The 57,671-nt window shown below is 59.1% G+C and carries 49 protein-coding genes (1 of these 49 running past the window's edge); 24 read left to right on the top strand and 25 right to left on the bottom strand.

The features are described from left to right. Positions 1 to 151: 151 nt before the first annotated feature. On the top strand, positions 152 to 1,342 hold the full coding sequence (locus tag ADM64_RS03360) for an IS1249 family transposase (RefSeq protein WP_162838042.1): 1,191 nt from the start codon (positions 152 to 154) through the stop codon (positions 1,340 to 1,342). A gap of 173 nt (positions 1,343 to 1,515) precedes the next feature. On the opposite strand, the gene ADM64_RS03365 is transcribed toward ADM64_RS03360, so the two are convergent. Then, positions 1,516 to 2,295, bottom strand: coding sequence for a DUF6474 family protein (locus tag ADM64_RS03365; RefSeq protein WP_016421682.1), 780 nt, complete (start codon positions 2,293 to 2,295; stop codon positions 1,516 to 1,518). A 173-nt stretch (positions 2,296 to 2,468) separates the two neighbouring features. On the opposite strand from ADM64_RS03365, the gene ADM64_RS03370 reads away from it, so the two are divergent. Beyond that, positions 2,469 to 4,289 carry a ribonuclease H-like domain-containing protein gene (locus tag ADM64_RS03370; RefSeq protein WP_049193125.1) on the top strand — a complete coding sequence of 607 codons (1,821 nt, stop codon included), beginning with the start codon at positions 2,469 to 2,471 and terminating at the stop codon, positions 4,287 to 4,289. Between the two features lie 4 nt (positions 4,290 to 4,293). On the opposite strand, the gene ADM64_RS03375 is transcribed toward ADM64_RS03370, so the two are convergent. From ADM64_RS03375 to ADM64_RS03385, 3 genes are all read right to left on the bottom strand, one after another. Further along, positions 4,294 to 5,139: a crotonase/enoyl-CoA hydratase family protein gene (locus ADM64_RS03375; protein WP_049193126.1), complete on the bottom strand. Its 846-nt coding sequence runs from the start codon at positions 5,137 to 5,139 to the stop codon at positions 4,294 to 4,296. Between the two features lie 168 nt (positions 5,140 to 5,307). Continuing rightward, complete coding sequence (locus ADM64_RS03380) at positions 5,308 to 5,904, bottom strand: superoxide dismutase (protein WP_005510435.1); 597 nt, start codon at positions 5,902 to 5,904, stop codon at positions 5,308 to 5,310. A gap of 136 nt (positions 5,905 to 6,040) precedes the next feature. Then, a complete protein-coding gene (locus tag ADM64_RS03385) occupies positions 6,041 to 8,017 on the bottom strand; it encodes an alpha/beta-hydrolase family protein (RefSeq protein WP_049193127.1) in 1,977 nt (658 codons plus the stop codon). A gap of 111 nt (positions 8,018 to 8,128) precedes the next feature. Between ADM64_RS03385 and ADM64_RS03390 the strand changes: the two genes are divergently transcribed. The 4 genes from ADM64_RS03390 (at position 8,129) to ADM64_RS03405 (ending at position 13,148) form a co-directional block, all read left to right on the top strand. Beyond that, positions 8,129 to 9,076, top strand: coding sequence for an L-lactate dehydrogenase (locus ADM64_RS03390; protein WP_049193129.1), 948 nt, complete (start codon positions 8,129 to 8,131; stop codon positions 9,074 to 9,076). Positions 9,077 to 9,214: 138 nt separating this feature from the next. Continuing rightward, positions 9,215 to 11,176, top strand: coding sequence for a pyruvate kinase (locus ADM64_RS03395; RefSeq protein ID WP_049193131.1), 1,962 nt, complete (start codon positions 9,215 to 9,217; stop codon positions 11,174 to 11,176). Positions 11,177 to 11,303: 127 nt separating this feature from the next. Next, entirely contained in the window at positions 11,304 to 12,182 is an 879-nt protein-coding gene (locus tag ADM64_RS03400; RefSeq protein ID WP_049193133.1) for a hypothetical protein, read from the top strand. A gap of 48 nt (positions 12,183 to 12,230) precedes the next feature. Further along, positions 12,231 to 13,148, top strand: a complete 918-nt coding sequence (locus ADM64_RS03405) for a DUF5926 family protein (protein WP_048731261.1) — start codon at positions 12,231 to 12,233, stop codon at positions 13,146 to 13,148. A gap of 104 nt (positions 13,149 to 13,252) precedes the next feature. Here ADM64_RS03405 and ADM64_RS03410 read toward each other — a convergent pair whose 3' ends face one another. After that, complete coding sequence (locus ADM64_RS03410; RefSeq protein WP_241486322.1) at positions 13,253 to 14,656, bottom strand: LCP family protein; 1,404 nt, start codon at positions 14,654 to 14,656, stop codon at positions 13,253 to 13,255. 131 nt (positions 14,657 to 14,787) lie between these two features. Between ADM64_RS03410 and ADM64_RS03415 the strand changes: the two genes are divergently transcribed. Next, on the top strand, positions 14,788 to 15,597 hold the full coding sequence (locus tag ADM64_RS03415; RefSeq protein WP_049193137.1) for a fructosamine kinase family protein: 810 nt from the start codon (positions 14,788 to 14,790) through the stop codon (positions 15,595 to 15,597). On the opposite strand, the gene ADM64_RS03420 is transcribed toward ADM64_RS03415, so the two are convergent. Beyond that, positions 15,594 to 16,982 carry an amidase gene (locus ADM64_RS03420; protein WP_049193138.1) on the bottom strand — a complete coding sequence of 463 codons (1,389 nt, stop codon included), beginning with the start codon at positions 16,980 to 16,982 and terminating at the stop codon, positions 15,594 to 15,596. The two genes, ADM64_RS03415 and ADM64_RS03420, sit on opposite strands and share 4 nt — an antisense overlap. Before the next feature lie 33 nt (positions 16,983 to 17,015). On the opposite strand from ADM64_RS03420, the gene pheA reads away from it, so the two are divergent. After that, positions 17,016 to 17,951 (top strand): prephenate dehydratase, encoded by a 936-nt coding sequence (gene pheA, locus ADM64_RS03425; RefSeq protein ID WP_049190938.1) that lies wholly within the window; start codon positions 17,016 to 17,018, stop codon positions 17,949 to 17,951. Positions 17,952 to 17,954: 3 nt separating this feature from the next. After that, positions 17,955 to 18,746: a histidine phosphatase family protein gene (locus tag ADM64_RS03430; protein WP_049193139.1), complete on the top strand. Its 792-nt coding sequence runs from the start codon at positions 17,955 to 17,957 to the stop codon at positions 18,744 to 18,746. 22 nt (positions 18,747 to 18,768) lie between these two features. Here ADM64_RS03430 and ADM64_RS03435 read toward each other — a convergent pair whose 3' ends face one another. From ADM64_RS03435 to ADM64_RS03445, 3 genes are all read right to left on the bottom strand, one after another. Next, positions 18,769 to 19,314: a DUF1707 SHOCT-like domain-containing protein gene (locus ADM64_RS03435; protein ID WP_049193141.1), complete on the bottom strand. Its 546-nt coding sequence runs from the start codon at positions 19,312 to 19,314 to the stop codon at positions 18,769 to 18,771. A 75-nt stretch (positions 19,315 to 19,389) separates the two neighbouring features. Next, positions 19,390 to 19,734 carry a metallopeptidase family protein gene (locus ADM64_RS03440; RefSeq protein WP_016421667.1) on the bottom strand — a complete coding sequence of 115 codons (345 nt, stop codon included), beginning with the start codon at positions 19,732 to 19,734 and terminating at the stop codon, positions 19,390 to 19,392. Positions 19,735 to 19,765: 31 nt separating this feature from the next. Then, positions 19,766 to 21,019 (bottom strand): septum formation family protein, encoded by a 1,254-nt coding sequence (locus tag ADM64_RS03445; protein ID WP_241486323.1) that lies wholly within the window; start codon positions 21,017 to 21,019, stop codon positions 19,766 to 19,768. 134 nt (positions 21,020 to 21,153) lie between these two features. On the opposite strand from ADM64_RS03445, the gene ADM64_RS03450 reads away from it, so the two are divergent. Then, positions 21,154 to 21,804 carry a LysE family translocator gene (locus ADM64_RS03450; protein WP_049181857.1) on the top strand — a complete coding sequence of 217 codons (651 nt, stop codon included), beginning with the start codon at positions 21,154 to 21,156 and terminating at the stop codon, positions 21,802 to 21,804. Positions 21,805 to 21,851: 47 nt separating this feature from the next. Beyond that, a complete protein-coding gene (serS, locus tag ADM64_RS03455) occupies positions 21,852 to 23,114 on the top strand; it encodes a serine--tRNA ligase (protein ID WP_016421664.1) in 1,263 nt (420 codons plus the stop codon). 300 nt (positions 23,115 to 23,414) lie between these two features. Here the strand turns inward: serS and ADM64_RS03460 are convergent, their stop codons facing one another. From ADM64_RS03460 to ADM64_RS03500, 9 genes are all read right to left on the bottom strand, one after another. Further along, a complete protein-coding gene (locus tag ADM64_RS03460) occupies positions 23,415 to 24,161 on the bottom strand; it encodes an ABC transporter permease subunit (protein ID WP_049193142.1) in 747 nt (248 codons plus the stop codon). A 74-nt stretch (positions 24,162 to 24,235) separates the two neighbouring features. Continuing rightward, positions 24,236 to 25,036: an ABC transporter ATP-binding protein gene (locus ADM64_RS03465; protein WP_052317790.1), complete on the bottom strand. Its 801-nt coding sequence runs from the start codon at positions 25,034 to 25,036 to the stop codon at positions 24,236 to 24,238. After that, positions 25,036 to 25,323 carry a PLDc N-terminal domain-containing protein gene (locus tag ADM64_RS03470; protein WP_016421661.1) on the bottom strand — a complete coding sequence of 96 codons (288 nt, stop codon included), beginning with the start codon at positions 25,321 to 25,323 and terminating at the stop codon, positions 25,036 to 25,038. The genes ADM64_RS03465 and ADM64_RS03470 overlap by 1 nt, the downstream gene beginning before the upstream one ends. A gap of 3 nt (positions 25,324 to 25,326) precedes the next feature. Continuing rightward, positions 25,327 to 26,169 (bottom strand): DUF5808 domain-containing protein, encoded by an 843-nt coding sequence (locus ADM64_RS03475; RefSeq protein WP_049193143.1) that lies wholly within the window; start codon positions 26,167 to 26,169, stop codon positions 25,327 to 25,329. Continuing rightward, on the bottom strand, positions 26,166 to 26,501 hold the full coding sequence (locus ADM64_RS03480) for a PadR family transcriptional regulator (RefSeq protein WP_049193145.1): 336 nt from the start codon (positions 26,499 to 26,501) through the stop codon (positions 26,166 to 26,168). The genes ADM64_RS03475 and ADM64_RS03480 overlap by 4 nt, the downstream gene beginning before the upstream one ends. Positions 26,502 to 26,759: 258 nt before the next feature. Continuing rightward, positions 26,760 to 27,932 (bottom strand): alpha/beta hydrolase, encoded by a 1,173-nt coding sequence (locus ADM64_RS03485; RefSeq protein ID WP_048732793.1) that lies wholly within the window; start codon positions 27,930 to 27,932, stop codon positions 26,760 to 26,762. A 142-nt stretch (positions 27,933 to 28,074) separates the two neighbouring features. Next, the gene (gene glpK, locus ADM64_RS03490) at positions 28,075 to 29,631 is read right to left on the bottom strand and encodes a glycerol kinase GlpK (protein WP_048732791.1); all 1,557 of its coding nucleotides are present in this window, start codon (positions 29,629 to 29,631) and stop codon (positions 28,075 to 28,077) included. 84 nt (positions 29,632 to 29,715) lie between these two features. Next, on the bottom strand, positions 29,716 to 30,465 hold the full coding sequence (locus ADM64_RS03495) for an MIP/aquaporin family protein (RefSeq protein WP_241486324.1): 750 nt from the start codon (positions 30,463 to 30,465) through the stop codon (positions 29,716 to 29,718). Positions 30,466 to 30,711: 246 nt separating this feature from the next. Further along, on the bottom strand, positions 30,712 to 32,448 hold the full coding sequence (locus tag ADM64_RS03500; protein ID WP_049190947.1) for a glycerol-3-phosphate dehydrogenase/oxidase: 1,737 nt from the start codon (positions 32,446 to 32,448) through the stop codon (positions 30,712 to 30,714). A 429-nt stretch (positions 32,449 to 32,877) separates the two neighbouring features. On the opposite strand from ADM64_RS03500, the gene ADM64_RS03505 reads away from it, so the two are divergent. Together ADM64_RS03505 and ADM64_RS03510 are read left to right on the top strand one after the other, a co-directional pair. After that, positions 32,878 to 34,527: a 1-acyl-sn-glycerol-3-phosphate acyltransferase gene (locus ADM64_RS03505; RefSeq protein ID WP_049193146.1), complete on the top strand. Its 1,650-nt coding sequence runs from the start codon at positions 32,878 to 32,880 to the stop codon at positions 34,525 to 34,527. A 6-nt stretch (positions 34,528 to 34,533) separates the two neighbouring features. Continuing rightward, positions 34,534 to 35,367, top strand: a complete 834-nt coding sequence (locus ADM64_RS03510; RefSeq protein WP_049190951.1) for an HAD family hydrolase — start codon at positions 34,534 to 34,536, stop codon at positions 35,365 to 35,367. Positions 35,368 to 35,420: 53 nt separating this feature from the next. Here the strand turns inward: ADM64_RS03510 and ADM64_RS03515 are convergent, their stop codons facing one another. Together ADM64_RS03515 and ADM64_RS03520 are read right to left on the bottom strand one after the other, a co-directional pair. Continuing rightward, a complete protein-coding gene (locus ADM64_RS03515; protein WP_049193147.1) occupies positions 35,421 to 37,838 on the bottom strand; it encodes an N-acetylmuramoyl-L-alanine amidase in 2,418 nt (805 codons plus the stop codon). 85 nt (positions 37,839 to 37,923) lie between these two features. Beyond that, positions 37,924 to 39,429 (bottom strand): N-acetylmuramoyl-L-alanine amidase, encoded by a 1,506-nt coding sequence (locus tag ADM64_RS03520; RefSeq protein ID WP_049181843.1) that lies wholly within the window; start codon positions 39,427 to 39,429, stop codon positions 37,924 to 37,926. 331 nt (positions 39,430 to 39,760) lie between these two features. On the opposite strand from ADM64_RS03520, the gene glf reads away from it, so the two are divergent. The 11 genes from glf to ADM64_RS03575 all read left to right on the top strand — a co-directional run bounded on the left by glf (position 39,761) and on the right by ADM64_RS03575 (position 53,405). Then, positions 39,761 to 40,957, top strand: a complete 1,197-nt coding sequence (gene glf, locus ADM64_RS03525) for a UDP-galactopyranose mutase (RefSeq protein ID WP_049193197.1) — start codon at positions 39,761 to 39,763, stop codon at positions 40,955 to 40,957. Positions 40,958 to 41,050: 93 nt separating this feature from the next. Then, on the top strand, positions 41,051 to 41,923 hold the full coding sequence (locus tag ADM64_RS03530; RefSeq protein WP_049193198.1) for an EamA family transporter: 873 nt from the start codon (positions 41,051 to 41,053) through the stop codon (positions 41,921 to 41,923). Between the two features lie 182 nt (positions 41,924 to 42,105). Beyond that, positions 42,106 to 43,119 (top strand): alpha/beta hydrolase, encoded by a 1,014-nt coding sequence (locus tag ADM64_RS03535; RefSeq protein ID WP_049193148.1) that lies wholly within the window; start codon positions 42,106 to 42,108, stop codon positions 43,117 to 43,119. Positions 43,120 to 43,319: 200 nt separating this feature from the next. Beyond that, a complete protein-coding gene (locus ADM64_RS03540) occupies positions 43,320 to 45,380 on the top strand; it encodes a glycosyltransferase (protein WP_049193150.1) in 2,061 nt (686 codons plus the stop codon). Beyond that, a complete protein-coding gene (locus tag ADM64_RS03545) occupies positions 45,364 to 45,954 on the top strand; it encodes a phosphatase PAP2 family protein (RefSeq protein ID WP_049190962.1) in 591 nt (196 codons plus the stop codon). The genes ADM64_RS03540 and ADM64_RS03545 overlap by 17 nt, the downstream gene beginning before the upstream one ends. 29 nt (positions 45,955 to 45,983) lie before the next feature. Continuing rightward, a complete protein-coding gene (locus ADM64_RS03550) occupies positions 45,984 to 47,003 on the top strand; it encodes a decaprenyl-phosphate phosphoribosyltransferase (protein WP_049193199.1) in 1,020 nt (339 codons plus the stop codon). Positions 47,004 to 47,475: 472 nt separating this feature from the next. Then, positions 47,476 to 48,519 (top strand): alpha/beta hydrolase, encoded by a 1,044-nt coding sequence (locus ADM64_RS03555; RefSeq protein ID WP_049193152.1) that lies wholly within the window; start codon positions 47,476 to 47,478, stop codon positions 48,517 to 48,519. 549 nt (positions 48,520 to 49,068) lie between these two features. After that, positions 49,069 to 51,180 carry an alpha/beta hydrolase-fold protein gene (locus ADM64_RS03560; protein WP_049193154.1) on the top strand — a complete coding sequence of 704 codons (2,112 nt, stop codon included), beginning with the start codon at positions 49,069 to 49,071 and terminating at the stop codon, positions 51,178 to 51,180. Between the two features lie 37 nt (positions 51,181 to 51,217). Then, positions 51,218 to 51,706, top strand: coding sequence for a DUF732 domain-containing protein (locus ADM64_RS03565; protein ID WP_016421642.1), 489 nt, complete (start codon positions 51,218 to 51,220; stop codon positions 51,704 to 51,706). Between the two features lie 5 nt (positions 51,707 to 51,711). Then, complete coding sequence (locus ADM64_RS03570; RefSeq protein WP_049193155.1) at positions 51,712 to 52,635, top strand: cutinase family protein; 924 nt, start codon at positions 51,712 to 51,714, stop codon at positions 52,633 to 52,635. Positions 52,636 to 52,847: 212 nt separating this feature from the next. Next, the gene (locus ADM64_RS03575) at positions 52,848 to 53,405 is read left to right on the top strand and encodes a TM2 domain-containing protein (RefSeq protein WP_049193156.1); all 558 of its coding nucleotides are present in this window, start codon (positions 52,848 to 52,850) and stop codon (positions 53,403 to 53,405) included. A gap of 18 nt (positions 53,406 to 53,423) precedes the next feature. On the opposite strand, the gene ADM64_RS03580 is transcribed toward ADM64_RS03575, so the two are convergent. From ADM64_RS03580 to ADM64_RS03600, 5 genes are all read right to left on the bottom strand, one after another. Next, positions 53,424 to 54,788, bottom strand: a complete 1,365-nt coding sequence (locus ADM64_RS03580; RefSeq protein ID WP_049193157.1) for a PFL family protein — start codon at positions 54,786 to 54,788, stop codon at positions 53,424 to 53,426. 14 nt (positions 54,789 to 54,802) lie between these two features. Then, entirely contained in the window at positions 54,803 to 55,072 is a 270-nt protein-coding gene (locus ADM64_RS03585; protein ID WP_016421638.1) for an ACT domain-containing protein, read from the bottom strand. A 244-nt stretch (positions 55,073 to 55,316) separates the two neighbouring features. Next, entirely contained in the window at positions 55,317 to 56,843 is a 1,527-nt protein-coding gene (locus ADM64_RS03590) for a peptide MFS transporter (protein WP_016421637.1), read from the bottom strand. 87 nt (positions 56,844 to 56,930) lie between these two features. Continuing rightward, on the bottom strand, positions 56,931 to 57,302 hold the full coding sequence (locus ADM64_RS03595; protein ID WP_049171813.1) for a DUF3054 domain-containing protein: 372 nt from the start codon (positions 57,300 to 57,302) through the stop codon (positions 56,931 to 56,933). 62 nt (positions 57,303 to 57,364) lie between these two features. After that, a protein-coding gene (locus ADM64_RS03600) for a lysylphosphatidylglycerol synthase transmembrane domain-containing protein (protein ID WP_049193158.1) crosses the window boundary here: on the bottom strand, positions 57,365 to 57,671 show its end. Its footprint extends 737 nt past the window's final position; only the last 307 of its 1,044 coding nucleotides appear in the window; the start codon falls outside the window, past its right edge; it ends in the stop codon at positions 57,365 to 57,367.

A 57,671-nucleotide genomic window follows, 5' to 3' on the forward strand; every position in this document is an offset into this window, starting at 1 on the left:
CAAAAAGTGTGTCTGACTTTCAGCATTACTGCTGATTAGGCTGGGTAAATCGGGCGGATATAAGCATCAAGACCTTATATCCGCCCGATTAGTGTTCAATCCACCGGAATGGCACCCGCATGTGCTAATCGGGGGTTGGTGTGCTTTCCGGGTGAGTAAAAACAGACCACGATGCCCGATATGCGCTGGGCAAATGAAGAAAAACGGAACCACTTCTAAAGGCACAACCAGGTGGCGATGCAAGGACCCGAACTGCGGCAGTTCCACGACACGAACCCGCACCGACCGCACGCAGACCCGCGACTTTAAAGCCTTCGTCTCTTATGCCACCTCCACAGCAACGTTGTCTGAACTCGCCCAGCAACAAGGGGTAAGCCGTTGGACACTTGACCGCCGATTCAAACCGTTCTGGCTCATCGACATCCCCAACGACGGTGACCCACAGCGCATCTACGACCAGATCTTCATCGACGGTACCTACACCGCCGCCGGATGCTTGCTCGTCGCAGCCAGCCACGACCACGTCATCGCATGGCACTGGACCAAACACGAAACCGCCCACGCCTACACGCAGCTACTCCGCAAAATCGCTGAGCCGCTCTGCGTCGTCCTCGACGGCGGACAAGGCGCACTTACTGCGATTAAAGCCTGCTGGCCGAACGCGATAATCCAACGATGCCTCGTCCATGCGCAACGCGTCATCCGCCGCTACACCACATCACGACCACGCACCGACGCCGGCAAAGCCATCTACGCCCTGGCGTTGAAACTGACCCGTATCACCACACTCGACCAGGCACGGGAGTGGACGCTGCGTCTGCACGACTTCGGACAGGTATTCAAAGCATTCCTCAACGAGAAAACGCCCGTGTCAAAAGAGCGCCGCACACTCAACAACCAGTGGGAATGGACCCATCTGCGAGTTCGCAAGGCATACAACTCCCTGCTGCACCTCTCACGGAAAGGATGGCTGTTTACCTACCTGCAGCCACCACCGAATGCGCTTGAGCCTCAACGCTGGGCTTCAACGACAAACAGTCTGGAAGGCGGCATCAACGCCGGGCTCAAACGCATCGCCGACGCGCATCGCGGCAGGTCCGGGGAACGCCAACGAAAAATGCTCGAGTGGTACCTGCACTCGAAAACGCAACTGCCTGACGACCCATTAAAGATCGCCAGGCAGTGCAATTTCGGCCAAGATCAACTCGCCAAAGTCAACGATCTTGTCGAAGAAGACCACAACAAAGCCGACCATGAAACAGGCCGACCAGCCTTCTACGACAACGCTATCCCAACCGAGTACGAACACTCGATAGGAATCAGAAAAGGCCCCATGAAGTAACAAACGGTGTGCCCGCCCCGCAACACGCCGAGCGGACACACTTTTTGCTACTTAACCCGAAAATAGCCCGATACGGGGGTACTAAGAGCGAAAGCGCGACTATTGCTGCTCAACAACAGTCGCGCTTAGTTCGACGAATCTCGGCGAGTGGCCTTAACCCGAAGCGGCCAGGTTTACGCGCCCAGCTCCGAAATGATCTGGCGATCCAGAGAATCCAGCTCTGCGGTAATGGAGTGGTGTGCGCGACGACGCTGCTCCGGGGTCATCTTCTCGGCAGTGTTAATGGCGTCAGTCATGACATCCAGACGCGAGTTGGCGTCCTTGATAAAACCATCGGTACCCTTGACACCCGACTTACGCAGCTCTGTCAGTGAACCACGAGTGGCCTCAATGCGGGCCAGCAGCGGCGCACCGTGCCCCTGGTAACGAGCGGCATCATTAGCGGAAACACCGAACTTCTGCGCGGCCGAAGAGTGTTCACGGCGCTGAATGGCAGTGATGGCGCGGTAGGCCAGCGGAACCAGCACCGGTACCAGCAGGCGTGCGCCACCGATCCACGACTTTGCCTTGTCCTTGTTGAAGCCCTGGCTGCGCTGCTGTTGCAGGATCTTCTCGGCCATCTTGGTCTGGTGGCGCTGCTTGGCGGCCAGCGCCTTCTTCTCGTCCTTGGCACTCGCCTTGCGGATCTTCTCCGCGCGCTTCAGAGCACGGTTTTCCAGCTTGAGTTCCTTCTTACCGAGCTTTTCCTCAGAACGAACGCGGCCAGCGGCCTCCTTCAGCTCCAGCTTGTGTTGGTGCTTCTGGTCGCGCTTAGCGGCCTTGACCTCAGCCTTATGTGCCTTGCGATTAAGTCGAGCTGCGTGGCGAGCCTCTTCCTTAGCCTTCGCCTTGGCAGCCTTCACCTGCTTGGCGGTTTCGCGCCGACGCTCACGGATGTCACCCAAGAAGCTCATTTTTTCCTTCGCCTAGTTGCTCGCAGATAGTCCCTCCGGAAAAGTGGGGCGGAAAACCCGTAAACCCCACCGCGCCGGAGTGCGCTTGCCAGATGCAGTGGCTGCATCACGATTCTTGCTATCCAAGCTTAACGTGAAACTTCCTACCGAGTGGCGATACGCTAATTCTCATTGTGACTGATTCATCCGTTTCGCGCCCGCTTCTCCACGCGAGCGACCTCATCGGCTGCCGCTACCGGCTGAGCCTCGACCTCCGCGAGGGGCGGCTAGTCGAACCTGCTTCTCACCATGAGCACCGCTTGCCGACGTCCATCGCGTCCATCCCCGGCCTGTACACAGTGGCCTCGGGACCGGACGCTCACCTGGATACCCTTGAGGCCATCGCCCGCGGAGAAAGCGTCATCACCGGTGGCGTGCTCATGCATGAGCGTCCGATTCCCGGTGGGGTGTACTCGGGAATCGACGAGATTTGCCACCCCGATCTGCTGGTCAAGGTCGATGATTCACCACAGACGACCTCACCGACGTACATGCCGGTCCTGGTTGTCACAAGGCACCTGCTCTCTGCGCGCAAACCGGGCCGGCGGCGTAAGCCGTCGTCAAGCAATGCGGCGCGTGCGGCGGCGATGAAGGTGCGACTGCTGGGCGTTGATCGGCTCGGGCGTGCTGGCGTGATGGGGCGGACCCTGCGTCAGGCGATGGTTGTCACGGACGAGTGGAAGCTACGGCATTACGGACCCGATGCTGTGAAGCTTGGGCAGGCAGCGGCGATACTGCACCGCCTGGGCGTGTCCTGTGGTCTGGTGGGGGCGATTAGTGCCACCGGGATGAACCTGGATACACGGCATATTGTCATTGCCGATGAAGGTTCGCGCGTGGCCTCGTACCGGATGGCGTTGCGGGATGCGCGTGATGCCGTCGCTGCCACTCAGGGGCGACCGTCACGGTTTACGCCAGGCACCTGGCCGCTGGCGCCACGGCGCATCCGGGAGTGCCGAACCTGCCGTCACCACGACCTTTGCTTGGATGAGCTGACCGCAAGTGACGATATTTCCCTCCTCCTACCTGGCGATAAGTCCATGCGGTTGCGCAGTGTGGGCATCGACACAGTCACGGCACTGGCGCAGGCCAGTACCAACACTCCGCACGTCAGCAAGGAGCAGGTGTGGATGGCGAGGGCGCGGCTTGCCGACGTCGACGCGCTCCGGGTAGCCGCTAAGACATCGGCCACGCGTGGCGATATTGAGATGGATATCGATATGGAGGCGTACCCCAACGATGGCGCCTACCTGTGGGGAACGTGGGTGCCTGGGGAGGACTACCGCGGGTTTATCACCTGGGAGCCACCGGGGCCAGAAGGGCTCGGTGGCACGGCAGAGGCCAGGAACTTTGCGATTTTCTGGGATTACCTGATGCGTCGTCGAAATGCGGCGCATGAACAAGGCAAGACCTTCCGCGCCTATTGCTGGGCGGCAGAGGGTGAGAACTATTGGCTGCGTCAGAGCGCCACCCGGTTCGGCGGCCAGGAATTTGTGGTGCCCGCAGATTCGGCGGAGCTGGCTACAGGCGATGCGGCTGGTTCCAGTTCCGAGGCAGCTGGCCCGACAAAGATTGTGCGGGTGCCGACCCGCGAAGAAGTGGACAAGTTCATTGCCTCGGAGGACTGGGTGGACATGCTGAAGGTCGCCCGTCGCCAGATCCTCTCCACCGTCGGCATGGGGCTTAAAGTCGTGGCCCCGTGGTCGGGCTTCCACTGGCGCGACGCCGATGTTGACGGCGAGGCATCGCTGGATCTGTATCGCATTGCGACGGCCACTGACCTTGACTTTGTCTCGGAACAGTCCTTTGAAAAGCTCACGCAAGCCGAGGCTCGCGCCATGCTGCTGCGCTACAACGGCGATGACTGCCGATCGGTAGCCCACGTTCGCGACTGGCTGGATTCACAGCGCGCGGCCGCGGACCTGCCGCATGGGGATGACCTGCCGGTTCCTTAGCGCGCTAACCACGCGCCCACGTGCCGCGCCGGGCGAACTTAGGTGAGACCTTCTTCATCGCAGCATTGCGAATAATGGCCGTGTTCTTGCGGGCTAACAGCAGCAGCTGCTGTGTGCGCTCGGCACGGAATGTTGCGCGAGGAGAGCGGTGCACATCGCGGAAAAGCCGCTTCGTCGCCGCCAGCTGATCCGGCGAGCGTGTCGCCAGCTGTGCCAACTTCTCCTTGGACAGCTTGAGTGCAGCGTCCTCCGTGTCCACGGCCCACGTCGCCAGACCGATCTCAGTTGCTTCCTTGCCGTTGAGTTCTTCGCCAGACATGGTCAGCCAACGTGCAGTATCGGCGCTGACCTCATCGAGGATGGTTCGCATACCGGACATATCCGGAATCAGTCCCCACTTCGCTTCGAGGATTGACCACTTGGCATCGCTCGTAGTAATGCGGAAATCAGCACCTAGTGCAATCTGTAGACCACCGCCGTAGCAGTGCCCATGCACCGCCGCAATGACCGGCACCGGCAGGCCTCGCCAGTCCCAGCAGGCGCGCTGGAACAGGTTTGTGCCGTGGATATCGGGGACGAATGAGCGCAGGATGCGTGAGGGCTTCTTAAATGCCGAGGCGAAATCGAGTCCAGCGCAAAACGATTTGCCCTCGCCACGTAGGATTACGCCACGCAGATCACGGTCAGCTGCCAGTTTCCGGGCGACGGCGGACAGCTCGGTCAGCATCTCAAGTGTTAGACCGTTGAGTTTGTCTCCGCGGTCCAAACTGACGACAGCGATTTTCGCCGCCTCTGAATCAGCTACGGCGAGGTGTTCATAGGTGACGTTGACATTGTTGCTGGTGCTCATGGGCACTAACGCTAAACGACGGCTACGTGTGCCGCCCGGGAAATACCAAAAGTGGTCTCAAACAAGACATAAAAACCGACCCGCTGAGGGTAAGCCCCGTCAGCGAGCCGGTAAGCCATCTTTAGCGCGCGGCAGGGACGCGTAAAAGTCGCGCGCTGTTAGCCGAGATTACTTGGCAGCTGCGAACAGCTCTGCAGCGTAATCCCAGTTGAAGACGTTCCAGACAGCCTTGACGTAGTCAGCCTTGACGTTCTTGTACTGCAGGTAGAAAGCGTGCTCCCACATATCCAGCAGCAGAACCGGCTTCAGGTTGATGGACAGGTTGCCCTGCTGATCCGTCATCTGCTCAATAACCAGGCGCTCTGCAATGGTGTCGTAACCCAGAACAGCCCAGCCGGAGCCCTGCAGGCCCAGAGCAGCAGCGTTGAAGTGAGCCTGGAACTTCTCGAAAGAGCCGAAGTCGCGCTCGATAGCCTCAGCCAGCTCACCGGTCGGCTGGCCGCCACCGTTCGGGGACAGCAGCTTCCAGAACAGGGAGTGGTTGGTGTGGCCACCCAGGTTAAAGGCCAGGTCCTTGGACAGGCCGGTAACAGCTGCGAAGTCGCCGGACTCGCGAGCAGCAGCGAGCTTCTCCAGAGCAGCGTTGGCGCCGTTGACGTAATTAGCGTGGTGCTTGCTGTGGTGCAGCTCCATAATCTCGCCGGAGATGTGCGGCTCCAGAGCGTCGTAAGCGTAATCCAGCTCAGGAAGTTCGTACTTAGTCATTAGGAAAATTCCTCCTCAACACGTTTTTAGGTTGTGCCGTCGATGGTACTCAAGATGAGTGGATGCGCAACCATTTAAGCAATACAATTAATGCGAAATTCATAAAAAATGCTGTTCAGGGATATCTGTCACAAGTTTATGAACGCGGCGGCTGAGTGCGGCGAATCCACTTACTCACGCGCTTGAAGCGCATTCCGGCTGCGCCACCCAGGTCGTCGTCAAGCGGAATGTCGAGGATGGAAGCCCACGTTGGCAACATTTCTTCCTCGTACCGGTGGCCGTGACCACCGGGGACGGTGACGGAGGCGAGGCCGTCGATAAGCACCTGCCAGAAGGTGACGAACGGATGCCAGCGCATGGAGGGGAGAACATCGCGGCCGACGCGCTCTGCAAGCCAGTCGGGGCGGCGCCAGGCCAGTGGGTAATCCCACCAAACGATGGGGTCAGAGGCATGCTGCAGGAATGCGACGCGCGGGAATTCCCACGGCCCGAACTTGGTGCCATAGAAGGAGTGGTACAGCTCGTCGGGGCGCGTAGCGAAGCGGATGTTTCGCCCCTCGTCGATGACTGGAGCGATTTCCGGAGACCCCTTTGTCCGACGGTGCGTCAGCTCTTTCCACATCGCGGAGAACTGTGGTGCGCCCGTCCAGACAGCACCGTCGACGCGTGCGAGCATGTCAGCGGAATTCTCGAATGCGCCGAGACCGCCAAACCCGCCGAGGGATTCACCGGCGACGTAGACCTTTGGCCGGTCGTTCTCCGGCATCTTGTCGACTTCCTGCAACACCCGATGGATAAGGGTGTGGCCAGCCGCGATTGGGGTTTCGTGGTCCGTTAGCCATGCCACTGGGGAGGGGAGGTCAGAGTACTGCAGAGCGACAGTGGCGCAGTTGCCAAGGGTCAAGAACTCTGCAGCCTGCGCCGACCACGGTGGCACCCAACCGGTGCCGGTGGTGGTGAAGACAACCAGATGATCGCGCCGAAACGCGCCGGTGCGGTGCATCTCGCGGATGATGAGCTCCGCCTGTTCCCGCAGAGAACGACCTGGCACCTTGCCCGCATAAATGCGGATGGGTTCCTGCAGTTCGGAGAGCGGCTTGCCAGTGACCACCGCCAAATCTCGGGCACGGGGGCCTTCGGCGACGAAGACGCGCCCCTCGGCGCCGAGTGCGTACCACGGCTCCAAAGACCATGGACTCCCGGAACGTTCCGGCTCCCAGGGCTGCATGCGGCCTGGAACTACCAGGGTATTCAGGTATCGGGACTTCTTGGCGATGGACTCCAAAGTCCGACGGATAAGCAGTCGATCAATGCTGGCGGCCACGGCACCACCGACGATGGCACCGCTGAGAACCGGGGCGAGACCGCGCGGCAGCCAGGGGCGGAGGTTGTCCCGCAGTAAGTCATAGCCGCGATTGGCCAGCGCGGAGAGCCCCCGAGTGGTCAGGTAGAGACCACTGGCAATCATTGTGGAGGCGAACTGGCTGCGTGCGGATTCCTGCTCATCCTTGCCCACCAGGCGGCCAATTTCGCGCTGCTGGGAAATGGAGCGCAGCCACAGCGCCGCGGTGGTGGCCGTGGTGGCAACATGCCAGGTCACGGCCAGTGCGCGCTCGTGTCGAGGTGCCGGCGCAAAGCGGCTGAGCGGAGTGCTGGCCAGACGCCGCATCGTCGTGTTGTAGCCATAGCCGATAGCCACCCCGGTGACATGGCCCGCCAGCTGTGCCAGGAAGGTCACAGTAACGGTGGCGATCCGAGTACGCGGCATCAGCGAGGGGCTAAAGGCAGCCCATGACGCAATTTCTGCACCAATTAGACCGGGGTTGGAGGGAATGCCCGCTCGCAGTGCGCTGCGGATAGTGCCAGGGCCGGTACCTAGGAGACGTTCGCGAAAGACTTTGGTCGCCATCAGACTGCCGGTGCCGACTGCGCCCAGCGCTTTGGCCATGCCAGCTGTGCCAGCGACTCCTGTAATTCCCGTTCGCGCTGCTCGTGCAGCTCGCACTGTCCTGGTGGTTTCGATTGGCTGAGCTACAGGTGTGTTGCCCGTAGACGCAATCGAGGGCGCAATCGAAGTAAATGCGCGACGCAGGAATCCCATAACTCCCATCATGGCAAAATTTTTTCCACGGGGTTTATTCATCTCGCGCCAGTTTTCCGCACAAAGCGTAGCCTGTGGGGTGTCGCAACGTTTTCCGAATCGGTTGAGAAGGATCCGAGGGCTATGAAGCTATCCACAGGAAATAAGGTCGTGCTGATCGGCGCTGGCGACGTCGGCGTGGCATATGCGTACTCACTGGTCAACCAAGGCACTGTCGACCATTTGGCAATCATTGACATCGACGAAAAGAAGACGATGGGCAACGTCATGGACTTAAACCATGGCGTCGTGTGGGCGTCGTCGCGCACCAAAGTCACTCAGGGCACGTACGCCGACTGTGACGATGCCGCGCTGGTAGTCATCTGTGCAGGCGCAGCACAAAAGCCCGGCGAGACTCGCCTACAGCTGGTGGACAAGAACATGAAAATTATGAAGTCCATCGTCGATTCCGTCATGGCCAGCGGTTTTGATGGGCTCCTACTGATCGCCTCCAACCCCGTCGACGTACTCACATACGCCGCGTGGAAGTACTCCGGGCTGCCACACAACCGTGTCTTCGGCTCCGGCACCATCCTGGACACCGCACGTTTCCGTTACATGCTGGGTGAATACTACGATGTTTCCCCGATGAGCGTGCACGCATACATCATTGGTGAACACGGCGACTCCGAGCTGCCGGTGTTGTCCAGCGCCAACGTTGCAGGCGTCAGTCTGTCCAAGCGCCTCGCCGCCGACCCCGCGCTTCACGACGAGCTGGAGGACATCTTCATCCGAACCCGTGATGCCGCCTACGAGATTATCGATGCCAAGGGCTCCACTTCCTACGGAATCGGTATGGGGCTGGCCCGCATTACGCGCGCCATTTTCCAGAACCAAGAGGTAGCTCTGCCGGTCTCCGCATACTTGCAAGGTGAATACGGTCATGAGGACGTGTTCATCGGAACACCAGCCATTGTGAACCGTCGAGGAATTCGCCGCGTTATCGAGCTTGAGCTGGACGAATACGAAAAGAAGCAGCTGGACAAGTCCGTTCAGACGCTCCGAGATGTGCAGGATCCATTCTGGAAGTAACTGCTGGTAGCGAAAGCGCATGTCTTCTCGGCATGCGCTTTCGGCCGTCTCATTTGAGAATGAGAATGCCCACCTTCTATTGGCCCGCGTGGCCGACTCTGGCCAACGCTTCGTCTTCAACACAGGAGTGCCTTCTCTATGGCAGCGCAGAGCCCTCAAGACACAGCAACTGACAACACTGAAAGCGGCGCGGCCGTACCGCGTCTGGATGACCTCATCAGCAAGGTCACCGATTTGATTACAGAGTTGGACGACGTCTCGGTGGAGGCATCTGCACTGCTCGCAGAGGTGCCGGAAGAGCGCCGTCGGCACGCGGAAAACCTACTGCACTACGCGCACCTGCGCACAATTGACATCCGTGAGCTGCAAAACAGTTTGCACGACCTCGGCGTGACCAGTCTGACCACGGTGGAGACTTTCACCCGGGGGCGCCTTGAACTTGCCCTCAACGCGCTGTTGGCCCTGGCGGGGCGCACCTCAGATATCGATGTCGCCCGCATTATTGCCGATGATGAGCGCGCGGATATTGCCCTGGATAACAACGCCACCGAGCTGTTCGGTCAGGAGCGCGCGGATGTCACTTCGCACATTATGGTGACCCTGCCCGCCGAGGCCGCCGACGACGCAGAGTTGGTGGAGAGCTTCGCTGCTGCCGGCATGGATCTCGCTCGCATCAACTGCGCCCACGACGGCCCTGAGCAGTGGAGCCGCATGATTGACAACGTCAATGCTGCAGCTGAGAAGGCCGGTCGCCGCATCTTCGTGTCCATGGATCTGGCTGGCCCGAAGCTGCGCACAGGCGATATCGAACCGGGACCGCGCGTGGGTCGCGCCCGCGTTGTGCGTGACGACGCCGGCACGGTCATCTCCAAGTCCAAGATTTGGCTGACTCCACGTCTGGATGAGCACCCCAAGCCAGTTCCGAACGATTTGCCGGGGCGTCCTGCTCTGCCACTGGAAGCAGATCAGGGGTGGTTGGAGCAGCTGCAGCTTGATGATGTCATTACGCTGCATGACTCCCGCTCAGCGAAGCGTCACTTCACCGTTGTGCGCATCGACACCGACGTCGAGGGCGAGGTCGAGGCCGTGCTCGCCGAGGGTGAGAAGAACGCCTGGATCGCCGAGGGCACACACCTGCGCAGCAACTACGAGGTCACACGTGCTGGCGGCGTGCCACCGACCGTGCAAAAGCTGCGTTTCCACACTGGGGATGAGTTCATTCTCACCAGCCGCGAGGAAATCACCACCATTCCACGCACCGAGGATGAAATTCCACGAGTCTCCTGCTCGCTGCCGTCTGCCGTGGCGGCTCTGAAGCCGGGCGACCCGGTGCTTTTCGACGACGGTGCACTCGGCGCTGAGGTGGTTGAGGTCTCCGAGACGTCGTCAAGCGAGGATAGCCACGTCGATGCCCGCTTGCGTGTCCAGCGCACCAAGCCGAACGGACAGCCGTTGGCGGCGCATAAAGGCATCAACCTGCCGAACACCGACCTGCCGCTCAATTCGCTTACCGACGAAGACATTGAGCATCTGCGCTTTGTAGTGGAGCACGCGGATATTGCTGCGGTGAGCTTTATTCGCACGCAGGAGGATGCTGAGTACGTCTACAAGGTGCTCGATGAGATTGCGGCAGAACATGAGGCTGCAGGCCGCGAGGATCTGGCATCGCGGGCTCGGGACCTAGGTGTTGTGCTGAAGATTGAGACTATTCCGGCATTCCAGAATCTGCCGGGAATCATCATCGCCAGCATGAAGCGCGCCAAGTCCGGTCTGATGATTGCTCGTGGTGACCTGGCTGTGGAACTGGGCTTCGACCGCATGGGTGAGGTCCCAGGCCAGATTCTGACGCTGGCGCAGGCAGCCGGAGTTCCGACCATTCTGGGTACTCAGGTGCTGGAGAACATGGCCAAGGCCGGCCTGCCGTCCCGCGCGGAGATTACCGATGCGGCCTTCGCCCTGCGTGCCGAGTGCGTGATGCTGAACAAGGGGCCGCACATCACCGAGGCCATCGCGATTTTGAACAACCTGGCTCGGAAGATGGGCCGTTCGCAGCGTAAGAGCCGCATCATGCTGCGGAAGATTCGCAGCTGGTCGGACTAGTGGCGGGGTTAGTGGCCGGGCTAGTTTAGGTAGGTTAGGGGAGCGCACCCAAAAAACGCCGTTGGAGAAAAGACTGCGGAAGAAGCCAGCCGCGCGAGAGAGACGCGAGAGAGGAGCCCTGCGGAAAATGTCTAATGAACAGGCAGAAAACGCGGGGTGGGCTGTGCCGCCGCAGTCTCCAAAGCAGCAGCCGCAGCAGTCCCCACCTCAGGTGGTGCTGCCATCGCAGCAGAACTGGCAGCCGACTGTCTCGGATTCGACTATCACGGGTGCGACGCCGCGCTGGAAGGCCGATGAGATTGTTCGCAAGCGCGCGGACAGCGTCTTTCGATGGGCGATGAGCGGCGCCGGAGTATTCGCCGCATTTACCGTTTTCGTCTGGATGAGCATCCTGAGCCCCGGTCAGGACCTAGTGGTTTCCCTCCTCGGTGAGTTTGGAGCATGGGCTTTCGGTCTCTGTGGAATGGTTTCCCTCATTGGGCTGGGTTTTTCGGTCTACAAGACCCTCCAGGTGCTGCGTGACCGCGCAACGTATGCTCGCCCACTGCTGTCGCGCACGGCAACGGATGTGCGCACGATGCACATGTGGCCAGTGCGCAACATCACGGGGCCCGTGGTCGCGTTGGCTGAAACAGGAGTCACTGCCGTAATGGGGCCAGGTCGCTTTATCTGGTACCTGGCCTGCGTTTTGTGGCCACTTGCAGTGGGGTGGTTTATCGCAGCCGACGTGTCCCGGACATACTTCCAGGCCGGAATCATCACCGTTCTAGCTTGTGTGACGACTGCCCTTACTGCGCGGCTACTCGGCTACGTGTTGGCTCCCGAGGAAGTGCATCGCAACATTCCCGTTGGATCCGGTCGCGAACGCACCCAGCCCGGTTTCTGGTCCAAGGGCTTCATCCCCAGCGAAGCTACCGATGAACAAGGGGAGACGGGCGCAATGGCCGTCGACAAGCAGCTTTTCGAAGGAACGGCGAGCGAATTCGTCGACGATTTTTATAAGTAGCCCAGGCAGTCGCGAACTACGGAGAGCGAATAGGTATTCTGTGGCCTTGTGGGAAAGAAATCTCGTAAGAAGAATAATCAGGCCCCGGAGGGCATGAGCCGTCGTCAGGCGAAGCTGGCAGCCCGCGCTGCTGAGCGTGCAGCGCTGCTGGGTAATCCGCGTCCGTTCAAGGACTTCGACGAAGAGGCTGACATCGTGGCTGTCCGCGAGTTCGCTCCGGCTGTGGTCATTCCGGTCACGGTCGCTGACGCCGAGCGTGACATCAAGCTCTGCACCGTGCTGCCAGGCGGCGTTGCTGCCCTGACGCGTGCCGCTGACCAGGGCAATGAGGCTTTCGTCGCGCTGCAGACGCAGGCGCGCACCAATGACGGCGCTGCGGATCTCTCCCGTGCGCTGGCATGGGCCCGTGACGCAGAGCCGGGCCAGCAGCTCTCCTCCGCCACTGACGGCGAGGCCGCACCGCTTACCGACGTCCTGACCGCCGTGGATCTCGACAACCTGGAGGTCCACCAGGACTTCGAGTGGTGGATTCCCAAGGGCATTGAACGCACCCCGATGATCGAGCAGAACCTGGCCGTGGCTAACGACGCGATTCTCCCGTCGTACCGCCTGGATGCGAAGGTCGCTGGCGCTGTGTGGTGGATTGATCCGGGCGAGCGCGCTCACATCCGCTGGGTGCGCCGTGAAGATGAGAAGCCACTGCTGGATGCCTTGGCACGCGTGCACGCTGCGGACAACCTTTCGCTGGGAGAGGGCACTAAGTTCGCTGGTGTCTTCCGCACCGATGGCCTGCTGGTGCCGGTCTGGGACCTGGATAACACCAAGCCGCACGACCACTGGATTGCTGCTGTGGAAGAGGCCGATAAGCGTATCGCTGAGGCGCTGGCCAGCGAAGAGCCGCTGACCGCCGAGGAGCGTAAGTCCCGTGAGACCATCGTGTCCCGTCAGGTGACCATTCGGAACTAGGCGGAACTGGTTTAAAAACTAACGCGTGTGGCTCAGCAAAAAGCTAAGTCACACGCGTTAGTTGTCTCGAAAGCTATCTGAAGCTGTTTTAGCTACCTTCTTGACTATCTCAGCTCCGCAAAAAGTGCTGGCGCTTCGATTTCGTCCCAGAGCAGCACATTGCCCGCATAACCGGTATCCATGGCGCCTGAGGTAGGCACGGTAAGGGAATCGGAACCGAAGAGCATGCGCAACATCAGCCAGGTCAGATGCCAGACATGGTCACCATCGCCGACGAACACGGCCTTAGTGCCAGCATTGGCCAGGCGAATCCAGCGGTAGGGGTTGAGCCATACCGCAGGTGATTTCAGCCGTCCCATCAGCGCACTCATGAATTCACGCTGCCGCTCTACGCGGTCCAAGTCTCCCTGGGCGGTAGCACGCGTGCGCACGTAACCCAGGGCGCCCGCGCCGTCGAATTTCTGGCAACCGGCCTGGATATTCAGTCCTGCCAGCGGATCGTCGATGGCTTCTTCAGGGCACATCTCGATACCGCCGACAGCATCGACGACACCGGCGAAACCGCCAAAGCCGATTTCGGCGTAGTGGTCGATGTGGATTCCAGTGTTTTTCTCGACGGTGTCGATGAGTAGCTGGGGGCCACCAAATGCGAATGCCGCATTGATCTTGTTCTTGTCATTGCCCGGGATATCCACGAAGGAGTCACGCGGGATACTGACCAACTTCGGCTTACCGAGCACCGGAATGTGGGCAATCATGATGGTGTCGGTGCGCTGGCCGAAATCACCACTGCCCGTCGACAGCTTGGCAGCATCTTCCTCTGACAGGCCCGTACGAGAGTCCGAACCGACGAGCAACCAGTTGGAGGACATCGTATTGGCAGGGCGGTCTGCCAGATCTGAGAACGCATCGACCCTGGTCAGGCGGATGTCGACAAGTGCCATCGTGATGACAAGGAAGATGACGAGAAGCAGGATGATGGATTTAAAGCGCAAGCGTGGCAGCCGCATGCGTGGCATGAGGAACCCAGACCTGACGCCGGCGCCGCCACGACTGCCACGGCGTCCACCACGGCCAGAACTCGCTGCTTGTGGGGCACTGTAGTAGTCCTGTGACGAGCCGCGCGAGGAAGATTGGAAATCCGCATCCGGATTATATCCGGGTGGGGGAAACCGCGGATCGCTGCCAGCGCGTCCGCTACCGGCCCGGTTCATTGGTGGACGGGACTCAATGCGCGTTTCGTTCAGTGGCGCCTGCCGACGTTCCGGTTGCGGCCTAGACCTGCGCGGAGGCATAGGCGCTGGGCGGGCTGCCCCTGCCCTAGATGGGCGGTCGGAACGGGGCGGGATGGGGCGTCGTGAAGCGCCACGCGAATCGGCCTCACGGGGGCGGGCATGCTTCGGCGACGCCTCGTCCACACGGCGGTAGATGGGGCGGCCATAGCGATCTTTAAGCGGCCTACCGTATCGGTCGCGGGCAATGCGCGAGTCGTCGAAGTTGCCTTCCATACCAATAAAGAATAGGCAACGACAGTGGACTAAGAGAACCGAGACAGCAATACAAGTCTTGGTAGCGCTGGCGTTACCCTGCATGCGACGTGCTGAAAGGGGTTGGGAACGAAGAAGAATATGCTGGAAATATGTCCGCAATGAACCAGAACAACGAACGTGCAGTCAACGACTCGGATGTTTATGTCAAGAGCCGACATGGTGTTCCTAGGGACTTCTTCGCCTGTGAGGCGGCGGGGTTGGGTTGGCTGCGCGAGGGCGAACCTGACGGCGGTGCGCGCGTAGTGGATGTGCTGGGCGTGAGCGGGCATGCGCTGAAATTGCGTCGAATTGAGTCGACGGCGCCGAATCCACAGGCAGCGTACGAGTTCGGAAAATCGTTGGCCATTACCCACAATCTGGGCGCTGCTGGCTGGGGTGCCGGCCCCGATGGGTGGGAGGGGCACGGCTACTTCGGTCCACTGGATCAGCCCCTGCAGATGGACCTGACTCCACGGGAGAGCTTCGGTGAATACTGGGCGAAAGGGCGTCTGCTGCCCACACTGGGAAAGTTGGAAAGCTCCTACAATAACCGTCAGCTAGATATCTTTGACCAGCTCATTGACCGGCTCTTGGCTGGAGGTTTCGACAACGAGCCAGACGCTGCGCGTGTCCACGGTGACCTGTGGTGGGGAAACCTCATGTGGGATGCAGACGGCGCGATCTTGATTGACCCCGCAGCGCACGGCGGAGCCCGCGAGGAAGACCTGGCACTGCTGGCGCTATTCGGGGCAACGCACTTCAACGAGATTTTGCGTGGCTATGAAACCGTACATCCCCTGCCGGATTTCGCCGAGAGCTGCGAACTCCATCAGCTCTACGCCGTGCTTATGCACGCGGTGCTATTTGGTGGCGGATACGCCGGGCAGGCGGCGGCAATGGCGGCGAAGTACGTGCGCTAGTTGGCGTTAGCAGCCTCCAGCACGCTAGCCATCTCCAGTAGCTCTGCCTCGCCGCAGCGCACCGCACCGATATTGACGCTGGTGACGGGGAGCTTCGCATTGGGCGTACTGCCGCTAGTTCCCGGCACAGCAATTGGCACGGACACGCTTGCCCACCCAGTCAGATTCCACAGCGACAGCCACGGCGTCCACCGGGTTTGCTCGTCAAAGTCCTCCGACGGCGCCAACGCAGAGAAATGCCCAATACGCGGCGGATCAAACGCCAGCGTTGGTGTAATCACCGCATCGACTTCCCAACGCGACCGAATCGCGCCGGGCAGAGCCATCCGCTGCTGATGTGTCGCCGCCGCCTCCGCTGCGGAAATCTCCTGGCCACAGGCTCGAATCCACTGCACGATCTCGGAGTAGTCCGCGCGCGGTAATTTCGTGGACATTCGCGTGATGGTCCGTCGAAAGATCTCGAACACGTCCGGCCCCGCAGGATCGTAGGGGCTGGGCACTTCCACCACGTCGTACCCGGCGTCGGCAAGACGGTCAGCCGCCGCCCACGCACCGTTTGCCCAGCGCTTATCGACGTCCACCTCAGCATGAAAAGGGCTGACAGTGACACCGATGCGAAGGGGGCGCTGGGGCCGTCGGAAAGCATGCGGGGTTGTGGAAAATGACACCCCGGCCAGCAGTGCTGCGTCATCGACTGTGCGAGTGAGGAAGGCGGGCGTGGAGAGATTTCCACCCGCAATATCATGCGCTGGCTTCAACCCCACGAGGCCGCAGCAGGCGGCAGGCACGCGGATGGAACCGCCGCCGTCAGAGCCCAGAGCTGCGGGAACGACACCAGTTGCGACAGCCACCGCGCTGCCGCCCGAGGAACCGCCGGGAGTGCGTGGCGTGGTATCCGGCTGATTGGACAGCTGATTGGGCGTGGCGAAGTAGGGGTTTTCTGGGGCCGGGTAGCCAATCGGCTCGGTGTAGGCCGTCATCCCGACCTCGGAGGTGTGCGTCGTCGCCGTGAGGACCGCGCCACGAGCCAGCAGTTTCGCCACGGGTTCAGAGGTTTCGGTGGCGGTGAAAGCCAAGTTGGTCGAGCCCATCGTGCATTCGACCCCAGCGATGATGAATAGGTCCTTAATCGCCACTGGCAGACCCAGGAGGTCACGCGGGAGACCGTGGCTAGCGCGCCGGGCGGGTTCGGATCCGGCAGTGAGGCTGCGCGCGCGGTGGACAGCGTGCTCGGCCAAGGACGTGGCAATGCCGAAACGGGCGGGATTGGTCGCGGCGTCGTCGGCAAGCGTGGCGAATTCCGAAACGATTTCCGATACCGAGATTGCGCCACTGCGCACGGCTTCAGTGAGGGCGCGGGCGGGCATCTCGGAAGAAGAGGTCATGCAATAAGTGTAGAAGCCCTCTACTCTGAGCTTATGACGACGGTTACTTATTTGGGTCCTGCGGGCACATTCACCGAGCAGGCGCTGTGGGACATGGCGCGTGCTGGCGAGATTGATCCGGCAGGGGAATCCGCGGTCAATGCGGTGCCGGTGGATAGCCCCGCGGCTGCGCTTGGAGCCGTGCGCCGAGGGGAAGCGGACTTTGCCTGCGTGGCTATCGAGAGCAGCGTGGACGGTCCCGTTACACCAACTTTTGATGCCCTCGCCGCTGGGCCAGAGCTGCAGGTTTTCCGCGAAACCGAGGTCGGGGTGGTGTTCTCTATCCTGGTCCGTCCCGGTACGACGGTGGAACAGGTGCGTACTTTTACGACACATCCCGTAGCGTATCCGCAGGTCAAACAGTGGGTGGACGCCAACCTTCCGGGCGTGGAAGTTCACCAGGCCAGCTCCAATGCGGCGGCGGCCCACCAGGTCGCCGAGGGCACCCGCGACGCTTGCGCTGCCCCGGCCCGCGCGGGTGAACTGCTCGGGTTGGAGGCGCTGGCTACTGAGGTCGCCGACGTGCGCGGTGCCCGCACCCGTTTCCTGCTGGTGGGGCGCCCCGGCGTGCCGACGCCGCGCACCGGCGCCGACCGCACCTCGGTCTCCTTCACGCTGCCGAACCAGCCCGGCACACTAATGCGTGCCATGAATGAGTTCGCAGTGCGACAGGTCAACCTCACCCGCATCGAGTCACGGCCGACACGCGAGCTTTTCGGCCTCTACCGCTTCTACATCGACTGCAACGGCCACGTTGATGATGCACAGGTTGCCGCGGCTCTCGCGGCACTGCACGAATACGCCGAAGATCTGCGCTATCTGGGGTCTTGGCCAGTCGCTGAGGGCGGTCGGCGCAGCATTATGACCCCGCCACCGGATATTTCCCAGTCAATTGAGTGGGTCGACGCGCTTAAGGAAGGACGAAGGTAAAACATGACACCCGCCGCGCCCGAAAATCCAGTTGGACAGCTGCCTTTCCTCGATGACCGCCCAGACCGCCCTGAATCTGTCATGCCGGTTGATTCCCAGCGCATCATTTTCATCCGCCACGGGCAGACCACCGGCAACATCAACCGCCGTCTGGATACCGCATTGCCGGGCGCACCGCTCACCGACCTCGGTGTGAGGCAGGCGCGCAGTCTGGGACGTCTTTTGCTTCCCGACGTGCACAGAATCGGTGACATCGTCACATCCCATGCCCTGCGTGCCCGCCAGACTGGCGCAGGCGCGGTCGCAAGTCTGCACCACCTGGGAGAGACTTCTGTTCGCATCCGCCATGAGGGTGGCCTCCACGAGGTTCAGGCCGGTGACCTGGAGGGGCGCAATGATCGCGATGCGCACATGGAGTACATGCGCGCCTTCTACCAGTGGCTCAATGGGGAGCTGGAGTACCGCCTTCCCGGCGGTGAATCCGGTGCTGACGTGCTGAATCGCTACCTGCCGACGATACAGCAGCTGCTGGAGCAGACAGGAGCGACAGGTGGTGAATCCAAGGAGTCGAAGGAGGGCGGCAACAAGGATGTCGTCATTGTCAGCCACGGCGCGGCTATTCGTCTGATTGGGCAGTATCTGACCGGGGTGAATCCGGAATACGCACTGCGGCACCGCATTGCCAATACTGAGCGAATCGAGCTGGTTCCGAGCGCTGTGGACGTCGGCAAGCGTGCTGGCATTGAACCGGGCACGTGGGATGTGCGCCGCTGGGGCGACAGCGAGTTGCCTTAGACAGGCAGCTGGGCGGCGACCGTTACTGCTGGCCTTCCTGAATCTCGCGGCGCTTCTGAGCTGCCAAGCGTAGGCGTTCCGTGCGACGCTTGGATTCCTCTTCGTTGATTTCGTTGAGGAGTTTTTCTTCGTCATCATTGATGTTCAGTGCGGCGCGCCCGATAAGGGCAACGGCCGCAGCGACGATGAAGCCGAGCCATGCGTTGTCGATATTGGTCGCAAACATCAGAACGATAGAGACACATACGATGATGCCTGCAGCAGAGTCAACAATGTTGAGGTGGCGGCCTTTTTTCATCAGCGTTTGCAGCTCTTGATCGACACTTTGGTGCTGCGGTTTAGCCGGGGTGCCCTGTGAACTCTCGGGAGATGACTCAGCGGGCAGGTCTGCGAAGAGTGTTTGTAGTTGGGAGCGGGTTTTAGCGACTGCGGCAGCTTCAGTGCGCTTGGAAAACTCATTGATATCCAAGTAGCCGTCAGCGAAATGATTGCCGAGACGCTCCATGGCAGCGTTGCGCTCCCTATCGCCGACCCTGATTTCTGGCTTCTCGCTCGAGTTGTCGCTCATTATTATTAAGGTTACAAGGAAGAAAGCTGCCGTGAAGAAGCCGAGAGGAACGAGACCTCGCAGGGCGGGACACACTTATCCGTAGCCGAGACGGTCCAGATCCTCCTCCTCGAGGCCGAAATAATGCCCGATTTCATGCAGGAGAGTGACCCGAATCTGCTCCACCAGCTCCTCTTCGGTGTGGCTGATGCGGCAGAGCATGTCGCGATACAAGCTGATTTGGTCAGGCGGACCCCAGTGGTTGTTAGAACGCTCGGTCAGAGGTATCCCCTCGTAGAGTCCCAGCAGTGTGGGCTCGTCGAGGTTATACGGGTGGACCTGGATGATGACCTGATCGAGCTGATCGAGAAACTGCGTCGGGATGCGGTCGATGGCCTCATCGACAAGCGCGTCGAACCGCTCCGGGCTAACGTCAACCATTTATGGTGCTGCCTCGCAATGTCTAGTTGTTCTACTGTCCTGCGGGAGCGACTGCGTTATCCACAGCGCCTGCTTCTGCACCAGTACCGTCGGCACCGACCTCACCGGCGTCACCTGTGCCAGCGCCAGCGCCAGCGTCACCCTGCTCCTCCCGCAGCGGATTGCGCGGCGGCGGAGCCACGGGCGGCTGGCCGTCGATAGTGAAGGACTCGTTAGCGTGGCCGTTGAGAGTGGAGAACCCGCCCTGGCCATTGTCTTTAATCAACCAGCAGTTCACACTGCGCGAGCCAGCATTGAGCGACTCCTGCGACAGTGAGGTCCAAAATGGCAACAGCGTTGAGTTATACAGCGGGTCGTCACCGCCGAGGTAATTCTGCGCGAGAGTCACACACTGTTCCGCGAGCACATCATTTTGCTCCTGGTCAGTGGGGATGTTGTCACCGAAATGGTCGCGGAGATTGACAATTCCCGTCGACTCCATCAGGTGATCTTCCACGCAAGGCACCTGGCGGATGGCGCCGCTTTCGTCCAATGTCACGCAACGGCCGCCCTCGAACACGCGGGACTGATCCTGCCCGGCCGCAGGCCCGGACATGTGCGTCGTGTTGCCGTCTTCATCGACGACCTGGATACCGCACAGGAAGGTTCGGTCACCCTTTTCCCACTGGCTAGGCGAAGGAATGATTGGCGCAGTGATAAAGCGACCATCCGGATCGTACTGGCCGCCCAGGTATTCAGTCACAGTGTCACGACACACGCCATTTTGCAGAGCCACCAAATTGTCCGCTGTCGGGTAGTTGGCAGTTTTTGCGTATTGCCCCGGATGTTCCTCGTAGTCGGCGAGGTTCAGTTTCTTGGCGACCTCATAAGCGTGTGGCTGCTCACAGGGCACGACGCGGAAGTCAGAAACATTCAAATCTTCTGCCAGATTCCAGTCCAGACAGTTGCCCGCGGTTGCGCTGGTGAACGCCGTCGTCTCCTTGTCAACGATGGTCGTCGTTGTCGACGATGACGCGCTTGCCGACGAGCCCTTGCCCCCAAGTGGCCCACTCGGTGGCTCGATGACTCCCGCTTGCAGCGCGAATGCCATTCCCGCGGCGCCGACCAGCATTGCCGTCGACAAAGCGCGCATTCCCCAGCTTCCACGCGAGTTACGGGAAGCGTTGGCATCGTTGCTGGCTGCGGAGGATGCACCAGCGCTGGCATCTGCGCCAGTACCTGCACCGGAGTCAGTGTCTGTGGCGGCAGCGTGCTCGCGATTCTGGTTCATATTGTCATCAGCCATAGTGACCCCATTGTGCACCGCCAATGAGCCTGTGGACAAGGTAACGCTCTGTCCGAGTTTGCGGTCCGAGTTTGCTCAATAACTTCAGGCACTACAATAGTCCGGTATTTGTTCGCTACCCGAGGACCCGAGTCTTGACCTGGACTGCACTACTCAGCCTGCTGGGCGTCCACATTATTGGTATGGCCTCACCAGGGCCTGACGTCTTCTTAATCCTGCGCCTTGCCACCAAATCCCGAAAGCATGCCATCGCAGCGGTTGCGGGTATCAGTACTGGTGCCACGATCTGGATGACCCTCACAGTGTTTGGGTTCGCAGCTGTCATCACCGCCAATCCTTTGCTGATGGGCGTAATCCAGCTCGTTGGTGGCTGTTATCTCATTTACATGGGTATCAGTATGGCCAAGGCAGGCATCAATACCCTCCGCGAACTGCGCGCCGGTGCCGCACCAGCCTTGGGAAGTGAGGCGCTCCGGTCACCGAAGGCGACGTTCCGCCAGGGTTTTTTCACAAACATGTCGAACCCGAAGATTGTTCTCTTCCTCACGGCAGTGCTTTCACAGTTCATTCCCGCAGGCGCATCCGTGGGGACGCTCGTGCTTTGTACGCTGGTGCTAATCGCCTCCCAAATCGCTTTCTTCCTATTTATCGCAATCGTGGTGTCGACGGATGCCGTCGTCAAGCGAATGGTGCTGGCAGGGCCGTGGATTGACACTGTCGCCGGCGTGATCTTCCTCGTCCTCGGCGCGCTGCTGGTCGCCTCAGGAGCGGAAGCGGCACTCTAGCAAGCCTTGTGCCTGCTTGCCGACGTAAACCAGGTACTCTAGGTGACGTGATTGATCTCAAATTTCTCCGCGAAAACCCTGAAGTAGCCCGCGAGTCCCAGCGCACCCGTGGTGAGGACCCGGCATTGGTCGATCAGCTGCTGGAAGCTGACGCTAAGCGCCGTGAGGTTATTGCCTCCACCGACGCGCTGCGTTCGGAGCAGAAGGGCTTCGGCAAGAAGATTGGTCAGGCGTCGAAGGAAGAGCGCCCGGCCATGCTGGAGAAGGCCAAGGAGCTTTCCGACGCCGTGAAGGCAGCCGAAGCGGAGCAGAAGGAAGCCGAGGCTGAGGTCGAGCGCCTGCAGTACCTGATTGGCAACATCGTTACCGGTGCGCCCGCCGGCGGCGAAGATGACTTTGTCGTGCTGGAGGAAATCGGTGAGATTCCGCAGTTCGACTTTGAGCCTAAGGACCACCTGGACCTCGGTGAGTCGCTGGGTCTTATTGATATGGAGCGCGGCGTCAAGGTCTCCGGTTCCCGCTTCTACTTCCTGACCGGCTACGGTGCCATGCTGCAGCTGGCCATGATGAACCTGGCTGCTCAGAAGGCAACTCAGAATGGCTTCCAGCTGATGGTGCCGCCGGTGCTGGTTCGTCCGGAGACCATGTCGGGTACCGGCTTCCTCGGTGCGCACTCCGATGAGATCTACTACCTGCAGGAAGATGACCTCTACCTGGTCGGTACCTCGGAAGTCGCGCTGGCCGGCTACCACTCCAACGAGATTATTGACCTGTCGGAGGGGCCGCGTCGCTACGCTGGTTGGTCTTCCTGTTTCCGTCGTGAAGCGGGCTCTTACGGCAAGGACACCCGCGGTATCCTGCGCGTACACCAGTTCGACAAGCTGGAGATGTTCTCCTACTGTCCGCCGGAGCAGGCGGAGGCAGAGCACCAGAAGCTGCTGAACATGGAGCGCGAGATGCTGGCCGCGGTCGATGTTCCGTACCGCATCATCGATGTTGCTGGTGGTGACCTGGGTGCATCGGCTGCCCGCAAGTTCGATACCGAGGCATGGGTGCCGACGCAGAACACCTACCGCGAGTTGACCTCGACTTCGAACTGCACGACTTTCCAGGCTCGTCGTTTGAAGACCCGCTACCGCGATGCCGATGGCAAGTCTCAGTACTGCGCCACCCTAAATGGCACGCTGGCCACGACGCGTTGGCTGGTCGCCATTCTGGAAAACCACCAGCAGGCCGATGGTTCTGTGGTGATTCCGGAGGCGCTGCGCCCGTTCATGATGGGCAAGGAAGTTCTCGAGCCGGTTAAGTAGGTTTTCGGGGCCTGGGCTGCGGGTTCCGCGGCTCGGGGCTGGTTGCTCGGTTGTTGGCCGGGGCTGGCATGGGGTCGGCGTGGGGTCGGGCTCGTTCTGCAGAGAAAGTGCCTAAGTTTATGACACTTTTCGGCCAATTTTTGGTTCGAATCTGTCATAAACTTAATCAGTTTCTGGTTGTGGTCGGGTCGGTGAGCTACGAGACGGTCGTTTTGTCCACGTCAAGACCAGTTTTCTATGTGGCATGGAGAAAATTCGCGAGAGAGTCTAAGCGGATTTCCTTCAGCTAAAGCCGTTGACTTATAGCTCTTTGTGCTGCAGTACTGCAATTGCAATGCCGAAAAGTACAACGGCGATGGATAATCCAGTGATCACCGGCTGCGGAGCAACACTTTGTCCCGCGAGAACCGCATCGGCTTGTTTCAGGATTCCCGCTGGATTCCATGAATCTGCAGGAGCCCAAGTACTTAAGACTTGTAAGAGCATTCCCGTGCCGACGGCTGCGCCAGCTGCGCCCACCTGAGAAAACGACGCTACACCTACGAGAAATGCGGCAGCCACGACAAGTGCCATTACGACGAACCACGTAAGTAGCGCATAGAAGATTTGCAGAATTTGGACGTCCCCGTAGATTGCGAACGTGATGGCAACGTTGAGTATTGTGGCGATGACGATTGTGGTTGCCGGAATAAGCAGCGCGCAAAGAATTTTGGAGACCATGAATTTCCATCGCGGCACATGACGGGTCAGACTAAATAAGTACGAGCCATCGCTGAGCTCGCTTGCTGCACATGAGCCAGAAACTATAGCTACAACCAGGAGGAACACCTGGTTGAGATCTTTAATCCATTGAGCATGAGCAGTGCTGTACGTCGGTTTAGGTAAGGTGTCAGCGATGGCAGCGAGTTCAGCCCCGCCTAATGTCTGGACAATCTCCTTTAAATAGTGGGCAATGAAAGGCCCCGAAACGGCGAGGAGCAATGCCGCGGTAGCTAGTAATGGGAGTCGCCATGTGCGCAAAATCTCTTCTGCATCTTTGCGTAACAAAGCTGGGAAGACTGCCTCTGTATGAGTCCGCGATGCAGTGGTCCTACACGGTGCGGTGGTAGTTTGAGGTGTCATTATTCTCTTCCGGTAGTCGCAATGAATACTTCTTCGAGGCTGCGGTGCTCTGGCTGAGAGCTTTCGACGACCCAACCGGAATGGTTGATTGCTGACTGCAGCCTTGATGAGGTTGAAGGTTTGTCTTGTGGGCCTGGGGAAACCACTAGATGCAGTCTCTCGCTTGTGGGGGTGAGCAGGTGGTTCAGAGGCCCCTCTGCGACGATTTTTCCGTCGTGCAAAATGCCAACGCGGTCACAAATCTTCTCCGCATCATTAAGTAAATGTGTGGAAAAAAGCACTGTGGCCTGGCCGCGGAGGGCTTTAATCATAGAGAGAACGTCGTATCGCCCAATCGGATCGAGTGCCGATGTTGGTTCATCGAGGATGAGTAGCTCGGGAGCGTCGATAAGCGCTTGTGCAATTCCCAAGCGTTGACGCATTCCTCGAGAAAAATCCATAACTCTTTGGGACTGTCCTGTGAGTTTCGCGAGGCTGAGCAGTAACTCAACTCGGTTATCGAGCACAGCGCCGCGGAGTCCGCAGAGGCGTCCGCAGTACTTAAGGAATTCGTCAGCTCGCATCCACGGATAGTAACTGGGAACGTCAGGGAGGAAACCGACACGCTTGGCGGTAGTTTTTAGTTCGCCAGAGTCGATGCTGGTCAGTCCTAAAATTGCCCTGATTGCGGTAGTTTTTCCAGAGCCATTGCGTCCGAGAAAACCATAGATTTCGCCGGGCTCGAGTGCGAGTGAAACTCCATCGAGCACAGTCTTTGAACCAAAGGATTTATGTAGGTCAGTGACTTCGAGCACGGTCATTATTCCTGCCTTGAGCTGTGCGATGAGTCGTTGGCATAGATTTTGTTAACGATGTCAGTTGCAGATTCCTGTGATTCTTCGTGGTAGTCAACTGTTTCTGTGCGGCTGAACCCAGTGGTCAGAAAAATAATTGGTCCAATGAAGTTCACGACTATGACGATGACCACCCATGCAGTTTTGGGAAAGTAGCGGATACGTTTTGCGGGGGTGCGGGCCAATACAACCAAAGAAAGTGTCAGCAGTACTAGCTGGACAATTGCGGCGATAATGATTACATACGACGGCATGATCTAAGCCACCCCAGCTTTCTTCCACGTAGCCTTCAGCCCGGCGAAGAGAGGTAGGGCAAGGCATGCGGCCGAAGCCGCGACCGATGCCACGGCAACACCAGCTTGGACTAATGCCGGATTGGTCTTGGAGTTTTCTTCCGTGAGGACTCCGATCAGCTGAGATGGTGCAATTGTGCTTGCGAGCGCGCCTAGGGACGCAACACGCAGAGTATCTTCGCGGTCATCTGCCTTGAGCAGCGAAGCAGCTGAAAATCCAGCTCCGACCGTAGAAACCACGAAGGGAAGAAGCAGAGTTTCCTTCGGTGCTGTCTTCTGAACTGCCTCGCCGTTTAGCTTCCATTTGGTGTGGACTTCTGCAGGCAACTGCTTCCAGGACATAGCCAGTGCGACGCCGTGCGCAACCGTCACGGCCGCGGGGAGAAGAGCGGTCGCCTGCAGTGCGCGAGCTGGAATTTCAGAGATAACCTCACCGTCAATATCGTCCGGTCGGACAATTCCCAGCTTGGTGGCTACTGCAGCCCAATTGATAGACCAGCCAAAACCCAACAGGTGAGGTTGGAGGATTCGTGGGTCGTCCATGTTCCACAGGGAAGCGCGACCGCTTTTGGTAAATACCCGAAGCGGTTTGGAGAGGTACCTGCGAAAGGTGCTTGGTTCACCAACTTGTTCGGCTACGCAATTTGCGTAGTCGGTTGCCGTTCCCAGCTCTTCGGTCAGGTCCGCGTGGACGTCGTTAAGCTCTTGCAGAAGACTCTCCTGCTCGGCGATGATCGCCTTGCGTTGTGCGTGCGATATGCCGATTTCGCGCAGTTTGCGGTCAATGGCAGTGAGGTAGGTGTTCATTGGGGCTCCTCGGAAAATAGTGCGGTCATGTCGGCGGATAGGTCGATGAAGTCCTGATGCAGTTGCGTGAGTGTTTGCTTTCCTTTGGCTGTCAGTGAGTAGTACTTGCGCGGCGGCCCTTTGGGGGATTCCTCCCAGCGATTGCTAATCAAGCCGTTGGCGGTCAGCCGCGAGAGCAGGGGGTAGACGGTTCCCGCAGGCGCGCTGAGGTGGGGGTAGACGTTGAGCTTTGCGACGAGTGCCGCGCCATAGAGCTCTTCGCGAGAAATCAGCTTGAGAATGGCGAGCTCAAGTACCCCTTTCTTCAGTTGTGTTTGTGGACGTTTGGGCATAGCGTTGTGCTTTCTTTCCGGCGGTATGGAGGAATCTGCCCGGGCAGAATGCTTTTCATACCTAGTACATTGTAATACCAACTATACGCACAGTAGTTTGTATTGCCAAGTACTGCATGCTTTATACGGCGCGGAGAGGGCAGGGCAAAGAAAATGAGGGGCAATTGCCAGAAGACAATCGCCCCTCATTCCACCGGGTTAGCTCTATGAAGAACTCGTAACTACTAGGGAGTGGCTCGGTTCTTTTTTAGCGTTCAATTAGATACGCGCATCAAGCCAGGCAATAGCCGTCGCAATGGCCTCGTGCTGTGCCGGCTCGTTGAAGGTCTCGTGGAACTGGCCTTCGAACTCGATCAGCTGCTTGTCGGTGGACGAGATGCCGTTGTACCAGTCGCGCGAGAAGAACGGCGGCACAATCTCATCCTGGCCGCCCATCATGACCAGGGTCGGCTCAACAAAGTCGACGGAGTTGGTGCCGTTGTAGGTGGCGGCAAAAGCCATCTGCTGAGCCATGCCGAGCGAGAGCTTGGAGTTGTTGTACGGATCAGTTTCGTACTCATCACGCACTGCCTGCGAAGAAGAGGTCTTAGAACCCAGCGGGTTGCCAAGCTGAATCAAGTCGCTGCCGGGTAGTGATGGCACGCGCATCTCGGTGCGGTTCGGCACTTCCTTGAGCATGCGAGTGTTGAATGTGGTCATGTCCTGGAATGGCAGGCGCTGGTAAATCGTCGGCTGCGCCTCGCGCTGGACATCGGTCATGGCCTCTGGGGTGATGGTTTCGCCCTCGTCCGTGCCACCGTAGGGGTTGAAAAGAGCGCCACCACCGTTGGCGACAATGCCATCGACACTGCCCGGGTACTTGATGCCGTGGAAGTCCACGGCAAGGCCGCCCATGGAGTGGCCGAGCAGGAAGGTCTTCGTGCTCGGGTTCTCCGCCTTGGCCTTTTCGACGAGCATGTGCAGGTCATCGACAAGCGAGTGGAAATCATCAATATGACCACGGGCAACTGGGGTTCCTTCGACCTGGCCCGAGTGGCCGTGCCCACGGTGGTCAATGCGGTAAACGTTGTAGCCGGCGTTCAGCAGCTTGCCGGTTACCCACTCGTAGCGACCCAGGTGTTCTGCAGCGCCATGCACGACGACGACAGTGGCTTTGGCATTCGGGATGGTGTTGGACTTCCAGTAAATCTGGGTGCCCTTGCCATCCTGTGAGGTCATGTAGCCGTCGGTGACCGTAACGTGGCGTCCGTCAACCGTAGTGGTTGGTGCCGGGGTGGTGGGCAGCTCGACCATTGCAGTGGACTGCGGGTCGGGAGTTGGTTCCAGCGGGTTCTTGATGAAGTCCGTTGGGGCTGCTGATGCTGCCGGGGTGGCCAGGGCCAAAGTCAGGGCGGTGGTCACACTCGCAGTGAAAATTGATGCGCGACGCATGATTGCTCTTTTCTGTTTTCAATCGAGGAGTGGATGATAGTTATAATAATTTTATTATAACAAACAAGCCCTGAATTTATAATAAAAATAGCCCGGAAAACCGAATAGGTTTTCCGGGCTATTTTTCGGCTCTTACGAGGACTTATTCAGGCTTCGGTGCCTCCTCAGCATCCGTATCCTCGACCCAACCATAGGTGCGCTCAACGGCACGGTTCCACTGGTGGAACAGGCGATCGCGCTCTTCGGCCTCCATCTTCGGACGCCACTTCTTGTCAATCGTGATGTGAGCCTTGACCTCATCCAGGTTCGACCAGAAGCCAATGCCAAGGCCCGCAGCGTATGCCGCACCAAGGGCCGTGGTTTCAATGTTGTTCGGGCGTGTGACAGCGACATTCAGGATGTCGGACTGGAACTGCATGAGGAACTCGTTCATGGTCATGCCACCATCAACGCTCAGCGTTGTGATGTCCGTGTCGGATTCTGCGACCATGGCGTCGAGGACCTCGCGGGTCTGGTACGCAGCAGCCTCCAGCACAGCACGGGCAATGTGGTTTCGGTTGACGAAACGGGTCAAACCGACGATGACGCCACGAGCGTCCGGCTGCCAACGAGGAGCAAAAAGACCGGAGAAGGCCGGCACGATGTACACGCCGCCGTTATCCTTGACGCTCTTTGCCTTGTTCTCAATGGATGCCGCATTCGGAATCATCTGCAGCTCGTCACGCAGCCACTGAACAAGTGCGCCGCCCATGGAGACGGAGCCCTCGAGCGCGTAGACCGGCTTCTCTCCCTCGACCTGGTAGCAGACGGTGGAGATGAGTCCGTGGTCAGACCACTTCGGCTTCTCACCAGTATTCATTAGCATGAACAGCCCAGTGCCGTAGGTGTTCTTGGTGTCGCCCTCGCCGAAGCAGCCCTGGCCGAACATGGCGGCCTGCTGGTCGCCGAGGATGCCAGTAATCGGTCGCTCCGCAAGAGAACCGCGGGCGCGGATACGGCCGAAGTCGCCTACCGACGGTCGGATGTCAGGCAGCATCGACATCGGAATGCCAATTTCACGGCAAATGTCCTCATCCCACTCGAGGGTCTTGAGGTCCATCAGGAGAGTACGGGAGGCGTTGGTGACGTCGGTTGCGTGAACTGCGTCTTCGCCGTTGTCGCCCTCTGCACCACCGGTGAGATTCCACAGCAGCCAAGTATCGATGGTGCCGAAGAGTAGATCGCCAGCCTCAGCCTTTTCGCGAGCTCCCTCGACGTTGTCGAGAATCCAGCGCACCTTCGGGCCAGCTGGGTAGGAGTTGATACGTAGGCCCGTGGTCTCACGCCAGCGGTCAGCGCCTTCATCCCCCATGAGTTCCTTGCAGATCTCATTCGTGCGGGTGTCCTGCCAGACGATGGCATTGTAGACCGGTTCACCAGTGTTCTTGTCCCAGACGACAGTGGTTTCACGCTGGTTGGTGATACCGATGGCATCAATATCCTGGGAAGCAATGTCGACATCGGCGAGAGCTTCGCTGACTACTCGACGAGTGTTGGTCCAAATCTCCTGAGCGTCGTGCTCGACCCAGCCCTCTTCCGGGAAAATCTGCTTGTGTTCCATCTGTGCAACAGTGACGATTTCTGCGTCATGGTTGAAGATGATGCAGCGGGTGGAAGTAGTTCCCTGGTCAATGGCGAGGACGTATTTGCTGTGCGTCATGGGGGATACTCCTAGCGAAATTGTGTGTAAATGTGAGTGTTCAGGCTTGCGATATTTTATTGTGCGATATCTCTCATATTCCCGTTATCCGATGGCAAAGGCAAGAGCGCCTGCAGCCACGGCTGCCAGCATCGGTGCGACAATCGGAACCCATGCATAGGCCCAGTTCGCATCGCCCTTGCCCTTAATCGGGAGCACGAAAGCGTAGGCCAAACGCGGGCCGAGGTCACGAACAGGGTTGATGGCGTATCCGGTCGGGGAACCAAGGGAAAGACCAATCGACACAATGATGAACGAGACACCGAAGTAGGTCAGCGGGCCAAGTTCGCCGCCGGCTGGGCCGAACAGGATGAATGCGAGCAGAACGAAGGTCGCGATGAACTCGGTGACGGCATTCCAAAAGTTATTTGGGTGAACCGGCGCGGTGAAGAAGTTGCCGCCAGTTTCGGCATTCGCATTGGTTGGGTTGCCGTTTTCGTCGACACCATTGGCGTCGAACAGCTGCTTAAAAGCGGCCCATGCCAGGATTGCACCTACGAATGCGCCCAACAGCTGACCTGCGACATAGTAAGGGACCAGGCTCCAGGCCAGGCTGCCCTTGATTGCCAGGGCAACGGTTACCGCAGGGTTCAAGTGCCCACCGGATACGTCGGCAATCGATGCGCCAGCGAAAACGGCCATACCCCAACCGAAGGCGATGCCCAGCCAGCCAGCGTTTGCTGCGCGAGTAGTCCGGAGGTTGATAGAGGCACAGACTCCGTTACCGAGGAGGATTAGAATGGCGGTTCCGAAAAACTCCCAGAGGAATGCCTGGGATCCTGTGATTGTCTCCATGAGATGTAGAAACTCTCTGTGAGTCGTGACCGGGCGAGGTCACGATGAATCTTGCAACGTAAATTCTTTGGGTATAAGAAATGCCGGCGAGAACGGATTTTTCGCCGGCACTTTTATTTCGACCCCATCAGTCCCTTGAAGTGCGAAGCCGTTTTCCCAAGAGGGAAACCTATTTCGTTGTGGCTACAGCGTTGGTGGCCATTTGAGCACTAACTCGTACGGCCACCGGCGGAGGGGAGGGGCGAACTAGCGGTCGAGGCTGACGTCGACATCCGCGCGAGTTTCCACTGCATGAGCAGCAATCTCGTTAGCGGCCTTGTCAGTCAGCTCACGTTCAGCTGCCAGGGTTGCTTCGACACGCTCGATGAAGACCTTGATCTCCTTCTCCATCGTGTCCTTGTCCCAACCCAGAGCTGGGGCAACCAGTTCAGCGGTGGCCCGGGCGCTGTCGACACCGCGGTGTGCGTACTCCATGGAGACACGCAGGCGGCGCTCCAGGATGTCGTCGAGGTGCATTGCGCCTTCGTGAGTCACTGCGTAGAGAACCTCAGCGCGCATGTACTGTTCGGCAGCCTCTAGCGGCTCGAGCAGAGACTTATCCTCGGCTGCAGGAGCCAGCACTTCGTAGATGAGGGAGCCGTAACGGTTGAGCAGGTGCTCGACCTGCTTCTCGGTGATACCGAACTGCTTGGCCAGGGCTGGCTTCTGGTTGTTCAGTGCGTGGTAGCCGTCAGCGCCGAGCAGCGGGACATCTGCAGTGACGGACTCCGGTACCTTGCGGGGGACGTCCTGGACTGCAGCGTCGATGGTGTCAGCGCCGATGACGCGGTAGGTGGTGTACTTACCGCCTGCGACGGAAACCATGCCCGGGGCAACGTGGGCAACAGCGTGGTTACGGGAAAGGTTGGTGGTGGAGTCGGAGTCGCCTTCCACCAGTGGACGCAGACCCGAGTAGACGCCGACGATGTCGTCGTAAGTAATTGGACGGCGAACCTTGGCGTTGACGTGATCGAGGATGTAGTCGATGTCAGCGCGGGTAGCTGCCGGGTTGGCCAGGTTCATGGTCCAGTCGGTGTCGGTGGTACCGATAATCCAGTATTCACCCCACGGGATAACGAACAGGACGGACTTCTCGGTCACGAAGGTCATTGCCACCGAGCCCTCAAGAGCGGACTTCGGAATAACAATGTGGACACCCTTGGAGGTGTGGACGCGGAACTTGCCCGTGACGCCAGCCAGCTTCTCAATCTCATCGGACCAAATACCGGTGGCATTGACGAAAACGCTGCCGCGGATGGTGGTGGTGGCGCCGGTGTCGGTGTCAAGGAGCTTCGCGCCGACGATGCGCTCGCCTTCCTTCACGAAGTCGACAACCTGAGTGGAGGTGCGGACGTCAGCGCCGAAGTGAGCAGCGGTGCGCAGGACAGTCATGGTGTGACGGGCATCGTCAACCAGGGTGTCGTAGTAGCGAACGCCGCCGACCACGGCATCTTCCTTCAGGCCCGGAGCCTGCTTCAGGGTGCCCTTGCGGGAGTAGTGCTTCTGCATCGGAACCTGCTTGGCGCCACCCATGACGTCGTAAAGGAAGAAGCCCGATGCCATGAACGGGCGCTCCCACACGCGGTGGGTCAGCGGGAAGACGAAGCGCAGTGGCTTAACCAGGTGCGGTGCTAGGTGCGACATGGACAGTTCGCGCTCGCGCAGGGATTCAGCTACCAGGCGGAAGTCCAACATCTGCAGGTAGCGCAGACCGCCGTGGAACATCTTGGAGGAGCGGCTGGAGGTGCCGCCTGCGAAGTCACGAGTTTCAATGACCGCAGTCTTCAAACCACGGGTTGCGGCATCGAGCGCAGCGCCAGCGCCTACAGAACCGCCGCCGATAATGACGACGTCGTATTGCTCGGTGCCGAATTTCTCCCAGGTCTTTTCATGCTGTTCCTTATTTAGAACTGCAGATGGGGCGAGAGATGAAGAGGACGACATTTTCCAATCCTTCCCGGTGGGGGCGTTGATTTTTCGTCGAAGAGAATTTCTCGGCTCACGGCTCAGGTTACCAAAAATCGGCTTACTTGTAAGCGGTAACTTACGGTTACGTAGATATAAACAATGGGTCAAAAAGCCAAGAAAACCCGCCCCAAAATGTTGTCTGGTTTTCCGCAGGTAGATAGGTATGTTAATAGAGGTTTACTACTTTTAGAATGAATGCCCACCAGCGGAGCCCACCCCATAACGGGGGTGGTAAGAGCGACTATGGGGTGTACCGGGACTGTATGACAGGTGCGCAGTACGCGCAAGGGGGATGTACCTGGTTTTACACATGGATATGGGCCTGTAACGACATTTATTCATGGGTCTCAGATACCAGTACATATCGCCCCGCTAAGGGGTGCGAAAGATTGTAGAGTAAAGGCCATGTTCAAGGATCCTGTGTACTTAACGATTATCGGATTGGCGCGCACCGTCTTCTTTGCCCAAGGTTTGAAGTTCACCGTTAAGGGCTGGGAAAACGTGCCGAAAGACTCTGGCGCCGTTCTCGTTACTAACCACACCGGATACATGGACTTCACCTATGTCGGTCTTCCATTCCGCAAGCACCGCCGTTTTGTCCGTTTTATGGCGAAGAAGGAAGTCTTCGACCATTCGATCGCAGGACCAATCATGCGTGCTTGTAAGCACATTCCGGTCGACCGCACCGACGGCTCCAAGTCTTTCGAAGAGGCCTGCGCAAAGTTGGAAAACGACGAGTTGGTAGGCATCTTTCCGGAGTCGACTATCTCGCGCAGCTTTGAAGTCAAGAATCTGAAGTCGGGTGCGGTGCGTATGGCGCAGCGCACCGGCAAGCCCATCATCCCAGTGCTGATTGTGGGATCCCAGCGCGTGTGGACGAAGGGGCACCCCAAGCATCTCGGCCGCAGCAATACTCCGATTCATATTACGGTTTTGCCGCCGTGGACCCCGGAGGGCGATCCGGCAGAAGCCACCGAAAAGCTACACGAAATCATGGATCAGGGTGTCCGTCAGCTCTGGGACGAGTACGCAGCTGAAGAAGGTCCCCTGCCGAAGGGCGCCTACTGGGTACCGGCTCGCCTTGGCGGCGGCGCACCGACTTTCGAAGAGGCCCAGGCAGAGGACCTGAAAGTCGAAGAAGAGCGTCAGCGTATCCGTCATTTGCGCGGTGATCTGGCCGCATTCAAGGAAAAGCTAGCCGAGTCGGCACGTGAATTCGGCGATAGTGCGCGTGAGTTCGGCGATCAGACCAGGCAGCAGTTCCTCGATGCCTCGCAAACGATGAGCGCGGAGTCTGCTCGCCGAAGGGAACAGACGACCGCCTTGTTGGCGCAGTTCCGTCAGTCTGTGGAACAGATGGCTGATGATGTTGTCGCCGGTGCTAAGGAGAGCAAGGAGTCCGTGCGTACTGCCACGGATTCGATGCGCGTGACCTTCCGCGAAGCGTACGTGCAACTAGAGAAGGCCTCCGCCTCCGGTGTCGAACAGACGCAGCAGACCGTTTACCGTCTTATCGGCCAGTCGATGATGATCCGCGACAAGCTTCCACAGCGCTTGAACAGGCTCATCACCGCTCAGCCGGAGACGTTCATCTTCGATTACCCCGCATCGCTTGCCGACGACGCGGGCAATATCAGCGAAGAAAACATGAAGGCCTTGCAGCAGCTCGGCGATGCCGGAGCCACAATCGTTGTTCTGCACGAACCGGGAGATAAGCCGAATCTATCGGCTTTGGAGTCGGTTGACCTGCAGGTCGTGGAACTCCCGGAGGGCGCCAGCAAACTGGACGTCACAAATGCGGTGGTTAGCACGCTGCGCAAGCAGGCTCGCAAGGAAGAAACCGCGATTCTTTTTGCCGGTGGCTCGAACTTTGAGGAAGCCACACAGCGTGTCGGCATGCCGGTAGTTACGGCCGATGCGGACTGGTCCCTGCTGAAGAACGCGGATTGGGTAATCGACACTGTCGAGCATGGGGGAGTAGCCGCAACGCTGCAGTTGTTGCACGACCGGTTCTGCGATGACGGTGAAGATGACAACAGTGAGGACGGCAAGTAGTTCGAAGTGACCGAGAGACTACATCCACTACTCGTAGCTTCGGATATTGACGGGACGTTCATCGACTCGCGGGAGCGGGTAACTCCCCGCCTGCGACAGGCCGTCACGCGAATGCTACGCCGCGGAACCCCGTTGGTGCTGGCCACGGGAAGGCCGGCTCGGTGGTTGCAACCAGTGCTCGAGCAGCTGCCGGTTCAGCCGTTGTGCGTGTGTGCCAATGGCGCCGTAATTTACGACTCCGGCCGTGATGAAGTGGTTGCCGCCAACACACTGAAGCCGGAGACGCTGCGATACGTCGTCAAGCATGCGCGCGAAGCGGCGCGATCCATCGGTGGAATCGGCATTGCGGCAGAGCGCGCTGGGACGTCGGCGAATGATGCCATCGATGAGCTTTTTGTGGTGGCGCCGTCCTATGACCATGCGTGGGAATCGGATGAGCACGGTGAGCTTGCTGAAGAGGCCGTGTTGTCAGAACCCGCGACGAAACTCTTGCTGCGAAACTCAGATGTGAACAGTGCCCAGCTATATGAGCTGGTCGCTCCCGCAATTGACGCGAGCTTGGCCCACGTGACCTACTCCATGCCCGACGGGCTGTTGGAAGTGTCCGCGCCGGGCGTGACTAAGCGCGCCGGGTTGGAATACGTGTCTGAACTGGTCGGAGCGACCGCGAAAGATGTGGTCTGCTTCGGTGACATGCCGAACGATATCGAGATGCTGTCGTGGGCGGGCACGGGTGTGGCCATGGGCAATGCGGCTGACAACGTCAAGGAGATTGCAGACGAAATCACCGCCACCAATGATGATGACGGTGTTGCTCGTGTGCTGGAGCGCTGGTTCTAGCTAGCCTCGAGGATTTCCTCGCGCCAGCTAGCTCACCCAGCGCTCGAGGGCGTTTACTTCAGCTCGGTCTTGACCTCGCCGGTGGTGCGGTCGAAGGTGATTGAACCGTTCTGGAACTCAGCGCGCTCGATGTTTCCATCGACCACCTGGGTCTTCGTCGGGGCACCCAGCTTGCCGACCTCGAAGCCCTGGCGGGCCCACTCATCAGCAATCTTGCCCCAGATAGCGTGCGCGCCGGTGGTGTCGGAGTCGGTGATTACGCCGTTGGAGAACTTCACGTAGCGCAGGGCATCGGCCTGGCCAGCATTGTTCGCTACGGTAGAACCGCTCTGGATACCGGACATTGCGTAACCGAGAACGGAGCCCATTTCCTCGGAAACTTGGCGCCATTCGGCAGCCAGGTCGTTCTGCTCATTGATAGTGATGATCTTGTCAATCAGTACCGGCAGGTCAGCGATCGACGGGCCGTTTTCAATCGAGCGTCCAACTGCACCCAGAATCGCATCGGCGGTCTGTCCGAGCCCCGGTGCGCCGAGCATGCCCAGCGCCGAGGCCAGCATCGAACGTGCACCCGAGACTGTCTCCAGAGCCTGTGCCTTCTGCTGCTCGTCGGATGCGCTCGGCGAGGAGGAGTTGCTCTGCTCGCTTGCCGACGGTGCGGAGGAGTCAGCCGAAGCAGTGTCACCGGTGTTCGTGGCGTCGGTTGGCTCCGAGGTATTCGAAGTACCCGAGGTGGTCGAGTCGGAGCTCGACGTTGTCGAAGAAGTGGTGCTCGATGCGCTCGAGGACTTCTCGGAGGACGAGGTCGTGGACGTACCCGTCGATGCCGAGGTGGTCGAAGTGGTCGAGGTCGACGTGCTCGACTGCGAGTCTGTGTCCTCGGTGGTCTTATCGTCCTTTTCATCCTGCGGAACGAGGAGGTCAATCAAGCCGTCAGGGCCCTCATTGTCAATCTTTCCGCTGGTGAGTGTGTTGTACTTCTTCTCGGCAATCGAGCGGATCTTGCTCATCTGGGCGTAGCCAGCATCACCCGGGCAGGTGGTGTTACCAACGTCGCGGTGCGCGAAGATTGTCGGCAGAGTGACCTGCTGACCGTATCCATACTTGGCGTAGCTGGTGCCACCCGAAGTCATCTGAATCTGGCCGGTCGGCTTAATGCCGGCGACCTTCAGGCGCCAACCAATCATATTGCCCACCGAGTTCAGTGCGGCCTCGCTGGGAGCAACCGAAGTGTAGTTACCCATCATGGAGATGCCGAAAGTACCGGTGTTGAAGCCACCTGCGTGAGCGCCCTGGACATTCTTATCCAGGCCACCGTAGCGGCCCTCGAAGATGTTGCCGTACTTGTCGACCAGGGCGTTGTATCCGATGTCGCACCAGCCCAGAGTCTGTGCGTGGTACTGGTAAATGCCGCGGACGATACCAGCGGACTGGCTCTCGGTGTAGTTGTTTGAGCCAGCGGTGTGGTGCACGGTGGCACCGACCAGCTTGTTGTCGTAGTCCGCGCCCTTACAGCGGTTATTTTCGTTGGCGCCCCAGCCGGCACGGGTAATGACCTTCGGCATGCCCGTGACATTCTTGGCATCCACAATTGGGTCGATACCGGATGCAGCAGCCTGGCCGTCGATAAGCACTGCGTCGACCTGGTCGATTGGCAGTTCATCGGCGACCGGCTCGATGTCCGTCCACTTCACTGGGAGATTCGGCGAGTCCAGATTTGCAGCGTCGTTAGCGCTCGGAGCAGTCGGGTCATCGAGTGCGTCCCCAGGAGCTGCATCCGGAGTCTGCTGGTAGTCGGAAGCGGCATCGTCAACGGCCTTGGCGACATCCTTGGCTGCATCCGTAGCGGATTCCTTTGCATCCTCCACGGCCTTCTTGGCGCCCTCAGCATTAATCTCGTCGAGGTTGAGCTTGGACAAATCCAACTTCTCAGCGCCCTTGATGTCCTTCAGGTCCACGCCGGACCCCGGACCGAAGATGTTAAGTCCGTGGGTGGAAACCTGAACACGCTTGGTTGGCTCGATGTAGATGAGCTCCGTTCCGTTCAGGCCGTTGCCATTGCCTTCAGCGGGGTAGTCCGGGTCAACGCTGTACCAGTCGGACCAGGAGCCGTCGGCGCGCTCGGCGCGGACGAAGCTGGCGATATCAGGGTCACCGGCCCACGTCAGCGCAAACTGGGAAAACTCAGTATCGGAGGTAATTTCCTTGACGACACCACGGTTGGGATGAGCCTCGTCGGCAAGCGACTGCGTTGCGATTGCTGCGTCTTCGACGAGAACGGAGACGCTGTCTGCAAGCGACTTGCTCTGGACAATCGGGTCGATGGGGCTGGCACCGTTTTCCTCGATGAGGTCATAAGCGGCACCTGCGCCGACAACGGCAACGGGTGTCAGGGCAAGGGTCGCCACGGCAGCGAGTACCAAGGATTGCTTGGCACCTGCGCGGCGATTGATGCGGCGGCGACTAAACACGGTAATAACTCCTGGGTGATTACGAAGATCTGGTGCTACACCACAAATGTGATGTGGTTATGCCTGGATTGGATAAGCGGGGGACTTAGTTCTGAGGTGCGAACCAGGCCTGCGTAGCTTCGGCAGGGTTGGTTGGCAGGGATTCAGTTAGAAACTCACCAACAACCTCGCCTGGCGTGGGCGTTTCCACGTTTCCGAGGGAACCGCCGTTGTCGCCCGACTCGCCGGCGCCCGGAATCGGCGGAATGCTGGCGGCCTCTCCGTCCTGGTTGTTCGGACCCGTCGAGCGGCCGGCGATACCCGCTCCACCGGCACCATCAAACTTGGCTTTGGCTGCAGCGCGGATGGCATCCATCTGCTGATAGCCGAAGGTGCCCGGGCATGAGGTGTAGCCGGTGTCGCGGTGGCCGAAGATGGCTGGGAGGTTCACGGTCTGGCCGGAGCTGTAGCGTGCCTTCGAGTAGCCGGCGCTGGTCAGTGCGGCGGTGGACATCGGATCGACGCCACCGACCTTCATGCGCCAGCCGACCATCTCGCCGAGTGCAGTGACGGCCGCATCCGGAATCTCCAGCTGGTCGTGATTGCCCATCACCGAAATACCGAAGGTGCCGTTGTTGAAGCCACCTGCGTGCGCGCCCTCGATGTTCTTGTCCAGGCCACCGTAGCGGCCCTCGTAGATGTTGCCGTACTTATCGACCAACGCGTTGTAGCCAACATCGCCCCAGCCCAGCGTCTTTGCGTGGTAGGCGTAAATGCCGCGGACAATGGCTGGTCCCTGCGACTCTGAGTAGTTATTGGAACCCGCGGTGTGGTGGATGCACGTGCCCTTGAAGGTGCTGTAGGAGCTCGAACCGCTGCGGATGGACTCATCTGCACCCCACGCTGCACGGCTGATTACATTTGGCGCGCCAGCAATCGACGACTCGTACGCAACTGGCTGAATAACCTCGCCGACCTGCTCTACGCCGTCGATGAAAACTGCCTGGACAGCGTTGAGGGACAGCGCGGCCGTAGCACTGACGAGTTCCTGCAGGCCACCGCCGATAGTGGCTGGGTCAAGGTTGTCGATACCAATGATGTTGCGTGGATCTAGGCCCTCGAGGAGGTTCAGTCCGACGGTCGACACCTGCACGCGCCTGGTGGGCTCAACGAACAGCAGCTCGGTGCCGGACTGTCCGGAGTTATTCATCGGGCCGTGAGAATCAGCGTGGAACCACGGGCCAAAGCTGCCATCTTCGCGTTCGGCGCGAACGTAGAGCTGCAGGTTGTCATCGCCCGGCCAGGTCAGGGCGAACTGGGAGAACGGTTCGTCGCGGGTGATGTCCTTCACGAATCCGCGAAGCGGGTGCAGGGCATCGGTAATGGCATGCGTGCCGACGGCTGCGTCGTCAATCATCATCGTGACAGCATCAACCAGCGGCGATGTCGAGATCTTGGCTGCGATAGGGCCGGCGCCTGGGCTTTCAACCAGGGTAGGGGCCTGGCGAATGCCCCATGTTGCTAGTGGAGCTGCGGCAGTAGTAGCTGCCAGTCCATAGAGGAAGGTGCGACGGCCCATCGACGGGGCATTGATGCGACGGCGAGTTGGCACGGTAAAAGCTCCAAAAAAATGGGGTACAGGGTTGTCGACCCCGAGGCCTACCCCGGGGTCGAAGGGAAGGAAAGTTGCAAAGCAACAGAAAATTCCGAGGAGGATGTTACCAGTGTGACTAAAAAAATCTAGTGAGGCATCTGTGTTTCCCCGTTAATTTTGGGAAAATTATCAAATAATGTGACCAAACGAACGTTGGGTTGGGCTCACGTGGACGTCGTAAAGCCCGCGTGTACACCCGCAAATCGGGCGGAAATGCAATAGGTTTTAAGGCGTGAGTAGCGAAAAGAACACCACTGCCAATGAATTTGCTCCGAAGTCCCTACAGGACATCAAGGACAACACCTACGACCTCATCGTGGTCGGCTCGGGTTTCTTCGGTTTGACCGTTGCTGAGCGGACCGCCAATGAGCTGGGTAAGCGCGTGCTCGTTGTCGAACGCCGCAACCACATCGGCGGCAACGCCTACTCGGAGGCAGAGCCGGAGACTGGCATCGAGGTGCACAAGTACGGTGCGCACCTGTTCCATACCTCTAATAAGAGGGTGTGGGACTACGTCAACCAGTTCACTGACTTCACCGACTACCAGCACCGCGTGTTCGCTATGTACAAGGGCACCGCGTACCAGTTCCCGATGGGGCTGGGGCTGATCAACCAGTTCTTCGGCAAGTACTACAGCCCGGACGAGGCTCGCCAGCTGATTAAGGACCAGACCGATGGCCTGGATCCGCGCGACGCGAAGAACCTTGAGGAAAAGGCCATCTCCCTCATCGGCCGCCCGCTCTACGAAGCCTTTGTCAAGCACTACACCGCCAAGCAGTGGCAGACGGATCCGAAGAACCTGCCGGCCGGAAACATCACCCGCCTGCCTGTTCGCTACACCTTTAATAACCGCTACTTCAACGACACCTACGAAGGCCTGCCTGTCGACGGCTACACCGCCTGGCTGGAAAACATGGTGACCTCCGACAAGATTGACGTCGTTGTCGACGCCGACTGGTTCGAGGCGCGCGACGAGCTGCGCGCTGTCTCCCCGGATGCTCCCGTCGTCTACACCGGCCCGCTGGACCGCTACTTCGATTACGCAGAAGGCAAGCTGGGTTGGCGCACGCTGGACTTCGAGATGGAGGTTGTCAACACCGGCGACTTCCAGGGCACTCCAGTGATGAACTACAACGACGCGGATGTGCCGTACACCCGTATCCACGAGTTCCGCCACTTCCACCCGGAGCGCGATTACGTCAAGGACAAGACAGTAATTGTTAAGGAATACTCCCGCTTCGCCGACGATGGCGACGAGGTGTACTACCCGATCAACACTCCGGAAGACCGCGAGATGCTGGAGGCCTACCGCAAGCTCGCCGCAGCAGAAGCGCAGGAGAACAAGGTTCTCTTCGGTGGTCGTCTGGGCACCTACCAGTACCTGGATATGCACATGGCAATCGGTTCCGCACTGTCGATGTTCGACAACAAGATTGCGCCGTTCTTCAACGACGGCGAAGCAATCGAGCAGGAGCGCGGGCACTAATTTGCCGCTTGCGGCTCCCGCGCTAGTATTGCGCGAGTGTCGCGTGAGAAAAGCCAAACCGAAGTTCCCCACCAGGGGTTATTGCTGCAGCGTGTGAACAAGTTTCTCACCCTGCCGGTGGCGCCTGTCATTCTGGTTCTTATCGGTTCTCTTGGTACCCAGGCTGCAGCCGTGCTGGTCACTGGCATGCTTTCCACGGTCGGTGCGCCGGGCATATCAGGCCTGCGCATGACCGCCGCCGCCATCATTATGGTGGTTCTGTTCCGACCAAAACTGTCCGGAATGACCCGCGTTCGCGCCATCAACATCGTGGTCTACGGCATCGCCATGGGCATGATGAGCATGATGATATACGCCGCCATCGCCCGCCTCCCACAGGGTGTCGCCGTCACCATCGACTTCCTCGGCCCCTGCGTCGTGTCTTTCCTGGGACTGAAAATGTGGCGTTCCCGCCTGTGGGCCATCGTCGCTTTCATCGGCGTTGCACTGATTGCCCAGCCCTCCAATGACCTGGACCCTATCGGCATTGGTTACGCCGCAATCGGCGCGATCTTCTTCGGCGCTTACACGCTCTTCTCCGCCCGAATGGGCAGTTCCGAGGGCGGCGGCATGCCGGATCTGGCGCTGTCAGTGGTCGTCGCAGCAATCGTGCTCGCGCCATTTTCTGTTTCCGCTGCACCGCTTGTCGACGGTTCGATGTGGGTCACCATCGTTGTTTCTGGGTTCATTGGTGCTGTTATTCCCTACATGATGGACACCATCGCTGCGGGGATTGTCTCAGCGGCGGTCGTCGGCACGCTCTTCGCGCTGGACCCGGTCATCGGTGCAATCCTGGGCTGGGCGTTTTCCGGTGACCGAGTGACTTGGTCCATGGCGCTGGGCATCGTGCTAATCGCGGCGGCTGGCGCGATTATTACCTGGCGCGGGGCGCGGGAGTCGCGCGAGCTGCGGGGGCTTGCGCAGTAAAAATGCGGATACCAGAACCCGCCGAAAAGTGGGGTCTCGACGTGTTCTGCTGGAAAACGACAGTGAATGCGGGTAAGTTTGTCGAAGATTTACTGTTTCTTAAGGTAATTCCCTGAAGCGGAAACACGCCTGATAGTTCCCACCGGCCGTGGGGAATCGCACATTGTGAGGAGAATGCACACGTGAAAATCACCTCTACTTTCCGTGGTTGGCGCCGAAAGGTTGCAGCCGTTGCGTCCGTAGTAGCTGTGGCTGCGTCTGCATTGACCATGGCGCCGGCCGCGAGCGCGGCGGGTGACCGAGGCTCGCTGCGTCCGGGTTGTGAGTGGGATTCGTACCAGTACTTCACCCAGAAGTGCCAGGTTTATTCGCCGGCCATGGATCGTAATATTCCGGTTCAGATTGTGGCCTCTGCCAATGGCGGTAACAAGGCTCTCTATCTGCTAGATGGCCTGCGTAGCCCGGCTGATGCCTCTGACTGGGTGGAGCACGGTAACGCCCCACGTACTTTTGAGGGATCCAACGTCAACCTGGTTATTCCAGGTGGTGGCGGCGGTAGCTTCTACACCGACTGGAAGCGTCCGTCGGTTAGTGTGCACGGTCCGTTTGTAAACATGTGGGAGACTTTCCTGACTCAGGAATTGCCGGTTTACCTTGAGCGTGAGTTCGGCATTTCTCGCACTGGTAACTCCATTGCAGGTCTGTCCATGGGTGCATCTGCTGCACTGTCGCTGGCATACAACCACCGAGACCAGTTCGGTCAGGCTCTTGCCTTCTCCGGTTACCTGCACACCACTGCGCCGGGTATGACTACTGCAATTGAGGCTGCTCAGCTGTCGGCTGGCTACAGCTCGTTCGACATGTGGGGTGCGCCTATGTCAGCGGAGCGTGTCCGCAATGATCCGTACCTGAACGTCGAGAAGATGAAGGGGCTGGATCTGGTTATTACCTCGGCAAATGGTGTTCCGGATGAGGTTCGTGACCCGAAGAACCTCTATCGTGTCGTCCCGAAGGCCGGTGGCGTTGCGCTGGAGTCGCTGTCCCGCTTGTCCACCCGCGAGTTTGAGTTGCGTGCTCGTACCTCCGGTCTGGATGCCACGTTTGAATACGAGCAGACCGGTATCCACGATTGGCCAACCTGGGATCGCAACCTCCAGAACTCCAAGGCCCGCATCGAAGGTTTCCTCGGAGCTTAAAACTAGAGCCTGAACGAAAAAGCCCCTATGCGCAGCAGATAGTCCGCAGCGCGTAGGGGCTTTCACATTCTGGGCTGTCGCTAGCGTGGCAACAAGAGGCAATCCGCCACGGGCACTAGGATGCTATGAGATAGAAACGTCGGTAACTTATCGGCGGCAACATCCCCGGTAGACCTTTCGGAAAGTGGTTGATACGTCTCATGGCATCACAGCCTGAACAAAAGCGGACACATACCCCGACAACGTCGTCAAGCCTTGCCGTTGAACGCCTGCAGCGGATTTTGCTGCCAAAGTTGGGTGAGCCCCGTGATGTCCGCTCGCTCTACTTGGTTGAGCCGGAGACTAATGCCGGTCGTGTGCAAGCGCATTCGCGCACGTCAGCCACCATTCCGGCGGGTGATGAAGTTAGTTTTGAAACCTACTTCAATGCTTTTCCGGCCAGCTACTGGCGCCGGTGGACGAATCTGGACAATGTTGTCCTGCGCCTGGAACTGTCCGGTACTGCGCGCGTGGACATTTACCGTTCGAAGATTGACGGTGCGCGTATCGCCGTGACCGGCGAAGTTGTCGGTGATCTGGGTGCGGCGGCTGAAGGCGCGGAAGCCAAGGTGGACGGCAAGGATGTGCACGTCTGCGAAATCCCAGTACCGCTGACGCAGTTTGAAGACGGCGGCTGGATTTGGTTTGACCTCACCTGTGAGACGGACGTGGTAATCCACTCCGCAGGTTGGTACTCCGATATCGAGGCACCGAGCCAGACGTACCCGGACGGCACAGAGCATCCGGCGCCGGAGGGGCGCGTCACTATCGGTATCCCGACGTTCAATCGCCCGACCGATGCAGTTGCTGCTCTTGAGGCGCTGTCCTCGGATTCTGAGGTCGATGCCATCATCGATGCTGTTTTGATGCCTGATCAGGGCACTAAGCACCCGGCAGATGAGCCGGGCTTCGATGCTGTCGCCGAGCACTTTGGTGACCGCCTGCGTATTTTCCCGCAGGGAAATCTCGGTGGTTCCGGCGGGTACTCCCGCATTATGTATGAGGCCCTGGGCGGTCCGGATTCGGATTCGAAGCGTGCGACCGATAGTCCGTTCATTCTCTACATGGATGACGACATCGCCATCGAACCGGATTCCATTCTGCGTGCGGTTGCTGTCGGCCGGTTCGCGAAGTCCCCGATGCTGGTCGGCGGTCAGATGCTGAACCTGCAGGAGCGCAGCCACTTGCACTCGATGGGTGAAGTCATCGGCCGCCATGACTTCATGTGGACTTCCGCTCCGCACGTCCACTATGACCACGACTTTTATGCGCACCCACTGCGCGATCGCGGGGAGCACGGCACTAACGCAACCGGTGAGGTTGTCGATTCGAAGGATCTTCACCGTCGCATCGATGTTGAGTTCAACGGCTGGTGGATGTGCCTGATTCCACGCGTCGCCGCTGAGACAATCGGTCAGCCGCTGCCACTGTTTATTAAGTGGGACGATGCCGAATACGGTTTGCGCGCAGGCACGGCAGGTTTTCCGACGGCTACGTGGCCGGGCGTAGCAATTTGGCATATGGCCTGGTCGGACAAGGACGACGCCATTGACTGGCAGGCGTACTTCCATCTGCGCAACCGCTTGATTGTCGCGGCTCTTCAGCACGAGGGCGATGCTGCCGGTATCGTGCGTTCCATGCGCAAGGCCACTTTCAAGCACCTTCTGTGCCTGGAGTACTCCACTGTTGCCATCCAGAACGAAGCCATGAAGGACTTCCTGGCAGGCCCGGAGCACCTGTTCGATATTCTCGAGTCCTCGCTGCCGCGCATCAATGCCCTGCGCAAGAGCTTCCCCGACGCGGTTGTGCTGCCGAGCGCAGGCGATCTGCCAAAGCCCTCCGGTATTCCGGGGGTTCCGACAAAGGATGTCGGTGGTCGTCTGGGCAAGCTGAAGAAGGTCGGTTGGCTGGCCAAGGGTCTGCTGCACAGCGTGCGCCCGGAAAACTCCGAGCACCATGCGGTGCCGCAGGCAAACCTGGCGCCGCTGGAGGCTCGTTGGTTCTCCCTGTCGCGTCTGGATGGCGCAACGGTCACCACCGCTGATGGCCGTGGCGTGGTGTATCGCCAGCGTGACCGCGACAAGGCCAAGGCTCTGCTGGAAGAATCCTGGGAGCTGCAAAAGCAGGTTGAGGAGCGGTTCGAGCAAATGCAGGCACGCTACCGCGCAGCCTATGACGATCTGACCAGTAGGAAGGCCTGGGCGAATGTCTTCGAAAATTAAAGGCGATCCGTTCGGCGAGTCCGACGTTCTCGTTAATATTCAGCACACGCTTAACGACGTCCCGGGTGTGCTGCCCACCGCGCGTGCCATGAGCTATTTCGGTGAGCACGCCCTTGGGTGGATGGGGCTCGCTGCCCTCGGGGCGGCGGTGGATAAGGAGCGACGCATTAGCTGGGCAAAGGTCGGTGTGGCCGCCTTTACCTCGCATGCGGCATCGGTGGTGCTTAAGCGCATTGTCCGTCGCCCGCGTCCCCATGACCGTCGTATAGCAATCGGCGTTGGTACGCCAAGCAAGCTGAGTTTCCCGTCCTCGCACGCGACGTCGACGACGGCGGCGCTGGTGGGGATTGCAAAGTTGGGTTACCCGGCAGCACCGGCCGTGGGCGTGCCGGCGATTATGCTCTCCCGCCTGGTGCTGGGAGTTCATTACCCAACCGATGTCGCTCTCGGAGCAGCGCTGGGTACAGCCACTGCTCTTGCGGTGGACAAGATAGGTGATAAGGTCATCGAGCCGAAAAAGGCGCAGCATAACCAGGGTGGACAGCCCTCCATTGCGGAAAGGAATGCACAGTGACACAGGCGGAGAACGACAACTTGGCCAATGTGTCGGCCAACCAGCGGCAAGCTTCTCAATCAAGGATTGGGTCCGAGCCGCACACTTCCGGTATCGATGAGCCTGCGCACCCGCAGGGGCATCCGCCGAAGAATCTGTTGGACGGCATGATCAAGGCGCTTCGCCCGAAGCAGTGGGTGAAGAATGTCCTGGTCATTGCGGCTCCACTGGCAGCCGGCAACGAGATCATGGACTCGGGACGTTCGATCGGTACGCTGACCGTCGACATCCTGGTGGCGTTTGTGGCCTTCTGTTTGGCCGCATCGTCGATTTACCTGATTAATGATGCCCGCGATGTTGAAGCTGACCGGGCGCACCCAACCAAGCGCTTCCGCCCAATTGCCGCTGGCGTACTGCCGGTGAGCATGGCGTACATTATGGCGGTCGCACTGATTATTGGTTCGATTGCGGTGTCCTGGTTTGCCTCTGAGGGGCCGGGGCTAGCAATTGTTGTGGCTGTATACATTGCACTGCAGCTCGGTTACTGCTTTGGCCTGAAGCACCAGCCGGTGATTGATATTGCGCTGGTGTCCTCGGGTTTCATGCTGCGTGCAATGGCCGGCGGTGTTGCTGCCAACATCAACCTGTCCCAGTGGTTCTTGCTGGTTGCCGCCTTTGGTTCGCTGTTCATGGCAGCCGGTAAGCGTTACGCTGAGCTGCTGTTGGCAGAGCGCACGGGTAAGAAGATTCGAAAGTCGTTGCAGGGTTACACCGCGACTTACCTGCGCTTTGTGTGGACCCTCGCTGCGACCGCCGTGGTGCTGAGCTACGCGCTGTGGGGCTTTGAGATGGGCCGCGCGCCGGGCACTTCATCGACTTCGGCTATTTGGTACGAGATCTCGATGGTTCCATTCACTGTGGCCATCCTGCGCTTCGCCGCCGACGTTGACCGTGGTGATGCGGGAAGCCCGGATGAGATTGCGCTCAAGGACCGACCGCTGCAGGCACTGGCCGTCCTGTGGCTGCTGTCCATTGCCATCGCTGTCTACGCTGTCCCGACTCTGGGGTAGTTCCCAGTTCTTATCCCTTTAAGCGAACTGCGATTTCCGTCGGGTTCTCGTCGGGTTCTAGTCGGGTTCGGTTGGTAGCTGAAAGCCCATGCACCGAGGGGTGCATGGGCTTTTTCTGTACCTCGTTAGTACTTAGGTTGTGTTTGGGGTTCTTGTAGGCGTGTTTTAGATGTCTCAGTCAGTCCTACAGGTCAGTCGGGGGCAGAATTACAATTCTGTAATTCCTCGCTGGTAAACAGTGTTTCTCCTTGTGGTAGATAGTTTTGAGGGGAAATGTGAGAAATATTACGGAATGATTACGATTTAAACTTGGATATAGGGAAACGATTGAGTATCGTTACATACTCGAGATTCTTTTGTGGGGTCTCCAGTTGTCGCGTCACAACTGGAAGCAGAAAAGCGAAAGCTCGCGTAAGCGACTGCCTCCGAAAAGTCTGGCGCGGAGGTAAGTCCGAAAGTAAAGAGGAGAACGATGAGCTTTACTGCAGTGAGTCGTAACTTCACGGTGAAGGTCGTAGCTGCCCTTGTGGCTGTTGCAATGGTGTTTGGTGGCATCATGCTCGCATCCGCGAAGGATGCGAGTGCTGATCCAAACCGTGATCGACTGCGTCCAGGCTGTGAGTGGGATCCATACAACTGGTGGGTTCAGTACTGCCAGGTCTTCTCGCCGGCTATGAACCGCAATATTCCGGTTCAGATTAAGGCGGCTACTGGTGGCGGCGATGCGTCCCTGTACATGCTCGACGGTCTGTGGGGCTTTAATAAGGGCGCGTCCGGTTGGATTTGGTCGGGTCACATTGCTCAGACCTTCGCCAATGACAACATCACTCTGGTTGCGCCGGCTGCTGGCGATGGCTCCTTCTACACCGACTGGAATACCCCGGCTGTGACTGCTGAGGGTCCGAAGATCCAGAAGTGGGAGACCTTCCTGACTCAGGAGCTGCCGGTCTATCTGCAGCGTGAGTTTGGTGTCAACCCGAACCGCAACGCAATCGCTGGTTTGTCCATGGGTGCGGCTGCGGCGGTTTCTTTGGCAGCCCGCCACCGTGACCAGTTCAAGCATGTTACTTCGCTGTCCGGTTACTACCAGATGTCGAACGAGGTAGTTGCTACGGGTACCACTGCAATGGTGGCTAGCACTGGTGTAGTGAATCCGACTGGCATGTGGGGTCTTCCGGTTCCGGCTTCGGCGGAACGCCAGGCCCATGACCCTTCGATGCTGCTCGACCAGCTCAAGGGGCTGCCGATGTATGTTTCCTCCGCCCAGGGTGTTCAGAGCCTGTGGAGTGATCCGGAGGTTTTGAACCGTCCGGTGCCGCAGCTCCCTGACACCGTCTGGCGTGCCGTGATGGAGTCCGTATCCCGCGCTTCGACGCAGCGCTTTGAGCAGGATGCTCGCGCTGCCGGCCTCAATGCGCAGTTTGTCTACAGCCCGAACGGTATCCACTCGTGGGAGCTGTGGGGCCGTGATGCCGCGCTTGCTCGCCCGCACATTCTTCGGGCGCTGGGCCTTTAGGTCGATAGTTATTTCAGGGCGCTCTGGCGCGCTGACCTAGCGCTGGTGCTGGATGACTTCTTAAAGGGGCTAGCTTCTTAAGAAGTCTCAATTTTGAAGAAAGACCAATCCTTTTGTTGGGATTGGTCTTTTTTCTGTGTCGAGTCCGGGTTTGGATGCTGAGCGGAAGGTGTGGGTAACGGCCTACAGAGGGGCGCAAAGAGTTGCGCTGTCAAAGCTTGAATTCAGTTCCTTTTGCGTGTGTCTCCACGGTTTTTACCCGTAAGAGGGTAAACATGAGAGTCGAACCTTAAAGTAAAGGGTGAAGCTATTCAGGTAGCTATACCGTTTGTTTCGCAGAACGTGTGTGAGATTCTTCGTGCAGCGGCACGCCGGAGGAGGGGAACCTTCGGATACGTTGCTGGTCACCACGTAATTCTGCGAAGCCGAACGGTAAACGCATAGCTCTAGCGCCGCGTGATGCTATCTGCAGGTGCCTAACCGGCGCCGGTGCAACACTCAACGTCTCAAATAATTTCAAACAGCGACTTTGTAAAGGGAAGCCCTCTTATGCGCGTAACCGCTAGATTCCTCCGTGGTGGCCTCGGCAACAGCCGGAAGTCATCGCGGGCGTTGACCGCACTTTTGGCACTACCGTTGACTCTCGCTCTCGGTGCCCCTGCTGCAGTGGCGGCTCCCGAGCCAGCTCAGCCAGGTCTGCCTAGCTACGAGGAACTTCAGGCCGTTCAGGGGCAGTTGGCTCAATCTGAAGACCTGGGAGACCTTGCTAAGGCCGCTGAAGCAGCGCAAGCTGCTGGTGCGCAGCTACCTGGCCTGGGTATGCCGAAGCCGATGCCAGGGCCGGAGCGTACGCCATTTAAAGTCGATACTCCCGCAGTGGCGAACCTGCCCAGCGGAGTCAGCGTAGACAAGGTCGAGTGGTACACAGATCACCACGTCATTGCGCACATTCGCTCGGCTGCCATGCCGGAGAAGCCAATTCAGGTTGAGATTTTGCTGCCGCGCGATTGGTACCGCGACAAGGAGCGCACATTCCCGAGCGTCTATCACCTTGACGGTATGGCATCGTTTGATGACTACTCCGGTTGGATTCGCGCTACCAATATCGAGCGCTTCTACGAGGACAAGAATGTCCTGGTGGTTATGCCCGCCGGCGGTACATCGTCCTTCTACTCTGACTGGGATCAGCCGGATAACGGTCAGAACTACAAGTGGGAGAGCTTCATTACTAAGGAGCTCGTGCCGGTTATCACCAACGGCTTCCGCGGCAACGATGAACGCGGCATTATCGGTATCTCCATGGGAGCTACCGGTGCTTACAACGTTGCAGCACACTCTCCGGAGCTGTGGAAGTTTGCCGGTAGCCTCTCTGGTTACCTGGATATGACTTCGCCGGGCATGCCGCAGGCAATCTCTCTGGCGATGAAGAACACCGGTGGCTATGACGCGACGAAGATGTGGGGCCCGCTCGGTTCGCAGCGTTGGAAGGACAATGATCCGAAGCTGAACATCGACAAGCTCAAGGGCATGTCGCTGTACATCTCGGCGGGTAACGGCAACACCGGTGAGTGGGACGTGCCGTCGCAGATCGATCCGACGAAGCCGGACAATCCGACCGGTTACGCATTGGAAGTGCTTTCCCGCATGACCAGTGAGACCTTCATCCGAAATGCTCGCGAAAAGGGCGTCGAGCCGGTTGTGAACTTCCGGAGCTCGGGTACTCACACCTGGCCGTACTGGCAATTCGAGGTCAGTCAGGCCTGGCCAACGCTGGCCGATGCACTGCAGTTGCCGGAGTCCGATCGTGGCGCTGTCTGCCGCGTAGGTGGCGAGATTGAGAAGGCCGTTGCATCTCTGCCGGGAATTGGCACCTGCCTGTCGGATGAGTATGGTGTCGCCAAGAATGGCGTGGCTCAGGACTTTACCGGCGGTACCGCCTACTGGCACCCGGATTCCGGGGCACATGTGGTCTGGGGGCGCATCGGTTCGCGTTACAACGAGCTCGGTGGTCCGTCCTCGCCGCTCGGCTACCCAGTGACCAACGAACTGGCTACGCCGGATGGCTCGGGACGCTTCGTTCACTTCGAAAAGGGTTCGATTTACTGGACTCCGGAAGGCGGAGCCCACGAAGTCACCGGCGACATTATGAACGTCTGGGGCAAGGCCGGCTTCGAGACCGGTCCGCTGGGCTACCCAGTCGCCAACCACCGCGATATTCCGGGCGGTGTCGCCCAGGACTTCCAGGGTGGCACCATCGTCAAGATCGGCGGCGAAGAACCTCGCATCGTGCGTGGTGAAATCGGCCGTGTCTACAAGGAGCTCGGTGGCGCTGAGTCCGATCTGGGTCTGCCTGTCGACGGCGACGAGGTCAAGCTCGCCCGCGGCGCTTTCCAGCGCTTCGAACACGGTGCCATTTACTGGACTCCGGAAACTGGTGCACAGCCGGTGCGCTCCAACGACATCACTGACCACTGGGGCAGCACTGGCTACGAAAATGGCCCGTTCGGCTACCCGGTCGGCCCACTGCAGCCAGTCAAGGCCGGCGGTCTTGAGCAGCAGTTCGAGGGTGGCTGGATTCGTCAGCTCAACGGCAAGATTGTCGAAGAGCGCAATAAGCCAGAAGCGCCGGCCCCAGCCGCCGACAACGGTGATGACAAGTAAGCCAACCAAAGCAGGGCACTGAATAAGGGATAGACAAATGTCCATGAACAAGTCCTTCCGGACACTGGCTACAACCACAGCTGTTGCGCTGCTGACCTTCGGAGTGGCCGCCTGTGGCAGTTCCACAGTGGAATCTTCGGAGGTCACCTCGTCGACGACTACGAAGACCTCCACGACGTCGTCAAGCACGAAGACTTCTGCGCCGAAGTCGAGCGAAAAGTCTGCGCCGGAGATCACAGATCCCCAAGCTAAGCGCGTGGACGAAGCGCCCGATGGGCAGATGAAGCTCAGCGAGGCGGACGATTCATACCTCGGAGCGCTGGAAAAAGCGGGAATCGATGTTGATGGGGTGGAGGATCAGCTCATCGGCACAGGTCGCGCGGCATGCGCGGACGCACCGGAGGAGGAGCGTGAAGTCATCGCGCTGGCGATTGCCGGGCAGCTGGTCGCCCAGGGGCGCTCACAGGAAAGCGCCGAAGAAGTGGCGAAGACTATTGCAAGCTCCGCTAAAAAGGCGTATTGCTAGCACTCATGCGTAAAGTGCTGACAATTCTGGCGGTCATTGTGCTGGTGGCCGCTATTGGCTTCGGCGTAGTGCAATGGCTTAACGACGACCAAGGCGGTCAAACCCCACCGACCCCCGGTGACGATGGCGGGGTTCTGGCCGAACAACCCGAGTGGTGCCCGGCGGTAGAAGTTATCGCCGTGCCCGGAACTGCGGAATCGCGTGCTGACGATGATCCGATGGCCCCGACCGCGAACCCGCATTCGCTGCTGCTTGGCCTGACGAACTCGATCTCAGGGTCCTACTCGGAGGGTGATGTCAAGGTCTGGACTACGCCGTACCCGGCACAGATCAAGACGCATCAGCTGCCCGACCAACTCACTTACGATGATTCGCAGGCAGTCGGGCGCGATGTCACCGCTAAGGAAATGGCTGACTTGCACGGGCAGTGTCCACTGACGGACTTCGTCCTGATGGGCTTCTCCCAGGGTGCCGCTATTGCAGGTGATTTGGCCTCTGACATCGGCAATGGCCGCGGTGTCGTTCCGGCCGAGCGCATTGCGGGCGTGGCTCTGTTGGGCGACCCGCGGCGTGACCCCAATCAGGGCGTGAACCAGGGCGTTCCGCTGGCTGGTGTGGGCGTCGAGCTGTCATTGCAGCCGCTTGGCGGCATTGTGCAGGCTGTGGTTCCGGGCGCGACGATGCGCGGTCCACGAGACGGCTTTGGTCCTCTTAATGACAAGGTCCAGAATGTCTGCGTGCCATCGGACTCCTTCTGTGATGTGCCTCCGGGAGTGGCCGATGCGATTGCACGAGCGCAGGAGATGATTACCGGCGCGGGTGCGCACGCGACCTACGCCACGAATGATGTGGCAATTCCGGGGACGACTCCGCTGGCCTGGACTGAGGGTTGGGCTCGCGAACTGATTGAGCAATCGCTGGCGCGGTAGAGGCAGCTCGAAATGTGCGAGACGCCCCCGACGGGGACTTGCTGTTAGAATCTTGCTCAAGAACTGGTGTTTAATGTTCCAAAACAACAGTTTCGCTAAAATTTCGAAAGAAATTGACAAAGTTGCAGGAAGCAGTCTGACGGAACCGGTTATTATCGCCCAAGGAACTGCTGTTCATGACCGGGGAAATCTAGGCGAAAAGGTAGGGTGCAATGACGAATCCGACAAACCCATATGGAGATTTCGACGAAGACGGTATGCCGAGGTCCAAGGGGAAGTTCGCTAACAGCTCGGGTGCTTACAGCTCCGGTATGCCGTACTCGGATCCATACCCACCGCAGCAGCCGAACATGGGGCAGGGCTATCAGGACCCGAGCCAGCACAATTTCCACAACGGGTACTCGAACCCGTATCAGAGTGGTTACCCAAACCAGCAGGCGCCGGCGTATTCCGCTGGCTTCGGTGGCCCGAACCCGCACCAGGGCTACGGGGGCGCAGGTGCTCCTGTCTCGGATAAGTCCAAGATTGCAGCGGCTCTGCTTGCCTTCTTCCTGGGTACCCTCGGTGTTCACAACTTCTACCTGGGGCACAACTCGCGTGGTGCTATTCAACTAGCACTGACGGTATTCGGCTGGATTACGGCTATCCTTCTGGTCGGATTCTTCCTAATCATCGGCGTCAGCATTTGGGCATTTATCGAGTTCATTTTGATTCTCGTCGGTAGTGGCTCCTACGCCTATGACGCTAATGGGCGCCGCCTGCAATCGTAGGAGCCTCGTCCGAAGCCGCTAGTTCCTGAACCCGTGCACCGGGGCGGGGATGTAGCCGCCACGGGCAATGAACTCGGCATTGCCCTTGGCATTGACATCAATGACCGGCGCATATCCGAGCAGACCACCGAAGTTCACCTCATCGCCCGGCTTGGTACCCGGCACCGGAATGAGGCGGGCGGCGGTGGTTTTGTGGTTCATCACACCGATGGCGGCCTCGTCGGCAATCATGCCGGAAATCGTGGTCGCAGGCGTGTCACCAGGAATTGCAATCATGTCGAAGCCCACCGAACAAATAGAGGTCATCGCCTCCAGCTTGTCCATGCTGATCGACCCCGCACGGACAGCATCAATCATGCCCTTGTCCTCAGAGACCGGGATGAACGACCCGGACAGTCCACCGACGCGTGAACAAGCCATCAGGCCGCCTTTCTTGACGGCGTCGTTAAGCAGCGCGAGCGCGGCAGTGGTGCCGTGCGTGCCGACCTGCTCCAATCCCATGTGTTCGAGGATGTGAGCGACGGAGTCACCCATCTCAGCGGTCGGCGCGAGCGAGAGATCCACGATGCCAAAAGGCACGCCCAGGCGCTCCGACGCCATCGTGCCGACCAGCTGACCCGTGCGTGTGATCTTGAACGCTGCCTTCTTAATCTCCTCGGCGACTTCGTTAAAGCTGGCGCCATGCAGATCGCCGAGCGCGCGATCGACCACACCCGGACCCGAAACGCCGACAGAAACGACACAATCTGGCTCCCCGACACCGTGGAACGCGCCGGCCATGAAGGGGTTGTCGCCCACCGCATTGGCGAAAACCACCAGTTTTGCGCAGGCAATCGAGCTGCGGTCGGCGGTCTGCGCCGCAGCTTCCTTCACCACTTCGCCCATGCGGCGCACTGCATCCATGTTGATGCCCGCGCGTGACGACGCTACGTTGACCGAGCTGCACACCAATTCGGTCTCGCTAAGAGCGTGGGGAATGGAGTCGATGAGCCGCTTCTCGCTGGTGGTCGCGCCCTTTTCGACGAGCGCCGAGTAGCCGCCGAGGAAGTTCACCCCAGAATCGCGGGCGGCGCGGTCGAGCGCCTTGGCAACCACTGTGGGATCGCCTTCGCAACCGGCCGTGATGAGGGAAACTGGTGTGACGGAGATGCGCTTATTGACGATCGGAATGCCCAGCTCCGCCTCGATACCCTCGCAGACCTCCACGAGGCGAGCGGCCTGCCTGGTTACGCGGTCATACACCGCCTGTGCGGTGGCTTCCATTTCAGAGCGAGAGCACTCGAGCAGGGAAATGCCCATGGTGACCGTCCGGATATCCAGACGGTACTTCTCGATCATGTCAATGGTGTCGAGGAACTTAGATTGCGCGAAGTTGAAATCCATCCTGGTCGCGCCCTTTAAATCTCGTTGACGGCGTTGAACAGCGCCTCAGACTGGATTCGAATGACAAGCCCCTCCCGCTTGCCGACGGAATCCATGTAACCCTGCAGCGTGCTGATAGGGGTGGCCTTCTCGTTGAACTCCACCCGCAGGATCATGGTGAACCATTTATCCATGAGGGTCTGGGAAACATCGACGATGTTGACGTCCTGCTCCGCCAGAGCAGTGGTGACGGCGGCGATGATGCCGGTGTGATCCTCGCCGGTGACGGTAATGATGGCAAACATGGCCTCAATTTTAGCCGGTGGGGAGGTGGGGAAAATCTGTGGATGGCGGTTGTGCTGGTGGCAGGTTTGTAGCGAAGCATGTTCAGAGCCACCCAAAAAACACTTCACGACACCTATGTCACCTCGTGCCATCTGTGGAGGCGGCATGAGGTGACATAGGTGTCGTGAAGTGGGGAGGAGGGGGAGGGGCGTGGGCGTGGGCGTGGGCTGTGCCAGAGCGGGGGCCAGCCTTACGGAGCCAGCCCTACCGGACGTCGACGAACTCCTTGACAATCCACTTGCGCAGTGCGAGCAGAATCAAGCCCAGGACAACCGAGGCGATACCCAGGGTGATGAAGAAGGTGTTCTCAGCAGCGGCATCCTCATAGTTGTAGAAGCCGGCCAGGGTGCCTGCCAGTGAAGTACCCATAGCGACTGCCATCAGCCAGACGGCCATCATGCGCGACGGGAATGCTGCCGGAGCGACCTTGGTAGCAAGGGCGTTGCCGACCGGGCTCAGCATGAGCTCACCCATGGTGAACAGGAAGAGAATCCAGATAATCGCATACAGCGGAGTGGAGTTCTCACCGCCACCGGAGAATGGGATGAAGAAGAACAGCGAGATACCGATGATGATGTTGGCGACACCGAACTTCACTGGGGTGGACCACTGGCGGTCACCAAGCTTGGACCAGGCGGCTGCAAAGACCATCGAGAAGGCGATGATGAAGATCGGGTTGATCGAGTTAATCCAGGCCGGGGACATTTCCCAACCGAAGATCTCGCGGTCGAGGCGGATGTCCGAGTAGATGGCCAGCACCGTGAACTGCTGCTGGAAGATACCGAAGAACAGCACGCCTGAGACGAACATCGGGATGAAGCCGACCAGGCGAGTCTTCTCCGATTTCGTCGTAAGTGGCGAGGAGTACATCTGCCACCACAGCACCACAGCGGCGATCAGTGCAATCACTGTGACCACAGTGGAAAGAGTCGTGACCGGAACAATTCCGGTGGAAACCAGCGTAACCGAGACAACAGTGATGACCACTGCGATGCCAATCCATACCGGGTACTGCTTCTTCGGCAGCGGGTTCGGAATCTCATGGCCAGCCTCGGCGATGGTGGACTTGCGCATCAGGATGTACTGAATCAGACCGGCAGCCATACCGATAGCGGCCAGGCCGAAGCCCCAGTGGAAGCCCTTCATTCCCCAGATCCAGCCGGTGAGCAGTGGGCCGAACAGGGCACCGATATTGACGCCCATGTAGAAGATGGAGAAGCCGGCGTCACGACGCGGGTCGTCCTTTGCGTAGAGCTGACCCAGCACGACCTGTGCGTTGGTCTTCACGCCGCCGGAGCCGATTGCGATGGAGACAAGGCCAATAGCCAGGCCAATCACGCCGGGGATGAATGCCAAGGAGATGTGGCCAAACATGACCAGGATGGCGGAGTAGAACAGTGTCCGCTCCGAGCCAAGGATACGGTCAGCAACCAGAGAGGCAACGAGTGCGGCCATGTAGACAAGACCGCCGTAAGCACCGACGATAGAGGTAGCAGCACCCTTGTCCAGGCCGAGACCGCCCTGAGTGGTCTCGTAGTACATGTAGAAAGCCAGGATGGCCTGCATGCCGTAGAAGCTGAAGCGCTCCCACATTTCGATGCCGAAGAGATTGGCGAGACCCCACGGTTGGCCCATGAAGGTGCGGTCTTCGCTGGACCCTGCGGGGTTATGAGTTCGTTGGGTCTCAGCAGTTGGTTGATTGCCGAGAGCCTCGTCTGAAGATTTGTCCATTCTTCAATTATCGAGGCGGAGTGCAAAAATTAAAAACCAGATTTAGTCAGTGAACTAAATCGAAGGGTTAGGAACGGGGCCAAAGGCTTAGTCCAGAGACTTACGAGCAACCGCATTCGACGCTGCTCGCCAACCCAGCAGCAGCAAGGCGCTCATGACTGAGGCAACCAGAATGAAGGACCAGTGCGGGACTGCCGAATTGCGGGTGGCCCACACAGCTAGGCCGACGACGACAGTGCCGAGCCACACAATTGCGCCTGAACTCACTGCACGCGGGTTCGGCTCGTTCTTAATCAGCGCGGTGCCCAGGAGGACACCGAATGCGAACGGCCACCAGGTATCGAGGATATTGATGAAGGTAAAAGAATCCTCGGGAGTGTTGTGAGCCAGGCGCGCTAACACGGCGAAAATAAAGATGGCGAGGATGTCAATCAAGAACGTCGATACGCGTGTGTTCATGCTTCTTAGTCTAGCGACCCCTCAGATTGGTGGGGGACCAGCGACCAGCGGCGAGGAAGCCATTAGCGGTCAGCGACTGGCTGATGCTCGGGCTGATCCTTGTGGTCGAAGCCGAGGGCGTAGATAATCCAGCCCACAATTGCCACCAGGACGAAGGAAACGATGCGGTAGACCAGCACCGCTGCAAAGGCCTCGGCGCCGGTGGTGCCGCCTGCGATGAGAGCCGCGGTCAAAGCGGCCTCGACAGTGCCGATGCCGCCCGGTGTGGCCTGGATGAAACCAGCGAGCTTGCCGGTTACGAAGGCCAGCAGCACCTTCGTAGCGGAGATGTCATCGACACCAACGGCACGGATGGCGGCGTAGAGACAG

It is taken from the genome of Corynebacterium sp. 401_CJEI (genome assembly GCF_001076435.1).
GTDB classification, from domain to species: domain Bacteria; phylum Actinomycetota; class Actinomycetes; order Mycobacteriales; family Mycobacteriaceae; genus Corynebacterium; species Corynebacterium jeikeium_D.

Excerpts from the sequence above, each read along its gene's own strand:
- ADM64_RS03365 (WP_016421682.1), bottom strand. The coding sequence starts at position 2,295 with ATGAGCTTCTTGGGTGACATCCGTGAGCGTCGGCGCGAAACCGCCAAG.
- ADM64_RS03375 (WP_049193126.1), bottom strand. The coding sequence starts at position 5,139 with ATGAGCACCAGCAACAATGTCAACGTCACCTATGAACACCTCGCCGTA.
- ADM64_RS03380 (WP_005510435.1), bottom strand. The coding sequence starts at position 5,904 with ATGACTAAGTACGAACTTCCTGAGCTGGATTACGCTTACGACGCTCTG.
- ADM64_RS03385 (WP_049193127.1), bottom strand. The coding sequence starts at position 8,017 with ATGATGGGAGTTATGGGATTCCTGCGTCGCGCATTTACTTCGATTGCG.
- ADM64_RS03390 (WP_049193129.1), top strand. The coding sequence starts at position 8,129 with ATGAAGCTATCCACAGGAAATAAGGTCGTGCTGATCGGCGCTGGCGAC.
- ADM64_RS03395 (WP_049193131.1), top strand. The coding sequence starts at position 9,215 with ATGGCAGCGCAGAGCCCTCAAGACACAGCAACTGACAACACTGAAAGC.
- ADM64_RS03400 (WP_049193133.1), top strand. The coding sequence starts at position 11,304 with ATGTCTAATGAACAGGCAGAAAACGCGGGGTGGGCTGTGCCGCCGCAG.
- ADM64_RS03410 (WP_241486322.1), bottom strand. The coding sequence starts at position 14,656 with ATGGAAGGCAACTTCGACGACTCGCGCATTGCCCGCGACCGATACGGT.
- ADM64_RS03415 (WP_049193137.1), top strand. The coding sequence starts at position 14,788 with ATGTCCGCAATGAACCAGAACAACGAACGTGCAGTCAACGACTCGGAT.
- ADM64_RS03420 (WP_049193138.1), bottom strand. The coding sequence starts at position 16,982 with ATGACCTCTTCTTCCGAGATGCCCGCCCGCGCCCTCACTGAAGCCGTG.
- pheA (WP_049190938.1), top strand. The coding sequence starts at position 17,016 with ATGACGACGGTTACTTATTTGGGTCCTGCGGGCACATTCACCGAGCAG.
- ADM64_RS03430 (WP_049193139.1), top strand. The coding sequence starts at position 17,955 with ATGACACCCGCCGCGCCCGAAAATCCAGTTGGACAGCTGCCTTTCCTC.
- ADM64_RS03435 (WP_049193141.1), bottom strand. The coding sequence starts at position 19,314 with ATGAGCGACAACTCGAGCGAGAAGCCAGAAATCAGGGTCGGCGATAGG.
- ADM64_RS03440 (WP_016421667.1), bottom strand. The coding sequence starts at position 19,734 with ATGGTTGACGTTAGCCCGGAGCGGTTCGACGCGCTTGTCGATGAGGCC.
- ADM64_RS03445 (WP_241486323.1), bottom strand. The coding sequence starts at position 21,019 with ATGGCTGATGACAATATGAACCAGAATCGCGAGCACGCTGCCGCCACA.
- ADM64_RS03465 (WP_052317790.1), bottom strand. The coding sequence starts at position 25,036 with ATGACCGTGCTCGAAGTCACTGACCTACATAAATCCTTTGGTTCAAAG.
- ADM64_RS03470 (WP_016421661.1), bottom strand. The coding sequence starts at position 25,323 with ATGCCGTCGTATGTAATCATTATCGCCGCAATTGTCCAGCTAGTACTG.
- ADM64_RS03475 (WP_049193143.1), bottom strand. The coding sequence starts at position 26,169 with ATGAACACCTACCTCACTGCCATTGACCGCAAACTGCGCGAAATCGGC.
- ADM64_RS03480 (WP_049193145.1), bottom strand. The coding sequence starts at position 26,501 with ATGCCCAAACGTCCACAAACACAACTGAAGAAAGGGGTACTTGAGCTC.
- ADM64_RS03485 (WP_048732793.1), bottom strand. The coding sequence starts at position 27,932 with ATGCGTCGCGCATCAATTTTCACTGCGAGTGTGACCACCGCCCTGACT.
- glpK (WP_048732791.1), bottom strand. The coding sequence starts at position 29,631 with ATGACGCACAGCAAATACGTCCTCGCCATTGACCAGGGAACTACTTCC.
- ADM64_RS03495 (WP_241486324.1), bottom strand. The coding sequence starts at position 30,465 with ATGGAGACAATCACAGGATCCCAGGCATTCCTCTGGGAGTTTTTCGGA.
- ADM64_RS03500 (WP_049190947.1), bottom strand. The coding sequence starts at position 32,448 with ATGTCGTCCTCTTCATCTCTCGCCCCATCTGCAGTTCTAAATAAGGAA.
- ADM64_RS03505 (WP_049193146.1), top strand. The coding sequence starts at position 32,878 with ATGTTCAAGGATCCTGTGTACTTAACGATTATCGGATTGGCGCGCACC.
- ADM64_RS03540 (WP_049193150.1), top strand. The coding sequence starts at position 43,320 with ATGGCATCACAGCCTGAACAAAAGCGGACACATACCCCGACAACGTCG.
- ADM64_RS03545 (WP_049190962.1), top strand. The coding sequence starts at position 45,364 with ATGTCTTCGAAAATTAAAGGCGATCCGTTCGGCGAGTCCGACGTTCTC.
- ADM64_RS03555 (WP_049193152.1), top strand. The coding sequence starts at position 47,476 with ATGAGCTTTACTGCAGTGAGTCGTAACTTCACGGTGAAGGTCGTAGCT.
- ADM64_RS03560 (WP_049193154.1), top strand. The coding sequence starts at position 49,069 with ATGCGCGTAACCGCTAGATTCCTCCGTGGTGGCCTCGGCAACAGCCGG.
- ADM64_RS03565 (WP_016421642.1), top strand. The coding sequence starts at position 51,218 with ATGTCCATGAACAAGTCCTTCCGGACACTGGCTACAACCACAGCTGTT.
- ADM64_RS03570 (WP_049193155.1), top strand. The coding sequence starts at position 51,712 with ATGCGTAAAGTGCTGACAATTCTGGCGGTCATTGTGCTGGTGGCCGCT.
- ADM64_RS03575 (WP_049193156.1), top strand. The coding sequence starts at position 52,848 with ATGACGAATCCGACAAACCCATATGGAGATTTCGACGAAGACGGTATG.
- ADM64_RS03580 (WP_049193157.1), bottom strand. The coding sequence starts at position 54,788 with ATGGATTTCAACTTCGCGCAATCTAAGTTCCTCGACACCATTGACATG.
- ADM64_RS03585 (WP_016421638.1), bottom strand. The coding sequence starts at position 55,072 with ATGTTTGCCATCATTACCGTCACCGGCGAGGATCACACCGGCATCATC.
- ADM64_RS03590 (WP_016421637.1), bottom strand. The coding sequence starts at position 56,843 with ATGGACAAATCTTCAGACGAGGCTCTCGGCAATCAACCAACTGCTGAG.
- ADM64_RS03595 (WP_049171813.1), bottom strand. The coding sequence starts at position 57,302 with ATGAACACACGCGTATCGACGTTCTTGATTGACATCCTCGCCATCTTT.